The sequence below is a fragment of the Pseudochelatococcus sp. genome, from assembly GCF_050946405.1.
Classification (GTDB): domain Bacteria; phylum Pseudomonadota; class Alphaproteobacteria; order Rhizobiales; family Beijerinckiaceae; genus Pseudochelatococcus.
This window is the reverse complement of record NZ_JBMNUS010000004.1, coordinates 1-54928: the sequence shown is the minus strand read 5'-3', so window position 1 is coordinate 54928 and position 54928 is coordinate 1. Positions and strand designations below refer to the sequence as shown.

Annotated in this window: 56 protein-coding genes, 2 tRNA genes and 1 pseudogene (1 of these 59 cut by a window edge); 17 read left to right on the top strand and 42 right to left on the bottom strand. The window is 64.2% G+C overall.

The annotated features are described in order from the left end of the window. The 7 genes from ACOYJQ_RS08185 to ACOYJQ_RS08155 all read right to left on the bottom strand — a co-directional run. A protein-coding gene (locus tag ACOYJQ_RS08185; protein WP_433457563.1) for a circularly permuted type 2 ATP-grasp protein crosses the window boundary here: on the bottom strand, positions 1-1218 show its 5' portion. The gene continues 213 nt to the left of window position 1, outside the view; 1218 of the gene's 1431 nt are visible here — the first part of the coding sequence; the start codon lies at positions 1216-1218; its stop codon lies off the left edge, out of view. Positions 1219-1425: 207 nt separating this feature from the next. Continuing rightward, positions 1426-2217: a pyrimidine utilization protein D gene (gene rutD, locus ACOYJQ_RS08180; protein ID WP_433457562.1), complete on the bottom strand. Its 792-nt coding sequence runs from the start codon at positions 2215-2217 to the stop codon at positions 1426-1428. Between the two features lie 2 nt (positions 2218-2219). Then, positions 2220-2783: a flavin reductase gene (locus ACOYJQ_RS08175; protein ID WP_433457561.1), complete on the bottom strand. Its 564-nt coding sequence runs from the start codon at positions 2781-2783 to the stop codon at positions 2220-2222. A 30-nt stretch (positions 2784-2813) separates the two neighbouring features. Further along, entirely contained in the window at positions 2814-3203 is a 390-nt protein-coding gene (gene rutC / locus ACOYJQ_RS08170; RefSeq protein ID WP_433457560.1) for a pyrimidine utilization protein C, read from the bottom strand. Positions 3204-3231: 28 nt separating this feature from the next. After that, positions 3232-3972 (bottom strand): pyrimidine utilization protein B, encoded by a 741-nt coding sequence (rutB, locus tag ACOYJQ_RS08165; RefSeq protein WP_433457559.1) that lies wholly within the window; start codon positions 3970-3972, stop codon positions 3232-3234. Beyond that, a complete protein-coding gene (rutA, locus tag ACOYJQ_RS08160) occupies positions 3969-5063 on the bottom strand; it encodes a pyrimidine utilization protein A (protein WP_433457558.1) in 1095 nt (364 codons plus the stop codon). The genes rutB and rutA overlap by 4 nt, the downstream gene beginning before the upstream one ends. 259 nt (positions 5064-5322) lie before the next feature. Further along, positions 5323-6012 carry a TetR family transcriptional regulator C-terminal domain-containing protein gene (locus ACOYJQ_RS08155; RefSeq protein ID WP_433457556.1) on the bottom strand — a complete coding sequence of 230 codons (690 nt, stop codon included), beginning with the start codon at positions 6010-6012 and terminating at the stop codon, positions 5323-5325. A gap of 204 nt (positions 6013-6216) precedes the next feature. On the opposite strand from ACOYJQ_RS08155, the gene ACOYJQ_RS08150 reads away from it, so the two are divergent. From ACOYJQ_RS08150 to ACOYJQ_RS08135, 4 genes are read left to right on the top strand one after another with little or no spacing between them, the layout of a single operon-like run. Then, a complete protein-coding gene (locus ACOYJQ_RS08150; RefSeq protein WP_433457555.1) occupies positions 6217-7014 on the top strand; it encodes an ABC transporter ATP-binding protein in 798 nt (265 codons plus the stop codon). Continuing rightward, positions 7011-7895, top strand: coding sequence for an ABC transporter permease (locus tag ACOYJQ_RS08145; protein WP_433457554.1), 885 nt, complete (start codon positions 7011-7013; stop codon positions 7893-7895). Before ACOYJQ_RS08150 ends, ACOYJQ_RS08145 begins: the two co-directional genes overlap by 4 nt. A gap of 2 nt (positions 7896-7897) precedes the next feature. Further along, the gene (locus ACOYJQ_RS08140; protein ID WP_433457553.1) at positions 7898-8761 is read left to right on the top strand and encodes an ABC transporter permease; all 864 of its coding nucleotides are present in this window, start codon (positions 7898-7900) and stop codon (positions 8759-8761) included. A gap of 27 nt (positions 8762-8788) precedes the next feature. Continuing rightward, entirely contained in the window at positions 8789-9796 is a 1008-nt protein-coding gene (locus tag ACOYJQ_RS08135; protein WP_433457552.1) for an ABC transporter substrate-binding protein, read from the top strand. A 66-nt stretch (positions 9797-9862) separates the two neighbouring features. On the opposite strand, the gene ACOYJQ_RS08130 is transcribed toward ACOYJQ_RS08135, so the two are convergent. From ACOYJQ_RS08130 to ACOYJQ_RS08070, 13 genes are all read right to left on the bottom strand, one after another. Further along, positions 9863-11137, bottom strand: a complete 1275-nt coding sequence (locus ACOYJQ_RS08130) for a sensor histidine kinase (protein ID WP_433457551.1) — start codon at positions 11135-11137, stop codon at positions 9863-9865. Positions 11138-11142: 5 nt separating this feature from the next. Then, positions 11143-11841 (bottom strand): response regulator, encoded by a 699-nt coding sequence (locus tag ACOYJQ_RS08125; protein WP_433457550.1) that lies wholly within the window; start codon positions 11839-11841, stop codon positions 11143-11145. 141 nt (positions 11842-11982) lie between these two features. Next, complete coding sequence (locus ACOYJQ_RS08120; protein WP_433457549.1) at positions 11983-12531, bottom strand: Spy/CpxP family protein refolding chaperone; 549 nt, start codon at positions 12529-12531, stop codon at positions 11983-11985. A 127-nt stretch (positions 12532-12658) separates the two neighbouring features. Further along, positions 12659-13315, bottom strand: coding sequence for a DUF1345 domain-containing protein (locus tag ACOYJQ_RS08115; protein WP_433457547.1), 657 nt, complete (start codon positions 13313-13315; stop codon positions 12659-12661). Positions 13316-13448: 133 nt separating this feature from the next. Continuing rightward, complete coding sequence (locus ACOYJQ_RS08110) at positions 13449-13796, bottom strand: DMT family protein (RefSeq protein WP_433457546.1); 348 nt, start codon at positions 13794-13796, stop codon at positions 13449-13451. Positions 13797-14099: 303 nt separating this feature from the next. Continuing rightward, a tRNA-Lys gene (locus ACOYJQ_RS08105) sits at positions 14100-14175 on the bottom strand. 240 nt (positions 14176-14415) lie between these two features. Further along, positions 14416-14913, bottom strand: a complete 498-nt coding sequence (gpt, locus tag ACOYJQ_RS08100; RefSeq protein ID WP_433457544.1) for a xanthine phosphoribosyltransferase — start codon at positions 14911-14913, stop codon at positions 14416-14418. Positions 14914-15008: 95 nt separating this feature from the next. Further along, complete coding sequence (locus ACOYJQ_RS08095; protein ID WP_433457543.1) at positions 15009-15785, bottom strand: competence/damage-inducible protein A; 777 nt, start codon at positions 15783-15785, stop codon at positions 15009-15011. A gap of 48 nt (positions 15786-15833) precedes the next feature. Beyond that, entirely contained in the window at positions 15834-16424 is a 591-nt protein-coding gene (locus ACOYJQ_RS08090) for a LemA family protein (RefSeq protein ID WP_433457542.1), read from the bottom strand. A 123-nt stretch (positions 16425-16547) separates the two neighbouring features. Further along, positions 16548-17813 (bottom strand): 23S rRNA (adenine(2503)-C(2))-methyltransferase RlmN, encoded by a 1266-nt coding sequence (gene rlmN / locus ACOYJQ_RS08085; RefSeq protein WP_433457844.1) that lies wholly within the window; start codon positions 17811-17813, stop codon positions 16548-16550. Positions 17814-17930: 117 nt separating this feature from the next. Next, positions 17931-18476 carry an invasion associated locus B family protein gene (locus ACOYJQ_RS08080; RefSeq protein ID WP_433457541.1) on the bottom strand — a complete coding sequence of 182 codons (546 nt, stop codon included), beginning with the start codon at positions 18474-18476 and terminating at the stop codon, positions 17931-17933. A 224-nt stretch (positions 18477-18700) separates the two neighbouring features. Next, positions 18701-20473: a SulP family inorganic anion transporter gene (locus ACOYJQ_RS08075; RefSeq protein ID WP_433457540.1), complete on the bottom strand. Its 1773-nt coding sequence runs from the start codon at positions 20471-20473 to the stop codon at positions 18701-18703. Between the two features lie 251 nt (positions 20474-20724). Continuing rightward, positions 20725-21006 carry a helix-turn-helix domain-containing protein gene (locus ACOYJQ_RS08070; protein ID WP_433457539.1) on the bottom strand — a complete coding sequence of 94 codons (282 nt, stop codon included), beginning with the start codon at positions 21004-21006 and terminating at the stop codon, positions 20725-20727. A gap of 434 nt (positions 21007-21440) precedes the next feature. Here ACOYJQ_RS08070 and ACOYJQ_RS08065 point away from each other — a divergent pair, with 434 nt between their 5' ends. Continuing rightward, positions 21441-21653 carry a hypothetical protein gene (locus ACOYJQ_RS08065; protein WP_433457538.1) on the top strand — a complete coding sequence of 71 codons (213 nt, stop codon included), beginning with the start codon at positions 21441-21443 and terminating at the stop codon, positions 21651-21653. A gap of 387 nt (positions 21654-22040) precedes the next feature. On the opposite strand, the gene ACOYJQ_RS08060 is transcribed toward ACOYJQ_RS08065, so the two are convergent. From ACOYJQ_RS08060 to ACOYJQ_RS08050, 3 genes are all read right to left on the bottom strand, one after another. Then, positions 22041-22349 carry a hypothetical protein gene (locus tag ACOYJQ_RS08060; RefSeq protein ID WP_433457537.1) on the bottom strand — a complete coding sequence of 103 codons (309 nt, stop codon included), beginning with the start codon at positions 22347-22349 and terminating at the stop codon, positions 22041-22043. Positions 22350-22607: 258 nt separating this feature from the next. Next, a complete protein-coding gene (locus ACOYJQ_RS08055; RefSeq protein WP_433457536.1) occupies positions 22608-23771 on the bottom strand; it encodes a DUF2865 domain-containing protein in 1164 nt (387 codons plus the stop codon). Positions 23772-24059: 288 nt separating this feature from the next. After that, positions 24060-24533, bottom strand: a complete 474-nt coding sequence (locus ACOYJQ_RS08050) for a MarR family winged helix-turn-helix transcriptional regulator (RefSeq protein ID WP_433457535.1) — start codon at positions 24531-24533, stop codon at positions 24060-24062. Positions 24534-24716: 183 nt separating this feature from the next. Here ACOYJQ_RS08050 and ACOYJQ_RS08045 point away from each other — a divergent pair, with 183 nt between their 5' ends. Further along, a complete protein-coding gene (locus ACOYJQ_RS08045; RefSeq protein WP_433457534.1) occupies positions 24717-25238 on the top strand; it encodes a CreA family protein in 522 nt (173 codons plus the stop codon). Between the two features lie 378 nt (positions 25239-25616). Then, entirely contained in the window at positions 25617-27185 is a 1569-nt protein-coding gene (locus ACOYJQ_RS08040; protein WP_433457533.1) for a 2-isopropylmalate synthase, read from the top strand. A 118-nt stretch (positions 27186-27303) separates the two neighbouring features. Here ACOYJQ_RS08040 and ACOYJQ_RS08035 read toward each other — a convergent pair whose 3' ends face one another. After that, the gene (locus tag ACOYJQ_RS08035) at positions 27304-27909 is read right to left on the bottom strand and encodes a DUF2239 family protein (protein WP_433457532.1); all 606 of its coding nucleotides are present in this window, start codon (positions 27907-27909) and stop codon (positions 27304-27306) included. Between the two features lie 235 nt (positions 27910-28144). Here ACOYJQ_RS08035 and ACOYJQ_RS08030 point away from each other — a divergent pair, with 235 nt between their 5' ends. Both ACOYJQ_RS08030 and ACOYJQ_RS08025 read left to right on the top strand, forming a co-directional pair. Further along, positions 28145-28735: a histidine phosphatase family protein gene (locus ACOYJQ_RS08030; protein WP_433457531.1), complete on the top strand. Its 591-nt coding sequence runs from the start codon at positions 28145-28147 to the stop codon at positions 28733-28735. A 107-nt stretch (positions 28736-28842) separates the two neighbouring features. Then, entirely contained in the window at positions 28843-29145 is a 303-nt protein-coding gene (locus ACOYJQ_RS08025; RefSeq protein ID WP_433457530.1) for a hypothetical protein, read from the top strand. Positions 29146-29195: 50 nt separating this feature from the next. Here the strand turns inward: ACOYJQ_RS08025 and ACOYJQ_RS08020 are convergent, their stop codons facing one another. The 5 genes from ACOYJQ_RS08020 to ACOYJQ_RS08000 all read right to left on the bottom strand — a co-directional run bounded on the left by ACOYJQ_RS08020 (position 29196) and on the right by ACOYJQ_RS08000 (position 34045). Beyond that, positions 29196-30578, bottom strand: a complete 1383-nt coding sequence (locus tag ACOYJQ_RS08020; RefSeq protein ID WP_433457529.1) for a class II 3-deoxy-7-phosphoheptulonate synthase — start codon at positions 30576-30578, stop codon at positions 29196-29198. A gap of 174 nt (positions 30579-30752) precedes the next feature. After that, positions 30753-32120 (bottom strand): glutathione-disulfide reductase, encoded by a 1368-nt coding sequence (gor, locus tag ACOYJQ_RS08015; RefSeq protein ID WP_433457528.1) that lies wholly within the window; start codon positions 32118-32120, stop codon positions 30753-30755. Between the two features lie 49 nt (positions 32121-32169). After that, positions 32170-32730 carry a DUF2059 domain-containing protein gene (locus ACOYJQ_RS08010; protein ID WP_433457527.1) on the bottom strand — a complete coding sequence of 187 codons (561 nt, stop codon included), beginning with the start codon at positions 32728-32730 and terminating at the stop codon, positions 32170-32172. Between the two features lie 84 nt (positions 32731-32814). After that, positions 32815-33513, bottom strand: a complete 699-nt coding sequence (gene rpiA, locus ACOYJQ_RS08005; RefSeq protein WP_433457526.1) for a ribose-5-phosphate isomerase RpiA — start codon at positions 33511-33513, stop codon at positions 32815-32817. A gap of 22 nt (positions 33514-33535) precedes the next feature. Then, positions 33536-34045 (bottom strand): hypothetical protein, encoded by a 510-nt coding sequence (locus ACOYJQ_RS08000; RefSeq protein WP_433457525.1) that lies wholly within the window; start codon positions 34043-34045, stop codon positions 33536-33538. 326 nt (positions 34046-34371) lie between these two features. Between ACOYJQ_RS08000 and gph the strand changes: the two genes are divergently transcribed. Next, on the top strand, positions 34372-35085 hold the full coding sequence (gph, locus tag ACOYJQ_RS07995) for a phosphoglycolate phosphatase (RefSeq protein WP_433457524.1): 714 nt from the start codon (positions 34372-34374) through the stop codon (positions 35083-35085). A 161-nt stretch (positions 35086-35246) separates the two neighbouring features. Then, positions 35247-35321, top strand: a tRNA-Val gene (locus ACOYJQ_RS07990). A 283-nt stretch (positions 35322-35604) separates the two neighbouring features. Here the strand turns inward: ACOYJQ_RS07990 and ACOYJQ_RS07985 are convergent. The 12 genes from ACOYJQ_RS07985 to ACOYJQ_RS07930 form a co-directional block, all read right to left on the bottom strand. Further along, entirely contained in the window at positions 35605-36207 is a 603-nt protein-coding gene (locus ACOYJQ_RS07985; RefSeq protein WP_433457523.1) for a cytochrome b, read from the bottom strand. Between the two features lie 145 nt (positions 36208-36352). Next, positions 36353-37219: an ATP-binding cassette domain-containing protein gene (locus ACOYJQ_RS07980; protein ID WP_433457522.1), complete on the bottom strand. Its 867-nt coding sequence runs from the start codon at positions 37217-37219 to the stop codon at positions 36353-36355. Then, a complete protein-coding gene (locus tag ACOYJQ_RS07975; RefSeq protein ID WP_433457521.1) occupies positions 37219-38901 on the bottom strand; it encodes a cyclic peptide export ABC transporter in 1683 nt (560 codons plus the stop codon). The genes ACOYJQ_RS07980 and ACOYJQ_RS07975 overlap by 1 nt, the downstream gene beginning before the upstream one ends. After that, positions 38880-39638, bottom strand: coding sequence for a siderophore-iron reductase FhuF (fhuF, locus tag ACOYJQ_RS07970; RefSeq protein WP_433457520.1), 759 nt, complete (start codon positions 39636-39638; stop codon positions 38880-38882). Before fhuF ends, ACOYJQ_RS07975 begins: the two co-directional genes overlap by 22 nt. Next, positions 39635-41638, bottom strand: coding sequence for a Fe(3+)-hydroxamate ABC transporter permease FhuB (gene fhuB / locus ACOYJQ_RS07965; protein WP_433457519.1), 2004 nt, complete (start codon positions 41636-41638; stop codon positions 39635-39637). The genes fhuF and fhuB overlap by 4 nt, the downstream gene beginning before the upstream one ends. A gap of 1 nt (position 41639) precedes the next feature. After that, positions 41640-42569: an ABC transporter substrate-binding protein gene (locus tag ACOYJQ_RS07960; protein WP_433457518.1), complete on the bottom strand. Its 930-nt coding sequence runs from the start codon at positions 42567-42569 to the stop codon at positions 41640-41642. A gap of 23 nt (positions 42570-42592) precedes the next feature. Further along, entirely contained in the window at positions 42593-45073 is a 2481-nt protein-coding gene (locus ACOYJQ_RS07955; protein WP_433457517.1) for a TonB-dependent siderophore receptor, read from the bottom strand. A 114-nt stretch (positions 45074-45187) separates the two neighbouring features. Further along, a complete protein-coding gene (locus ACOYJQ_RS07950) occupies positions 45188-46201 on the bottom strand; it encodes a FecR family protein (protein ID WP_433457516.1) in 1014 nt (337 codons plus the stop codon). A gap of 125 nt (positions 46202-46326) precedes the next feature. Continuing rightward, a complete protein-coding gene (locus ACOYJQ_RS07945; RefSeq protein ID WP_433457842.1) occupies positions 46327-46836 on the bottom strand; it encodes an RNA polymerase sigma factor in 510 nt (169 codons plus the stop codon). A gap of 574 nt (positions 46837-47410) precedes the next feature. After that, positions 47411-47821, bottom strand: a complete 411-nt coding sequence (locus ACOYJQ_RS07940) for a hypothetical protein (RefSeq protein WP_433457515.1) — start codon at positions 47819-47821, stop codon at positions 47411-47413. 32 nt (positions 47822-47853) lie between these two features. Next, positions 47854-48060, bottom strand: a complete 207-nt coding sequence (locus ACOYJQ_RS07935; protein ID WP_433457514.1) for a ParD-like family protein — start codon at positions 48058-48060, stop codon at positions 47854-47856. Between the two features lie 365 nt (positions 48061-48425). After that, the gene (locus ACOYJQ_RS07930) at positions 48426-49709 is read right to left on the bottom strand and encodes an NAD(P)/FAD-dependent oxidoreductase (RefSeq protein WP_433457513.1); all 1284 of its coding nucleotides are present in this window, start codon (positions 49707-49709) and stop codon (positions 48426-48428) included. A 116-nt stretch (positions 49710-49825) separates the two neighbouring features. On the opposite strand from ACOYJQ_RS07930, the gene ACOYJQ_RS07925 reads away from it, so the two are divergent. From ACOYJQ_RS07925 to ACOYJQ_RS07900, 6 genes are all read left to right on the top strand, one after another. Further along, the gene (locus ACOYJQ_RS07925; protein WP_433457512.1) at positions 49826-50728 is read left to right on the top strand and encodes a LysR substrate-binding domain-containing protein; all 903 of its coding nucleotides are present in this window, start codon (positions 49826-49828) and stop codon (positions 50726-50728) included. Between the two features lie 267 nt (positions 50729-50995). Continuing rightward, positions 50996-51757, top strand: a complete 762-nt coding sequence (locus tag ACOYJQ_RS07920; protein WP_433457511.1) for a substrate-binding periplasmic protein — start codon at positions 50996-50998, stop codon at positions 51755-51757. A gap of 92 nt (positions 51758-51849) precedes the next feature. Continuing rightward, positions 51850-52620 (top strand): amino acid ABC transporter ATP-binding protein, encoded by a 771-nt coding sequence (locus tag ACOYJQ_RS07915; protein WP_433457510.1) that lies wholly within the window; start codon positions 51850-51852, stop codon positions 52618-52620. 8 nt (positions 52621-52628) lie between these two features. Next, the gene (locus tag ACOYJQ_RS07910; RefSeq protein ID WP_433457509.1) at positions 52629-53297 is read left to right on the top strand and encodes an amino acid ABC transporter permease; all 669 of its coding nucleotides are present in this window, start codon (positions 52629-52631) and stop codon (positions 53295-53297) included. 11 nt (positions 53298-53308) lie between these two features. Beyond that, positions 53309-53974: an amino acid ABC transporter permease gene (locus ACOYJQ_RS07905; RefSeq protein ID WP_433457508.1), complete on the top strand. Its 666-nt coding sequence runs from the start codon at positions 53309-53311 to the stop codon at positions 53972-53974. 14 nt (positions 53975-53988) lie between these two features. Continuing rightward, the gene (locus tag ACOYJQ_RS07900; protein WP_433457507.1) at positions 53989-54717 is read left to right on the top strand and encodes an aspartate/glutamate racemase family protein; all 729 of its coding nucleotides are present in this window, start codon (positions 53989-53991) and stop codon (positions 54715-54717) included. Between the two features lie 96 nt (positions 54718-54813). On the opposite strand, the pseudogene ACOYJQ_RS07895 reads toward ACOYJQ_RS07900, so the two are convergent. Beyond that, a pseudogene (locus ACOYJQ_RS07895) lies at positions 54814-54928 on the bottom strand (IS5/IS1182 family transposase); the annotation flags it as partial.

The following is a 54928-nucleotide window of genomic DNA, read 5'->3' as shown; positions in this document are numbered from 1 at the left end:
GGCGATGAACTTGTCCGGCGCATGGCGCAGCTTCTTGCGGAACCGGTCGATCTCGCCGCGTGTCGCGCATGGCCCCACGAGCATGCCGTAGCCGCCGGAGCCGTTCACTTCCTTGACGACCAGCTCCGGGAGGCGGTCGAGGACGTAGGCGAGCGCTTCCGGCTCGCGGCAGCGCCATGTCGGCACGTTCTTCAGCAGGGGCTCCTCGCCGGTGAAGAAGCGGACGATCTCCGGCATGTAGCTGTAGATCGCCTTGTCGTCCGCCACGCCGGTGCCCACGGCGTTGGTGAGGGTGACGTTGCCGGCGAGATAGGCGTCCATCAGCCCCGGCACGCCCAGCACCGAGTCGGAGCGGAAGGCGAGGGGGTCGAGAAAATCGTCGTCGATGCGCCGGTAGATGACGTCGACCTGCCGCAGGCCCTCCGTGGTGCGCATGTAGACCTTTTCGTCGGCGACGGTCAGGTCGCGGCCTTCCACCAGTTCGACGCCGAGCTTGTCGGCGAGGAACGAATGTTCGTAGAAGGCGGAATTGTACTGGCCCGGCGTCAGCAGCGCGATGGTCGGGTTGGCCGGCGCCCCGGCGGGCGCGAGGGACTGCAAGGTCGCCAGCAGCGCCTCGGGATAGACCTCGACGGGCGCGATGCGGTGCGAGGCGAACAGCTCCGGGAAAAGGCGCATCATCGCCTCGCGGTTCTCCAGCATGTAGGAGACGCCGGAAGGCGTGCGGGCATTGTCCTCCAGCACGTAGAATTCGTCCTCGCCGACCCGCACGATGTCGATGCCGGCGATGTGGACGTAGAGGTTATGCGGCACGGCGCGTCCGGCCATGCGGGCGACATAGGCCGGGTTGCCGTGAATGAGCTCGCCCGGCACGATCCCGGCCTTGACGCATTCGCAGGCGCCGTAGACATCGACCAGAAAGGCGTTGATCGCGCTCACGCGCTGCTTCAGCCCCTTTTCGAGCACCGCCCATTCCGAGCCCGTCAGCACACGGGGAATGATATCGAAGGGAATGATGCGCTCGCCGGCGTCGGCATCGCCGTAGACGGAGAAGGTGATGCCGATGCGCCTGAAGAAAAGCTCCGCCTGGCTGCGCCGGACGGCGAGCTGCTCGGCCGGCGTCGTTTCCAGCCAGCGCCGCAATGCGTCGTAGGGCGCGCGCGCATCGCCGCCGTAGCCGGTGGGACCATACATCTCATCGAACGCCTCCATGGACATCGCGTCGCCTCCGTTGTTGCCGCACAATCCCGACAAACTGGTAGCAGAGCTCAAGCAAGAGGCGGGCCAGTCGCCGCACCCTGCGCCTCTTTCGGGGCTATGCCGCCGCAAGGTGCGCCTCCGGGGGCGCAAGATGCCCCCTGAAAGCCTGATTTTCAGGCATCGTGCCCGTTTTCGCGGCTGCCGGGCGGCGAAGGCCCGGCGCTTTCATGGCCTTGTCGTGTCGGGCGCGATGAGGAAGGCGAGCAGGTGCCGGTTGAAGGGCGCCGCATCCGTGACGTTCACCGCATGCCCGCCTCTTGCCAGCAGAAGGAGCCGCGCATCCGGCAGCCCTTCCGCCAGACGCAGCGACCGGCCGTAGGGCACGAGCAGATCGTCCTGCGTCGCCATCACCAATGTGGGGGTCGCGACGGCATGTAATTGCGCGTCGATGTCGAAGGCGCGCAATGCCGCCACGCGGCGCAACAGATTCGTCTCTCCCTGGAAACGGGCGAGCGCGTGCGCCTCTTCCCGCGCGAGGCGTTGCGGGTTGTCCGCCATCCACGAGGCCGGATAGAGGAAGAGCGGCTGCGCCCGCACGAACGCGCCAACGCCGGCGCGCTGCAACAGTGCGATGCGTACGTCGAAGCAGCGTTCCGTGTGGGGGTCCGTTCTGCTCCAGGCGTTGACCAGAACCAGCCGGCGGATCAGGCCGGGATGGTGCAGGGCGAGATGCAGGCCGATGAGCCCGCCGAGCGCGTGGCCCACGAAATCGAACCTCGTGAGGCCGAGCCGGCGCGCGATGTCCAGGACGTCATCGGCCATCGCGCCGATGCCGCCCTTCTCCGGCACTTCGCCGCCGGTGCCGCCGGTGCCGCGATGGTCGTAGGTGACGACGCGAAAGGCCCGGCCGAGCGCTTCCACCTGCGGCGCCCAGTAGCCGCCCGCGCCGCCGAGGCCCGACGAGAGCAGGACGGCGGGCGCGTCTTCGCCGGTCAGGCCGGTGATTTCGACGTGCATGATCAGTGCTCCGGGCTGCCGGGAGCGGCGGCGATGCCGCAATAGGCCCGCCCGAAGTAGAGCAGCGGCCGCGCTCCGTCGCCTTCGCCTTCGCCGTCGCCGCCGGCGATGGCCACGGCCTCGCAGAGCAGGATGTCGTGGCTGCCGACGCCGCAGGTGGAGACGATGCGGCAGTCGAACGACACCAGCGCATCGTCGAGCATCGGCGCGCCCGTGGCGGCGCGGCGCCATGCCGCCGCCTCGAAGCGCCGGGGCATGGGCGTCTTGCCGCCGAAGAGCCCGCTCAGGGCCTCGTGGCGGCCCTCCAGCACGTTGACGCACAGCACGCCGTTGCCGGAAACCGCCGGATGGGCGGACGATTCCCGGTTGAGGCACACGAGCAGCGTCGGCGGACTGTCGGTGACGCTGCACACGGCCGTGGCGGCGAAGCCCGCCATCCCCGCCGGGCCGTCCGTCGTGACGATGGTGACGGCGGCGGCGAGGCGCGCCATCGCATCGCGATAGTCGGTCCGGCTGACGGGGGCCGCCGGCCGGGCTTCGCCGCCGCGGGAAGCGATGAGCTGCATGAGAGGCTCCTTCTGGCGCCTGGGCGGGTTTCAGCGCGCGCCGATGTGGGCGACGGAGGCGATTTCGACGACGGCCTCCGGCTTCACGAGACCGGCCTGGATGCAGTAGCGGGCGGGCTTGTCGCCGGGGAAATACGCGGCATAGACGGCGTTGACCGCGCCGTAGTGGCTCCAGTCCGTGATGAAGATGTGGTTCATGGCGATATCGTCGAGCGTGCCGCCCGCCGTCTCGATGACGGATTTGATCGTCTCCAGGATATGCCGCGTCTGGCCCGCGGCGTCGCCCGGATGGACGATGTTGTTGTCCTTGTCGAAGGCAAGCGTTCCCGAGACGTAGACGACGCCGTCCGCGAGCGTGCCGGGGGAAAAGGGCGCGATGGGGGTCGTCGTGCCGGGCGGCAGAATGACGGTCTTGGGCATGGCGGAATTCTCCGTTCGAGGACAGGGATTATTCGTTAGACGGGGTTTGCAGGATCGCGCCGCGGAAATCGTCCACGGTGGAGACCCAGCCGAAGAAGGTTTCGACGTTGTAGACGGCCGCCTGCTGCATGAGGGCCGGCCCGAGATGATGCGTGGCGTCTTCGAGCATCACGCAGAAATATTCGAGGTGAAAGGCGTCGCGCAGCGAGGATTCGACGCAGACATTGGTGGCGATGCCGACGAAGACGAGTGTGCGGATGCCGCGTGCGCGCAGCACGCTGTCCATGTTGGTGTTGAAGAAACCGCTGTAGCGCGTCTTCGGCACCAGAATGTCGCCGGATTGCGGGGCGAGGGCGTCGACGATGGCATAGTCCCAGGTGCCCTTCGCCAGCAGCTTGCCCGCGAGTTCCGGGCGCCGGCGCATGGTCTTGAGCGCGTTCGACTTGTGCCAGTTGGGAGAGCCGGGGCCGCCGGCCTCCACGTAATCGCCGTCCCAGCCGTTCTGGAAATAGACGATCTGCACGCCCGCCGCCCGCGCCGCGTCGAGCGTGCGGGCGATATTGGCGATGACGCCCTGCGCCCCCGAAATGTCGAAGCCGGCGAGGTCGACATAGCCGCCTTCGGTGGAATAGGCGTTCTGCATGTCCACCACCACGACCGCGGTTTCGGCGGGCGAAAGCGTGACGGGCTCGGGGCGCGCGGGCAGGGTGAGGGCGCGGGCCGCGCCTGTAGTGGGCCGGAAGCCGGCGGCCGTCGTGTCGGCGCTCATGCGGCGGCTCCCCGCGCGGGCGCGCCGATATGCGCGCGGCTTTTCATCAGCGGCTGGATGCGGGTGCCGAAGTCGTCGATGCCCTTGAGGAAGTCGTCGAAGGTGAGCATGACGCCGCCGGTGTCGTTGACGGTCGCCACCTCGTCCAGCATGCGCGCCACCGTGGCGTAGGAGCCCACCAGCGTGCCCATGTTGATGTTGACGGCCGAAACGGGATCGGCCATCTGCCGCACGTTGGTATCGTCGCCGGATTTCGCGTCCGCCGCGCCTTGCAGGCCGAGCCATGCGATGGCCTCCTGGTCGGCGCCGGCCTTGTAGTGCTCCCACTTCGCCCGCGCGGCCTCGTCCGTCTCGTCGGCGACGATCATGAAGAGGACGAAGGATTCCACCTTGCGGCCCGTCCTGTCCGTCTGCGCGCGCAGGCGCTCGACGGTGGGGGCGAAGGCGGTCGGCGTGTTGATGCCCACGCCGAAACAGAAATTGTAGTCCGCGTATTGCGCCGAGAAAGCCATGCCGGCATTCGAGGAGCCGGCGCAGACCAGTTTCATGTCCGCCTGCGGGCGCGGCGACAGGCGGCAATCGTCCATCCGAAAGAACGCGCCCCGGAAATCGCTGCGGCCGGTCTCCCACAATTCGCGCAGGATGGTGGCGTATTCCGTGAGGTAATCGTAGCGCCGGCTGAAATAGTCGTCGCCCGGCCAGAGTCCCATCTGCGAATATTCCGGCTTCTGCCAGCCCGTGACGAGGTTGACGCCGAACCGGCCGTTCGAGATCGAATCGATGGTCGAGGCCATGCGGGCCACGATGGCCGGCGGCATCACGAGCGTCGCGGCGGTGGCGAAAAGGCGGATGCGGCTGGTGACGGCGGCGAGCCCCGCCATCAGCGTGAAGGATTCCAGATTATGATCCCAGAACTCCGTCTTGCCGCCGAAGCCGCGCAGCTTGATCATGGACAGGGCGAAATCGAAGCCGTGTGCTTCCGCCTTGAGGGTGATTTCCCGGTTGAGCGCGAAGGTCGGCTTGTATTGGGGCGCGTTCTCGGACAGCAGCCAACCGTTATTCCCGATCGGAATGAAGACACCGACTTCCATGACGTAACTCCTCGTGCCGCGTGGGAAGCGGCAACCGCGCCATGGGCGCGCCGCCGCGATGCGGGGGTTCTTGCAACGCGCGTGCCAGAGAGGAGTTTTCATGCCGGCCGAGCGCCGGAATGCCGGGCCCGCACCGAAATGCTTGTTTCAGGCCGGTCCGGCCAGCCCCCGCGGCGATCCCGCCGCCAGGGCGGATGCGCCATCCGCAGCCGAAAGCGGGCCGGTTTTTTGACCAGATGATAAAAATTTGATCATCCGGTCAGTTTTTGCCGGCGGCGGTATCCGTGCGCAGGATGCCGCGCGTGAAAAGCTGCTCCAGAAAGTCGGCTGCGTCCTCGAAGCGTCTGTCGGTCGCGGCCGGCTCGCCCAGCACCGCGCGCACCTGCACGTCGAAATCGGCATAATGCTGGGTCGTGGCCCAGAGGGCGAAAATCAGGTGATAGGGGTCGCAGCGCGCGATTTTTCCCGCTTCCGCCCAGCCGCGGATGACGGCGGCCTTTTCGTCGACAAGCTCTCTCAGGGGGCCTTTCAGCTCCTGCTCGATATGGGGCGCGCCTTGCAGGATTTCGTTGGCGAACAGGCGGCTTTCCCGAGGAAAATCGCGTGACATCAGGAGCTTGCGGCGTATGTACGACCGTATTTCCGTCTCGGGGTCGCCGTCTGCATGCAAGGCCCGCAGGGGCTCCAGCCAGCCTGAGAGGACATGCGCGATCAGGGCGCGGTGGATCGCCTCCTTGTTGCGGAAGTAATAGAGCAGATTGGGCTTCGAGAGATGGGCGGCGTCGGCGATCCGGTCGAGCGTCGCGCCCCGGTATCCGTGGCTCGAAAAGATATCGAGCGCCGCCTCCAGAATACGGCTTTCCTTCTCGTCCTTGATGCGGGTGCGTCTCGGCGCGGACTGCCCTGATGCAAACTGCCCTGATGTGGCTTTCCTTGGGGCCTCTGACATTTTTCTCCTCGATCGATCCGCGGATCGGTTTGCCGAAAGCCGTTCCGCGGAACGGCACGGGCCTTGCATGAGGTTCCCGCGGCACGTCCGGCCAGGCGATCGCCGGGGCCGCAAACCAGCAGCGAGCGAGAACATGAATCGAATAAGCGTCAGCATGGCGGCGAGCAAGACGGGATGCGCCCGCGCGACCGGCGAGGGCCGCCCATGAGCGCCTCGACATTCTCCGTTATCCGCGCCCGCAAACTCGGACTTGTGTACCAGACCGGCGACGGCGCCGTGCATGCGCTCTCCGATGTCGATCTCGACGTGAGGAAGGGCGATTTCGTTTCCTTCATCGGGCCGTCCGGTTGCGGCAAAACGACGTTCCTGCGCATCATCGCGGATCTCGAGCGGCATACATCCGGCACGATCACGGTCAACGGCACGACGCCGGAGAACGCCCGCAAGGACCGCTCCTACGGCTATGTCTTTCAGGCGGCGGCGCTGTTGCCCTGGCGCAGCATCGAGCGAAATATCGCCATGCCGCTCGAAATCATGGGCTATGCGGAGAGCGAGCGGCGGAAGCGCGTCGAGCGCGCGCTGGCGCTGGTCGATCTCGAAGGGTTCGGCCGCAAGTATCCGTGGCAATTGTCGGGCGGCATGCAGCAGCGGGCCTCGATCGCCCGCGCGCTCGCCTTCGACGCCGACCTGCTGCTGATGGACGAGCCCTTCGGGGCGCTCGACGAGATCGTCCGCGACCGGCTGAACGAGCAACTCCTGCAATTGTGGGCGCGCACCGGCAAGACGATCTGCTTCGTCACCCATTCCATTCCCGAGGCGGTGTATCTGTCGACCCGCATCGTCGTCATGAGCCCGAGACCGGGGCGGGTGGTCGATGTCATCGATTCGCCGCTGCCGCGCGAGCGCTCCCTCGACATCCGCGAGACGCCGGCGTTTCTGGAGATCGCGCGGCGGGTGCGGGCGGGGCTCGTCGCGGGCCATGCGCAGGGGGCCGATGCATGACGCCCGCCGTATCGTTCGTGCGCGAGCGCGTGCTGCCGGTGCTGGCGGTCGTCGCCGCGCTTCTGGTGGTCTGGCACGTCTTCGTGGTGGTACTGAACATGCCGTTCGAGCGCGATCAGGCGGCGCGGGCGGGTGTCTCGCCCGGCCTTGCGGAGATCGTGCCGCGCACCTTCGCGCAAGCGCGGCCGGTGCTGCCGGCCCCGCACCAGATCGTCGCGGAACTGTGGGAAACGACGATCGACAAGGCCGTGACATCGAAGCGCAGCCTCGTCTACCATGCCGCCGTCACGCTGTCGGTGACGGTGGCGGGCTTCGTCATCGGCAGCCTGCTCGGCGTCGCGCTCGCCGCCGCCATGGTTCACAGCCGCGTGCTCGACCGCTCGCTGATGCCGTGGGTGATCGCGAGCCAGACGGTTCCCATCATCGCCATCGCGCCGATGGTCATCGTGGTGCTGAATGCCGTCGGCATTTCCGGCCTGCTGCCCAAGGCGATGATTTCGGCCTATCTCAGCTTCTTTCCCGTGGCGGTGGGAACGGCGAAGGGGCTGCGCAGCGCGGACGGACTTTTGCTCGACCTCATGCGCACCTACGACGCCGGCCGGGCGGAAGTGTTCCGGAAGCTGCGCTGGCCTTCCGCCCTGCCTTACGTTTTCGCCTCGCTCAAGGTTGCGGTCGCGGCGGCGCTCGTCGGGGCCATCGTCAGCGAACTGCCGACCGGCGCGGTGGCCGGCCTCGGTGCACGGCTGCTGTCGGGCTCCTACTATGGCCAGACGGTGCAGATCTGGGCGGCGCTGGTGATGACGGCGATCCTGGGCGCGGCGCTCGTGGCGCTGGTCGGCCTCGCTCACGCGGCGGTTTTCAGGCGCATGGAGGGTCGCTGACCATGGGTTATCTCGCCTTCGCGCTCGCCTTCTGGATCGCCGCATGGACGGCGAACGGCGTGCTGGTGCGCCATGCCTTCGCGACGCCGGCGGGTGCGGCCGCGGGGCGTGTCGCCGTGCCGCTGATCTTCGGCGTCGCGGTGCTCGTCGGCTGGGAATGCGCGGTGCGCGGCCTCGGCATCTCGCCGATCCTGCTGCCGTCGCCCGCCGTCATCGCCGAGAGGCTGGCCTCGTCCGTGCCGGTCCTGTGGGCGGATTTCCGGCAGACGTTTCTGAAGTCCGTCCTGCCGGGCTACATCATCGGCTGCGGGGCGGGTTTCGCGGCGGCCATCCTGATCGACCGCTCGCCTTTCCTCCAGAAGGGCCTGCTGCCGGTCGGCCATTTCGTATCGGCGCTGCCGATGGTGGGCGTGGCGCCGATCATGGTGATGTGGTTCGGTTTCGACTGGCAGTCGAAAGCGGCCGTGGTCGTCGTCGTCACCTTCTTTCCGATGCTGGTGAACGCCGTGCAGGGGCTCGCCGCGACAGGCCGCATGGAGCGTGATCTGATGCGCACCTACGCGGCGAACTGGCGGCAGACGCTCGTCCTGCTGCGCCTGCCGGCCGCCGCGCCGTTCATCTTCAACGCGCTCAAGATCAATTCCACGCTGGCGATGATCGGGGCCATCGTGGCCGAGTTCTTCGGCACGCCGACGGTCGGCATGGGTTTTCGCATCTCCACCGAGGTCGGGAGAAGCAACATCGACATGGTGTGGGCCGAGATCGCCGTCGCGGCGGTTGTCGGCTCGCTCTTCTACGGTCTGGCCGCGCTCGCGGAGCGCGCCGTCACCTTCTGGCACCCGTCGATGCGAAACGGGCGCGCCTGAGTTTTCACGCAAACAGGGGAACGGACAATGAAAAGCAGATTCGCGCGGATCGCCCGCCTCGGCGCCTTCTCGCTGCTGGCGGCCCAGATATTGGCCCTGCCGGCACTCGCGGCCGACAAGCTCGCGCTGCAACTGAAATGGGTGACGCAGGCGCAGTTCGGCGGCTATTATGTGGCGAAGGACAAGGGATTCTACGCGGAAGAGGGGCTTGACGTCGACATCAGGCCCGGTGGACCGGACATCGCGCCGCCGCAGGTGCTCGTGGGCGGCGGTGCGGACGTCATCGTCGACTGGCTGCCCTCCGCGCTCGCCACGCGCGAGAAGGGCGTGCCGCTCGTCAACATCGCGCAGCCGTTCAAGGCGTCGGGCATGATGCTCACCTGCCTGAAGGAAAGCGGCATCGCGAGCCCGCAGGATTTCCGCGGCAAGACGCTGGGCGTCTGGTTCTTCGGCAACGAATATCCCTTCCTCGCCTGGATGAACCATCTCGGCATCAGGACCGACGGCAGCCCGGAAGGCATTACCGTGCTCAAACAGGGCTTCAACGTCGATCCGCTGTTGCAGAAGCAGGCGGCCTGCATCTCCACCATGACCTACAACGAATACTGGCAGGTGATCGACGCCGGGATCGGGGAGGGCGATCTCGTGACCTTCAAATACGGAGACGAAGGCGTCGCCGTGCTGGAGGACGGGCTTTACGTGCTCGAAGACAGGCTGAAGGACGCCGCTTTCCGCGACAAGCTCGTGCGCTTCGTCCGCGCCTCGATGAAGGGCTGGAAATGGGCCGAGGAAAACCCCGACGAGGCGGCGGAGATCGTGCTGGAGAACGACGCATCCGGCGCTCAGACGGAGGCGCAGCAGCAACGCATGGCCCGCGAGGTGGCGAAGCTCACCGCCGGATCGACCGGCGCGCTCGACGTGGCCGATTACGAACGCACGGTCGCGATCCTGCTGGGCGGCGGCTCCGATCCCGTCATCACACGCAAGCCGGAAGGCGCTTACACGCTCGACATCACGAACGAAGCCCTGAAATAGAGCTGCGGACTACGGCCCCCGCCGGCCCCGTGCGCGGCGGGAAGGCGCTGTCCGTGAAGGGCGGTGTTACGGATCGTGGCGATCGGATTGCGCGAGGTTCCGCGCCGGGAAGGCGACGATGAAGCGCGTGCCGCCGCCGTCCGGCGTTTCAAGGCGCATGCTCGCGCGGTGGAATCCGGCGATCTTGCGCACGAGAGCGAGGCCCAGCCCCCAACCGCCCGCCGCCTCGCCGTGGCCGGCGGGCCGATAGAAGGGTTCGAATATTCTCTCCCTTTCCGCCTCCGGTATGCCGGGGCCACGGTCGCGCACCACGAGTTCGACGGCTCCGTCGCCACGCCGCACCGCGACGGTGATGGGCCTGCCGCCGTGGCGGACGGCGTTCTGGATGAGATTGCGCACGAGGCGCGCCAGCAGGCGGCGATCGCCTGTGATCGTTGCGGGCTCGCCTGCGACCGCCACGTCGTGACGTGCGCCTTCCTCCGCCGCCAGCGCCAGCAGGTCGACGCTCTCCCGCGGGCGGGGCGTCTCGCCGTGATCGAGACGGCTCGTTACCAGAATTTCATCGACGAGTTCGTCCAGTTCGGTGAGGTTGCGGAGGATCTCGCGCTTGCGCGCCTCTGTCGGACCGGTTTCGTAGAGATCGACGGCCATGCGCAGGCGCGCGAGCGGCGAGCGCAGTTCGTGGCTGGCGTTGGCGAGCAGCGTGCGGTGCGCTTCGACAAGCCCTTCGATCCTTTCCGCGGCAAGGTTGAAGCTCTTCGCGAGGGCCGCGACCTCATCGCCGCCGTGCACCGGGACGCGCCGCGCCAGATCGCCCTCGCCCCACACCTCGACGCCCCGGCGCAGGCGTTCCAGCCGGCGGGTGAGGCCGCGCACGGCCGGCCAGGCCGCCAGACCCGTGACACCCGCGACCAGCGCCAGCAGGGCGAGCGGATTGCCGCGACGGGGCCAGAACGGAGAGCTCGTGCGCGCGGCGACCACGCGGCCATCGGGCAGGCGTATGGCGATATGGCGTCTCTCCTCGCTGCGGGCGAAGCGCGCCGCACGTTCCGGCGCGGCGATGGCGACGGGCTCTCCCACCATCGCGTCAAGCCGCCCGTCGGGCGCGAAGACGGCGATATCGGCATCGAAGGCCCTCGCCAGCCTCTCCAGCACGATCCGCGTTTCCGCCGGATCGGCGTCGGCCGGCAGCATGGCGGCCAGCAGGGCGTCGCGTTTCCGGGAGAAGCCGAGATCCTCGTCGTCGTGGCTCAGCCGCAGGAAGGCGGCCCCCGCCAGCGCCACCACGACGAGGCTGGCCAGAAGGGTAAGATATATCTTGAGAAAAAGACTGCCGCGCATGCCTTTCAAGCATCCTCATCCTGACGGCGGGCGAGGACGTAGCCCGCGCCGCGCACCGTCACGATGCGGCGCGGGTGTTTGGGATCGTCCTCGATCGCGGCGCGGATGCGCGATATATGAACGTCGATCGAGCGGTCGAAAGCGTCCGCTTCCGCGCCCCTGACCAGATCCATCAATTGCTCGCGCGACAATATCCGCCCGGCGTGCTGCGCGAGCGCCACTAGCAGATCGAACTGATGCCCGGTCATGGCGCAATCCCGCCCGTCGACGCGAGCGACCCGCGAGCCGGGATCGATCTCCAGCCGCCCGAAGCGCATCACGCCGTTCCGGCCGGTCGTTCCGCTCCGCCGGCGCAGGATCGCCCGGAGACGCGCGAGCAGTTCGCGCGGGTTGAACGGCTTGGGAAGATAGTCGTCGGCCCCGATCTCCAGTCCGACGATGCGGTCGGTATCCTCGCCCCGCGCCGTCAGCATCAGCACCGGCACATCGGAAACGGCGCGGATGCGCCGGCAGGTTTCGAACCCGTCGAGATCCGGCAGCATGATGTCGAGTATCACCGCGCCGGGTGCCCGGCGGGCCAGCTCGGCAAGCCCCGCGCGGGCGGTCGCGGCCTCGCGCACGGCAAAGCCGTTGCCGGACAGGTAGTCGAAAAGCATGGCTGACAGCCGCGTGTCGTCATCGATGATCAGGACCTCATCCGTCATGCTTCATGCCCGCCGCCCAGCCTCGTCCCTTCAATCTACGGCGTTTCCGCATTTCAATGAAATGCGGAAACGCCGCACTTTTCGATGTGACGCATTTTCTTCACGCGAACCGGTATCCGTTTGCCTGAAAACGCTCCGGCGTCAGCGCAGCGGTTTGCGATCCCCGAATCCGCGTTCCTGAAAGCGTTTGGCCAGCGTGGCCCGCTGTTCCGGCGTCAGCACTTCCGCCGCGTCCAGAACGGCCTCGGTCAGTTTTTTGGACGCTGTGTCGATCGCCGCGACGCGCTCGGCGCGCAGCGTCTCGACAGCCTGGCGGTCGACCGTCCCGGCGCCGAGTAATTCGGCAACCGTTCCGCGGGCATCCCGGAACTCGCGCGCCAGCGGCCGCAGTTCGGTGCGGGTCGCGTCGACGATCGCCCATATCCGCTTTTCCTGCTCCGCCGTAGCGTCGACCGCCTCAAGCGCCCGGTCGATGCCGCGTCCGGCGAACGGGCCGCCGCGATGACCGCCCGCGCGCGCGAAGCAACCGTCAGGGCCGCCCGCCGCGCTCGCCAGAGTAGCCGCGCCGACGCCGCCGAGCACGAGCACGGCAAGGCCGCCGGCAACGATCCAGCCGCGCCGCCGCGGTGCGACGCGGGCCCCCGCGCCGGCGGTGTCATTCTGCTTGTCCTGCTGCTTGTCCCGTTCCATCTCGAAGCTCCTTCCTCATGCGGCCCGATTGCCGCGACGAGAGAAGGTTAGGCGAGGCGTGTTTCCCCCTTTGCCGGCCGATGTAAAGAAATGTTAAGCGCGACGGGTGTCGCGCCGGCAGGGACCGCTATCTCATGCCGCCGAGCACGTTGATGGTGAACGCCAGCACGCCCAGGTTAAAGATGAACGCCGCGGTGCAATGGAGCGTGACCACGAGGCGCATGTGCGAGTTCGTCACCTCGACATCCGATGTTTGAAAGGCCATCCCGAGACAGAACGAAAAATAGGTGAAGTCGATATAGTTGGGCTCGGCCGTGCCGGGGAAGGCAAGGCCGCGCCGGTCGTGGCCGGCGTCGTTCGGGCTGTAGAAGATATGCGCGTAATGGAGCGCGTAGACCGTGTTGCTGAACGCCCATGACAGCACCAGGGTCACGACGATCAGGGTGAGATGGAGTGCGGCTCGCTCGCTGTCCTGCGACAGGATGCTGGCAATCGCGGCGAGGATGACGACCATGACGAGGCCGCTCAGGGCGAGCAGAACGCTGCGATTGGCGTCATTGACCGTTGCCGTCGTGCGCATCTCGCTCGGCTCATTGTCCAGCAAGGGCATGCACGACAGCAGGAAAATGGCGGCGGCGACGTCGAACGCCGTCATGAACCCGATGCCCCAGCCGAGCACGGGGATCGCCGCGGCTCCGGCGGCGACCGTGATTGCCGCGAATGCAATGAAACGCGCAGGGGCGATGATGTTACCGATGCGGCGACGCGTTCCGTTGCGTGTCATGGCTGTACTCCAGCACCCTTCGCGCCGGGCCCGCGAGATCCGCCCCGGTCGATCATGCCTCCATCGATTGCCGAAGTTTCGGCACAATGCAAGCCGTCACCCCTGCGGGCATGGCGGGCGTTGCCCTCCTGCCTCAAGCGCGAAATATGAAAGCCGCTCCGGCGGCTATCAGCACAAATCCGATGATGTGATTGATGGTGATTGCTTCCTTCAGCCACAGAATGGAAAAGCCCGTAAAGACCAGCAGCGTGATCACTTCCTGCATCGTCTTGAGCTGCGCCGTGGAATAAACTTGGCTGCCTATCCGGTTGGCCGGAACGGCGAGACAATACTCCATAAAAGCAATTCCCCAGCTTGCCAGAACAGCGACGGCCAAGGGAGAAGACTTGTATTTCAGATGGCCATACCATGCGAATGTCATGAAGACATTCGAGGCGACCAGCATCAAGGGGGGAAGGAGCGTGTTCCAGTTGAGCGTCATGTTCAGCCTCGGCAGTTGCGCCGCATGGCATAGCATCAGATTTCCGCCGGAAGGAAGAGCGGCGCTCGCGAGGGGCCGGCCACGACAACGGATCGCCTTGTCATCCGTCCGGGAACGGCCGAAGGGACAAAAGCATGATGACGGGCTGCAAGTCGCCGTTCGCTCTCGCCTGACATGCCGGATACAAGCTGAAAAACGCCGCGAGCGAAAAACGCCGCAACGGCAAGATGAATTCAACGTGTTTACCGAAACAGAGTGTCTGTCCCGGTCGGCCGATATATAGTTTTCTCGATATGATGCATTTGGTGAGCGCGCTGGGGCTCGAACCCAGGACCTACTGATTAAAAGTCAGTTGCTCTACCGGCTGAGCTACGCGCTCACTCACCAACAATGCCTCGGCCGTCGAGGCCGGCGCATCTGTCTGCGGGCACAAGATATCGACATCGAAGAATGCACATGCCGATTCTTCGATTATGACGTACCTGTCACCAGATGAGGTATCAGATACGGAGTCGAGACCGCCCGGTCAATATGCAAAGCGGTCATTCCACCCGGATGATCGGTTTTTACACATCTCTTCCGCGTCGCCCGGCATGCGCCGCATGCCCGCGGCGCGGCGTCAGCCGGATGCGCCGTTGCGAATCGGGGGTTGAAAGGTCAGGCCCATGTCCCACGGAAAATAGATCCACGTGTCTTGCGAAACCTCGGTGATGAAGGTGCTGACCAGCGGCCGGCCCTGCGGCTTGGCGTAGATCGCCGCGTAATGCGCTTCCGGCAACAACGTATGCACCAGCGAGAGCGTCTTGCCGGTGTCGACGAGATCGTCGATGACGAGGACGTTGCGCCCTCCGTTCTTGCTGAGAGCGGGCGAGATTTCCTTGATGAGCTTCAACTCGCCCTGGTTCGCGTAATCGTGATAGCTCGCGATGCATACGGTCTCGATCAGCCGGATTTCCAGTTCGCGCGCGATGATGGCGGCAGGCACCAGCCCGCCGCGTGTGACGCACACCAGCGCCTCGAACGGCCCCGCATCGTGCAGACGCCACGCCAGCGCGCGCGCATCGCGGTGGAACTGGTCCCAAGAGACCGGAAACGCTTTCTGGGAAGCCGCAGTCATGAAAAAAGCCTTCGATAAATCAGGAAGAACGCCGTTACCGTGCAATCGCGCGATTGTCCATAGCGCGACAGAGGCGATAGCGCCGATTTGCGCCCTCAGGCAAGGCGTGCCGTTGGCGTCGGCACCACCCTGGCGACCAGCGCGGCAACCTCGTTGTATGCCTCCTCAAGCGCCTGCGTATCGCGCGAGCGAAGCACGAGATGGGTGCCGTACTGTCCGTCTTCCATGAACGGATAGCTGCCGATCGACACCGCGGGATGGCGCTGCGCCGCAAGGCCGAGATCCGCCGCGATATCGCCTTCCCGGCACGAGGCGCGCACGGTGCGGGAGATGATGGGGATCCCCGTGGTGAGCTGAGGCGCCACGTTGTCGAGCATCACCTGCATGATGGCCGGGATGCCCGCCATCACGATCACGTTGCCGATCCGGAAGCCCGGCGCCTTGGAAATCGGGTTGACGATCAGCCGCGCGCCTTCGGGGATGCGCGCCATCCGGCGGCGCGCATCGTTCAGATCCTCGGGGCGGATATACTCCAGCAGCATGGCGATCGCGCGCGGATCTTCTCCGATGGAGACATCGAACGCGCGGGCGATGGCGTCGGCCGTGATATCGTCGTGGGTAGGCCCGATGCCGCCGGTCGTGAATACATAGGTGTAGCGGGCGCGCAACGCGTTCACCGCGTCGACGATCTCTTCCTCGACATCGGGAACCACGCGCGCCTCGCGCACGTCGATGCCGATCGCCGTCAGATATTCCGCGATATAGCCGATATTGCGGTCCTTCGTGCGGCCCGAGAGAATCTCGTCACCGATAACGAGTACCGCCGCCGTCACCGCCGGAAGCAGCTTCGCATCTTCCGCGCTCTCCGTCATCGCCTTGCACCTCCGGTTTCGCGTCCCGCCGCACGGGCGGCCGGGCCGTCACGCTCCCGGAAGCGTCGACAGGTCGAAGCTCGTGATCATCGGCCGCGCCGCAGGCTCTACCATGTCGGCGAACCAGCGGGTAGGGGCCTTCGTCACCAGCCGGTTGTAAGCCTCGGCCGCGCGGGAATAATCGCTGCGGGCCACCACGATGCGGCTCTCGCTCTGCACAAGGCGCGCCAGCACCGTGCTCACGGGCGGCTGCGCCCGGCGTTCGGGATAAAGCTGCATCAGGTCGAGCACCTTGCCGAGTTCGACGGAAAGCGCGTCCTGCGTCGCCATGAACGCGCGGAAACGATCGACCGAGAACGGGGCGTGCGGATCGGCGGGAAGATTGATGACCTGCTGCCGCTTGTTCTCGAGCGCGCCGATCAGATCGAGCTGAGCCGGGTTGACGACCTTGACCGCGTCTATCACGTCCTGCGTGAGATAGGCCCGCAACTGGAATTGCAGCGCCACCTCGCTCCAGGCGTTGACGGCGCGGCTTTGGGCCTGCGGCACGTTCATGAAGCGAGCGCCGAAAAACGCCAGCACAAGAACAAGGATGACGCCGATGACAACGATCACACGGCTGCGGGAGGATGCCGCCATATCCGATATCCTCTGTGTCTGGCTTGCCAACAGTCTATCTTCCGTAACGTCGCAAGACGATGCCTCAGCGCGCGGCCGGGGCCAATAAATGCCGAATCTCTGTCACAGACAAGGGCGCAGCCGTCAGGCGACGTGGTTTTCCTCAAGGTTTCGGTTGTCGGCGCCGGCCTCCAGCATCAGCCTGGCTCTGGCGCGCAGCTTCTCCGTCTCGCTCTTCAACTGGCCGCAGGCCGCGAGAATGTCGCGCCCGCGCGGTGTCCGCACCGGGCTGGCGTAGCCGGCGCGAAACACGATATCCGAGAAGCGCTCGATGCTCTCCCAGTCCGAACACTCATAGGCGGTGCCGGGCCACGGATTGAAGGGGATGAGGTTGATCTTCGCCGGGATGCCCTTCAACAGCCGCACCAGCTCGCGCGCATCGGCCGGCGTATCGTTCACGTCCTTCAGCATCACGTATTCGAACGTGATGCGCCGGGCGTTGGAGAGGCCGGGATAGGCGCGGCATGCGTCCAGAAGCTGCGCGATCGGATATTTGCGGTTGAGCGGCACCAGCGTATCGCGCAGATCGTCGCGAACGGCGTGGAGAGAAATCGCCAGCATCGCGCCGATTTCCTCGCCGGCGCGCGCGATCATCGGCACGACGCCCGATGTCGACAGCGTGATGCGGCGGCGCCCGATGGACAGGCCCTCGCCGTCGCTCACGACATCCATCGCGTCCCTGACGTTGTCGAAGTTGTAGAGCGGCTCGCCCATGCCCATCAGCACGATGTTGGACACATAGCGCCCGCCGTCGGTGGGCACGAAACCCATCTGCGGCGGGGCGGCCTCCGGCCAGTCGCCCAGACGGTCGCGCGCGACGATGACCTGCGCGACGATTTCCGCCGCGGTGAGGTTGCGCACGAGGCGCTGCGTGCCGGTGTGGCAGAAGGTGCAGTTCAGCGTGCAGCCGACCTGGCTCGACACGCACAGCGTGCCGCGATCGACCTCCGGTATGTAGACGCACTCGATTTCCGCGCCGCGATCGTGCGGGCCGGTAGAGGGCATGCGCATGAGCCACTTGCGCGTGCCGTCGGAGGAAACCTGTTCCGTCACGACTTCGGGACGCGCCAGCGTGTAATGGGCGGCGAGTTGCGTGCGCAGGGCCTTGGCGATGTTCGTCATCGCGTCGAAATCATGCACGCCGCGCGCATAGATCCAGTGCCAGAGCTGGGTGACGCGCATTTTCAGTTCGCGCTCCGGCACGCCGATGGCGGCGAGCGCATCGCGCAATCCCGCGCGTGTCAGGCCCGTCAGCGAGGGCCGGCCGGCCTCCCGCGCAAGCACCACGCCCCCGGCGGGTCGCCCCGCCGCGGAAATATCGTTCGCGATGTCCAGCGCAACCGCCGTCATGGTCATACCGACTCCACCCGTCACCCCGAATTGTTCAGGAAAGCGGCTCTATAGCACGCCCCGACCCGAATAACCAGAGGCAGCAAGCGTTGCGGTACGACGACGGCCCGCAAGCCGTCAGGGGCACTCGCGCGCGAGTTGTTGCAGGGCGGCGGAGACGCCGGCAAGCGAATACTCGTCCGTCAGACTGGAACCGCGCGCCGAGGTGGACCTGAGGCTCAGTCTGGAGCCGGCGCGGAAGGCGGCGAGAACCGCGCTTTCCTGCGCGGGGTCCTTGACCCATCCGTTCTCGCCCTTGGTGACGAGCAGATACGTCGCGCCGTCGACAACCGCCTGGGCATCCTGGCCGGGGCGGGTCGGGAAGCCGAACACGATGCTGATCTCGTTGCGCACCTTCTCGGCCGGGCGGGTCGAGACGAAAAGATAGGCCGGATCGCGGTTGAGCCCGGCCGGCAGCCGCGTCTTGGGCTGGGTGACGGCGTAGCAGACCTTGGCGCCGCCCTGCCCGGAAGTGTAGACGCTCCAGTCGGAGAAGGTGCCGGCCAACCTCGACCCGGCGCCCGGCGGCTGCTGCGCCCGTGCCGCTGCGCCCGCCAGTGCGAACGCGAGAATCGAAGCCGCGAGAAGGCCCTTGAGGGGGCGTGCCGAAGTCAGTCGAATCATGGTCGCATCATACCCTTTCCAGCCGGCGGATGTCGCCGGACGTCATATTGCGTCTATCGTCTCGCCCGCGGCAGGGGCTATCGGCCGCGCGGCTTTCAGGAAACCATGACATCCAGCCATGACATTCATGTCATGGCACGGGATGGTAAAATTTCCGTCACCGGCCGGGCGAAAGCATGGCATATCGGCGCGCGCGGCGGCGGGTCGCGCGCGGATGTCGCCGGTTATCCGTTCACATGTTCGGGATCGGCCGCTGCCGCGGCCTTTTCCTGCGCGGCCCGAATGGCTGCATGGGCGTCGCTCACGGCGTCGCGGACATTCGCCTTGAAATGCACCAGCGGATGGCGCACCCCGTGCAGCAGCAGCGTGCGGCGCACGCCGGGCCGTGCGCCCGTGATCGAGATGATGGCGCCGCGCGCGTGGGCCTTGCGCACGAACCCCTCGATGGTCGCCGCCGCTGTGGAATCGAGAAACGGCACCGCCGAGAAGTCGATCACATAAGCCTTCGGCTGCCGGGCGATCCGGTCGAGCGTCGTGGCGACGCTCGCCGCCGCGCCGAAGAAGAACGCACCCGAAATGCGCGAGACGACGACATCGGGATCGCTCGCCTCCGAGGCGTCGTAGGGCAGCAGGGAATCGCGCTCGTCGTCGTCGGCCGTGTCGGACGGGATGTGCGGGGCGAAGGCGGCGTTCTCCACCTCCACCGATTGCGCCATGCGATGCAGGAACAGCAGGGCGCTCAGGGTGAAGCCGACGACGATGCCCTCGATGAGATCGCGGAACACCGTGAGCAGGAAGGTGGCTCCCAACACCACCGCATCGCCGCGCGAGGCGCGCAGCAGCGTGGCGACGGCGTGCTTTTCCACCATGTTCCAGGCCACCGTCGCCAGCACGCCGGCGAGCGCCGCGAGCGGAATGTACGAGGCGAGCGGCGCGGCGATCAGGATGAAGAGCAGCAGGAACAGCGCATGCAGGATACCCGCCACCGGCCCCTGCGCCCCGGAACGCACGTTGGTGGCCGTGCGGGCGATGGTGCCCGTGACGCAGAAACCGCCGAAAAGCGCGGAACCGATGTTGGCGGCCCCCTGCGCCACCAGCTCGCAGTTGGAGCGGTGGCGGCGCCCGGTCATGCTGTCGGCCACCACGGCGGAAAGCAGGCTCTCGATGCTGCCGAGCAGCGCGAAGCTGATCGCGGCCGGCAGCGCGGCGACGATCCTGTCAAGCGACAGGTCGGGCAGCCGCGGCGCAGGCAGAGACTGGGGAATGCCGCCGAACTTGGTGCCGATGGTCTCGACCGGCAGGTCGAGGGCGAAGGTCGCCAGGGCCGCGAGCGCTACCGCGATCAGCAGGCCGGGAAGACGCGGGCGGTATTCGCGCAGCCCGATGATCATCACGATGGTGGCGGCCGCCAGCGCGAACGCGGCGGCGTTGAAGGTGGGCAGCGCTTCCCCGAGCGCGGCGAGCTTATCGAAGATCGGCCCCGGCTCCGGCCCGCTGAGCGTGAGTCCGAACAGGTCCTTGATCTGGCTGGAGAAGATGATGACCGCGATGCCGGCCGAAAAGCCGACGGTGACAGGATAGGGAATGTATTTGATGAACGTGCCCAATTGCAGGAAGCCGATCAGCAGCAGCAGCACGCCGGACAGCAATGTCGCCAGGATCAGCCCCTCGACGCCCTGCGTGGTGACGGTGGCCGCCACCAGCACGATGAACGCGCCCGCCGGTCCGCCGATCTGGAACCGGCTGCCGCCGAGCAGCGACACCAGAAGCCCGCCGATGATCGCCGTATAAAGCCCCCGATCCGGCCCCACGCCGGAGGCGATGGCGATGGCCATCGACAGCGGCAGCGCGACGATCGCCACCGTCAGGCCCGCGATCGCGTCGGCCTTGAAATGGGCGAAGGTGTAACCCTCGCGCAGCACCGTGACGAGCTTGGGGGTAAAGAGTTCCACAAAAGTGGGCGCCTTGCCGGCGCCGCTGGCGGGCGAACGGGACATCGTGATCACCTCAACGCGCGTCGTCCCGCAAGGGGCGCCGCGCAGGCTGGACGCAGGGCCGGGCACGCTCGCGGTCGACGTTTCCTTCACGCGCCGCAACCGCACGCCGGATTGCCGCACGCGCGGCGGGATCGTCGGGCCCGGAAAACACCCCCGAAGCAGGCTTGCGGGGCGGGAGGCGGCGGTCGCCGTTACGCGGCGTCAAACACGAAACCGGCCGGCGGAAACTCTTCGCGGCCGTGAAACAGGCTTCAGGACGGGCCGGAAGCGGTGGGCGAGGGCGATGCACGCTCCTTCAGCCGCACGCCGCGACCGCCGCCGGGGCTCGACGCATTCTCGCCCAGCAGCGTCACGCCCGCCCGATCGAAAGCCTCGATAACCTTGGTCAACGTGTCCACCACGCCGCGCACGTTTCCCTCGCTCGCTTCCATCCGCTGGATGGTGGGCAAGGAAACGCCGGAAAGCTCCGCGAGCTGTCGCTGGTCGATCCCCAGCAACGCCCGCGCTGCGCGCATCTGGGCAGCGGTAATCACGCGATATATCCGATCCTGAACATGAACGATCCTATACCATCTGTCATATATGATGTCAAAACCATCATTATCGCGATCTGGCGCATAAGCCCGCGATCTCCCGGAACCACATCCCGCCGGAGGCGTTAAGGCTATATGGCGGGGCGCGGCAGTGGGCCCACGGCGAGGGATGATGGCATCCGCGCCAAAGCAATTCCGTCAGAAGCGGATGTCTTATTACGCTCGCAATTGTGTTAGAGCGGCGTGCATTCAAGTGGAATCGTCACGCCGCTCTAAATTCTATATTTTACCGCAACTTGCATTCAATTCGATGGATCGATTTGAACGCAAACTGCTCTAGAGTACGAAGATGGAGCATTTCCGTACTTCAATGTGCAGTCAAAATGCCGTAGAATGTAATGGAAATTTTGCAAGTTTGGCACATGGAGGTTGACATGACCGCAACGGGTTCCGGCGCTTCCGGGAATGGCCGAAAGGACGCTTCCGTCCCGCACGGCGAGACGGAAAAGGAGAGGGATAAGGCGGAAGTGCAGCGCCGGCTGGACGAGGAGTTGGCGGAAACGTTTCCCGCCAGCGATGCGCCTTCGGTGACGCAGCCTGGGGCCGGGCAAGAAACTGGGCCGGAAGTCGAACGCGACGACGCCTGAAAATACCGCTCTTCCGAAACGTCCTGCCGACTGAAACGATTTCCATGCGGTACGACATGCCATCCGGCGAGCCTGGCTCTCCGGGTGGCAGGAACTTGCTATGATCCAGGTTTTCCAGCTAACGCATTTTTCTTCACGCAAAACGGTGTCCGCCTTGCGTGAAGAAAAATGCGTCGAATTAATAAGATAGATCATTTCGGCGTTTCAACGGAATGCTGAAATGCTCTAAACACGAGATATTCTGAAGCGACGGACATTCAATTGGGGTCATGCCGCCGCTCCGTTTGTTATGTTTATGTATCAAATTTTCCCAGCCCGAAAAGTTGCGAAGCGAACGATGCGCACACTTTTCGGCTTGACGTCATAGCCCCGCAAGGTGCGTGGCTATCAGCGCCGGCCGGGATGATGACTGACCCAGCGGCCGGACCGCCAGACATAGCTGCGCCGGCGCGGGTTCCACTCCCACACTCCCGGAGACCACCTGTAACCACGCCGGGGCGGCGGCCTGCGCTCATGGCGCGGCGGCGGGGGCGGGGGCCGCCGGGGGTGATGCGGCGGCGGCGGCGGACGGCGCGGATCACGCCACGGCTCGGGGCCGCGTTGCGCATGCGCCTCGCTTGTTGCCGCCACGCCGGCCAACGGGGCCGCCACGCAAGCCGCGAACAATGTACCCAGAAAAGATCGTCTTGAAACCATGATGCCACTCCTGTCAGAGCGTTTTCGCACTATGCCGCGCAACGGACATGGTAACAGAGTGGACGGCAATTGTCGCAATCTTATGGCAACAAGTAGTTGTCAATGCGATAAATGCCATGGTGATGTATACATGAATAAAAGTTCATATACATTAATCACGTACCGAAATGAGAGCGAAGCCGCAAACTTTTTCGATGCGACTGCAAACTTTCCGCCATGCCGGATCATGTGCCGGTTTCGTGGGCGAGCGCCGGGAATTCAGCGGCTGCGCGACGCGCTTCTGCCGGAATCTTCCTGGGCGGGCACCAGATAGGGCGCGACGATGCGGACGTTGCGCATCGAGCCATCCGGCGCGGCTGAGACGATCGTCTGTCCATCCCGGCGGGAGAGCATCAATCCGCGCGCCGAAAGGGCAGGGCCGATGCCGGCGGATTCGCCCCCGGCCGTGGGTACGCCGCTCCCGTCGGCAAATTCATCGCCTTCTTCCACCGGCGCGGGAGACCGCGACGCGGAAGCCTGACGGACGGCCCGACGGCCGGAGGCGCCGGGACGCGACAGTTCTTCCGCCTTCTCGGCCGTGACGATGATATCGTCCTCGTGCCGTCCGATCAGCATTTCAGCGCCCTGAAGCGCCTCAGCCCAGCTTTGCCCCGCCGGCAGGCAGGCCGCTTCCGGCACCAGCCGCTTCTGATAGACGAGAGCGGTGGGCAGCGTGCTGTAAGGCGTTCCGGTAACGCTCTGCGCACGCTCGATTTTTCCACCTTCCGCCATGAAGAAGAGTTCCGTGCGTGTGGCGGGGCATTGCGCCTGGCAGATCTGCTGTGCTTGCTCCCGCCCGCGATAGCGCGTGCCGAGCGGGAAGAAATACCCGTCCGCAAGGCGCACGCAGACGGGCTGTGCGCCGCCGAGCCCGCGCTCGGTCGTCGGCCTGTCGGTGACGGGGCCGATGTCGCGCTCGGGCACGGGTTCGGGCGGCGGAGCGCCCTCGAACACATCCTGCGGTCCGCCGAACAGCCGTTCCAGAAAGCCGCGCGGACGCGCGGGTTCGTTGACGCAATAGCGGTCGAGCGCCGCCTGCAATTCCCGCCGCCGGGCATCGCTGCGCCGGCCGCCGCCGAGCGAGTCGGCCATGGCGAGCATATCGTCGAGATTGGCCTGCATCTGCCGCATATGGGAGCGCAACGACGTGCACTCGCCCGGCGTGCGGTAGACATCCGTGCGGGTGCAGCCGATCTGGTCGAAATAGGCGCGCGTGCGTTGAAGTTCCGCCCGCTGCCTTTGAGCGGCGAGGGCATATTCCTGCGCACGGGGATCGGCGGAGCGGGAGAGGCTTGCGAGTTCGGCCCTATAGGCCCCGCAATCGATCGCCTGGGCCGCCGCGCCGGTGACGCCCGCGCCCGTCATGATGCCGAAACTGGCCAAGGCAAGGAGTGCCCGTATGGATTTTCTCATTCGTCGCCTGACCATCTGCTTGACCCGTCCGGCGCCGCGCCGGATCCGGCGCACTCCGTCCGCCGCCTGCCTTTGCCGATGCCGGCCGCGCGGGAGGCGGCATGCGAAGAACGCCGGGCAACCGCCACCGACCGGTATCTTCTGGTAACATCGATATAAAGCCACAGCCAGCTTTTCCAGAGCTTTCGCCGCTCAGCCGCCTTTTCCATGGGGATGACGGCGAAAGGCGGCCATTTGTCCCGCTCCCGGCCGGGAAGATCAGTCGTTGGGGGAATCGGTGCTGTCGATGCCCGCCCGCTCCATGAGATGGGCGATGATTCGCTCGAAGGCGGCGAGGTCGGCCTCGGGAAGCCCGGCGGTGAGTTTCTGGGAATATTCCAGCGCCGTGGGCACGATCATCGCATAGGTGCTCAGGCCCTTTTCCGTCAGCGAAAGGAAAGCCTCGCGCCGGTCGCGCTCATTGGGCCGGCGCACGAGCAGCGTCCGCTCCTCCAGCGTGGCGACCGCGCGCGACACCTTCGTCTTGTGCATCTGGCTATGCGCGCCGATATCGCGCGCGGTCATGGGGCCGAACTCGCCGAGCGTCGCGATCAGACGCCATTCCGGGATGCCGAATCCGAAACGTTCAGTATAGATGCGGTCGAGTCCGCCGGCCACGACATGCGCAAGGACGTTCAGGCGGTAAGGCAGAAAGCGGCTGAGTGCCAGCGGCTCTGCGGGTGTATCCGTCATGCTGCCGGGTCTCGCAGGTGAAAAAGGGAAACAGATCCCGTCCGATCGTTTCAGACGGGACAGCCGCCACTGGCATACCGCGATCCCCGCGTCACGGCAATCTTTGCATGCGATATTTCCGCAACCGTTTCCCGCCCGATGGGCTATATTGCCCGCCGTCGAACATGACCTGTGGAGGGGCCGATGCCGTCCGTTTTTCGTTCCGTCGCCGCCGCGCTCTGCGGCGCCGTTCTCGCTTTCGGCGTCGCGGAGGCGCGCGCCGATGGCCCCGATCTCATCTTCAGGAAGTCAACCGTATGGAAAATGCTGACGCCGGACGACAAACTCGCCGTCTATGGGATCGACGATCCGGTCGTCTCGGGCGTTTCATGCCACTACACCACCCCGGAGCGCGGCGGCGTCAGCGGCATGCTGGGCGTCGCGGAGGAAGTGTCCGACATTTCCCTCTCCTGCCATCAGGTTGGCCCGATCTCCTTCAACGGGAAATTCGCCCAGGGCGACGAGGTGTTCAGCGAGCGCCGGTCGCTGATGTTCAAGCGCATGCAGATCGTGCGCGGCTGTGACGAAAAGCGCAACGTTCTCGTCTACCTCGTCTATTCCGACAAGCTGATCGAGGGATCGCCCAAGAACGCCACTTCGGGCGTGCCGATCATGCCCTGGGGCGGCTCATCCGCGCCGCGCTGCGCCGACTCGCTGAAGCGCTGAACGGACCATCGGTCCCGCGGCGCGGAAGTGTGTTTGGCGGCACGGGCCGGCATTTTGTTGCGCGGGGTTGCCATCCGCCTTCACGGTTGTTACAAGTGGCTACGCCGGGCGCGTCGCCGCAGGCATGAGGGAGGGTGTGAGCGTGGGCATTTCCCGCTCCATGAACGCAGAGGGGTTGGCCGTGGACGGCGTGTCCGCCGCCGCTGCGCGCGCCTTTCCGCTTCTTCTCTCCGGTCTCCTCCTTAGCTGCCCCTGAGGGCCGGCTGGGCTTTGCCTGGGCCTTCAGGGGATGAACGCTTCGCCCGGCGCGATCGCGCGCCTTTTCGGGCACGACGTCATTTCGATTTGCGCGACACATTCCTTCAGGGAGACCGGCTGATGACCACGGCCAGCACGAACACGACAAGCCATAAAGACCATATCGTCATTTTCGACACCACCCTGCGCGACGGCGAACAATGTCCCGGCGCCTCGATGACCTTCGAGGAGAAGTTGCAGGTGGCGAGCCTGCTCGACGAGATGGGTGTCGACGTTATCGAGGCCGGGTTTCCCATCGCCTCCGACGGCGATTTCGAATCGGTGCGCGAGATTGCCAGAACGGTGAAGAGCGCCGTCGTCTGCGGCCTCGCGCGCGCCAATCCCAACGACATCGATCGGGCCGGCGAGGCGATCAGGCCGGCCGCGCGCGGGCGCATCCACACCTTCATCGGCACGTCGCCGCTGCATCGGCAGTTCCAGTTGCAGCTCGATCAGGAGCAGGTTTTCGAGCGCGCCGTCGCTTCGGTGAAGCGCGCCCGCAACTTCACCGACGATGTCGAGTGGTCGCCCATGGATGCGACGCGCACCGAACACGACTATCTCTGCCGCATCGTGGAAGCCGCGATCGACGCGGGCGCGACGACGATCAATATTCCCGACACGGTGGGATATGCGACGCCGGAGGAATATTACGAGCTCATCCGCCTGCTGATCGAGCGCGTGCCCAACGCCGACAAGGCGATCTTTTCCACGCATTGCCACGACGATCTCGGGTTGGCGGTGGCCAACTCGCTCGCCGGCGTGCGGGCGGGGGCGCGCCAGATCGAATGCACCATCAACGGGCTTGGCGAGCGGGCCGGCAATGCCGCGCTGGAAGAGGTGGTCATGGCCATCCGCACGCGCGGCGACATCCTGCCCTATGAGACGAGCGTCGACACCACGCATCTGATGCGCGCCTCGAAGCTCATCTCCACCGTGACGTCCTTCCCCGTGCAGTACAACAAGGCCATCGTCGGCCGCAACGCTTTCGCCCACGAGAGCGGCATCCATCAGGACGGCGTTCTGAAGAATGCCCAGACCTACGAGATCATGACGCCGGAATCGGTGGGGGTGAGCAAGAACGCGCTCGTCATGGGCAAGCATTCCGGCCGCCATGCCTTCCGCGAGAAGCTGAAGGATCTCGGCTTCAACCTGGGCGAGAATGCGCTGGAAGACACTTTCAAGCGCTTCAAGGATCTGGCGGACCGCAAGAAGGACGTTTACGACGAGGATATCGAGGCGCTCGTCGGCGACGAGATCCTGACGGCGCAGGATCGCATCAGGCTCGTGTCGCTGTCGGTCGTGGCCGGCACGAGCGGCCCGCAGACGGCGGCCATCACCCTCGATATCGACGGCGCGGAGCACGAGGCGGAGGGCGAGGGCAACGGTCCCGTCGACGCCGTGTTCAATGTCATCAAGGCGCTGGTGCCGCATGACGCCACGCTCGAACTCTATCAGGTCCACGCCGTTACCGGCGGCACCGATGCGCAGGCCGAGGTTTCCGTGCGGCTGAAGTCGGACAACGGCGAGGTGACGGGGCGCGGCGCCGACCCGGATACGCTGGTGGCCTCGGCGCGCGCCTATCTCTCGGCGCTCAACAGGCTGCGGGCGCGCGGCGCGCGCACTCACGCGCATGCGGCGACGCCTTGAAGCGTTTTTAAGCAAGGCGTCGCCGCCTTGCGTGAAGAAAAACAGCAGGAGCGCGCGGACGGAGCATTTTGCCATCGACGCGAAAATGCTCTGTTCGGCAGCCGGCGAGCGCTGTCCGTTACGCGAGGGCGGCGCGCTCATCCTGAGGCGTGTCGCTATCCAGCTTCATCACATGCTGGCGGACGTCCTGCGGCCATGCCGCCATCTCAAGGGCGAGTTTTTCCGCGTCGCCCTTGAAAAGGGCGCGTGCCGCTTCCTCGAAGCCGGGCAGGTCGCCAGCGAGCGCCGACATGAAACAATAGGCGCGCTCGTGCGCGAGCCTTGTTCCCGTGCGCCCGTCGTCCGCACGGCGCGCCTGATCGATCAGGCGCCGCAGCGCTTGCGAGGCTCCGCCGGGTTGCGCCCCAAGCCAGTCCCAATGACGCGGGAGCAATGTCACTTCGCGCGCGACAACGCCCATTCTGGGCCTGCCGCGCCCTTTCTGCGCTTCCGGGCCGTTCTGCTGTAGCGGTGCTCCCGTCAGGCGGGCCGTGATTTCGGCAGCGTTTCCACGAAGATCGAGGTCGATCGCCTTACCGCTCGCATCGTCGAAGATCTGGATCGCCGTGCCATCGCCGCCATCTAAGGCGGCTTTAACCGCCAATGCCACATCGATCAAAGGGCCTGAGGCAATCCTTCGCATGCCCGCAAAAGCCGTACAGGGGCGTGAAATATCCATGATCATGATCTCTCCTTATGAGAGTTTTATCCGGGTAAAATGCCGCAATGTCAATATAACCCGGATAAAATAAATTCAACCGACCCGCCCGCGCCGAACCGTGCAACGGGCGAGGACTTGAAATGAGGACTTGGAATGAGGACTTGAGACAAGAACTGGCGCGGAAATAAAGTAAGACGGGTTGCATCGCTGCGGAGAGACGGGTATCTCCGCCGTCATTGGCGCGGCTGAGGGCAGCAACATGGCAACGGTCTATTTCGTCACCCATCCGGAAGTCGTCATCGATCCGGCGGTTCCCGTTCCCCAATGGCCGCTTTCGGAAAAAGGGATAACGCGTCTCGATGCATTCTGCGCCCGCCCGGAACTGGCGCAGGTAAGCGATGTTTTCGTAAGCGACGAACGCAAGGCGCTCGACTGCGCGGAGCGCTTCGGGGCCGCCCGCGGGCTTGACTTCAACGTCGATGCCCAACTGGGTGAAAACGACCGTTCGTCGACCGGATATGTCGCGCCGCCGCGTTTCTGGGAAATCGTGGCTGCGTTTTTCGACAATCCGCACGAAAGTATTCTGGGCTGGGAGCGCGCCGTCGACGCCCAATCGCGAATCAAGACGGCCGTCCGACGTTGCATCGGGAACAGAACCGGCGACGGCGACGTCCTGATCTTTTCCCATGGCGGCGTCGGATCGCTGCTGCTCTGCGATCTGCTTGGCGAGCCTATTTCCAACGGGCATGGCCAGCCGGTTTCGGGGGGCGGCTGCTATTTCACTTTTCAGGCGCGTTCGGGTGAGTTGCTGCACGGCTGGCGTGACATCGTTCCGGCCGGCGGCGGCTGAACCGCGCGGGCTTGACCGAAGGCCGATGAGTCGCGCCCGTCGGCATTAGGCGCATCTTCACTTTTCTCACCCATGCTGCGAGGCAGAAGCCATCGGGATGGGCGAAGATGGGATTTCTGACGCGCTTTGCGGTTTGCATCGGCATCATCTACTGGCTCGCGCCCGAACCGTCGAACTACCGCGCCGACTATGCGACGCGGCAGGAGCGGCAGCGGGCGACCGAGATATTGACGGCGCTCACCGGCCTGAGCGCAAACGGCGACGCATCCCGCGACGAGATCGAGGCATTGGCCGTGGAGGCGGGGAGGGCGCTCGCCGCGCTTGAGCCCGAAATGCGCAAGGCGCTGATCGAGAGATATTTCGGCGCGGCGAAAGGCGATCTGTCGGCCCTGAGGGACGCCGTCAACTGAAACAGGCCGGCAATCGAAGCGGGCCGGTCCGCGCCGGCCCGTTCCGGTACTTACTCCGCCGCTTCCGGCACTTCCCGGCCCTTCAGCAGTCGCTCCTGCTTCAGCCGCTCCGCCACGAGGAAGGTGACGTCCAGCGCCTGTTCGGCGTTGAGGCGCGGGTCGCAATGGGTGTGGTAGCGGTCCGAGAGCTGGTCTTCCGTCAGCGGCCGCCCGCCGCCGGTGCATTCGGTCACGTTGCGGCCGGTCATTTCCAGATGGATGCCGCCCGCATGCGTGCCTTCGGCATGATGAACGTCGAAGAACGTGCCGATCTCGCTCACGATCCGCTCGAAGGGGCGCGTCTTGTAGCCGTTCGCCGTGATGGTGTTGCCGTGCATCGGATCGCACGACCACACCACCGCGCGCCCCTCGGCCTTCACCGCGCGCACGAGCGGCGGCAGGTGCGCCTCGGCCTTGTCGGAGCCGAAGCGGGCGATCAGCGTCAGGCGGCCCGGCTCGTTGGCCGGGTTGAGCACGTCGATGAGGCGCAGCAGGTCGTCCGGCTTCAGCGACGGGCCGCACTTGAGGCCGATCGGGTTCCTGATGCCGCGGAAGTATTCGACATGCGCATGGTCGAGCTGGCGCGTGCGGTCGCCGATCCAGATCATATGACCCGATGTCGCATACCAGTCGCCGGAGGTGGAATCGACGCGGGTCAGCGCCTCCTCATAGCCGAGCAGCAGCGCCTCGTGGCTGGTGTAGAGCTGCGTGGCGCGCATGTCGGGGTTCGACTCGGGATCGATGCCGCAGGCGCGCATGAAATCGAGCGCTTCGGTGATCCGGTCCGCGATCTCGCGATAACGGTCCGACAGCGGGCTGTCCTTGACGAAGCCGAGCATCCAGCGGTGGGCGTTGTCGAGATTGGCGTAGCCGCCGCCGGTGAAGGCGCGCAGCAGGTTCAACGTCGCTGCCGACTGGCGGAACGCCTTGAGCTGCCGATGCGGGTCGGGCGTGCGCGACTCCTCGGTGAAGGCGATGCCGTTCACGATATCGCCCCGGTAGCTGGGCAGCGACACGCCGTCGACGGTTTCGACGGGCGAGGAACGCGGCTTGGCGAACTGGCCGGCCACCCGGCCCACCTTCACCACCGGCAGGCCGCCGGCATAGGTGAGCACCACCGCGCTTTGCAGGAAAAGGCGCAGGAAATCGCGGATGTTGTCGGCCGAATGTTCAGCGAAGCTCTCCGCGCAGTCGCCGCCTTGCAGCAGGAAGGCCTTACCTTCCGCCACCTTCGCGAGCTGGCGCTTGAGCTGGCGGGCCTCACCGGCGAAAACGAGCGGCGGGAACGACGCAAGCTGCTTCTCGACCGCCGCCAGCGCTTCGGCATCGGGATAGGTCGGCACCTGCTGGATGGGCTTCGATCTCCAGCTCGACGGTGTCCAACGCTCGGTCATGACAGGCTCTCCCACGCATGCTTATTCGATTTGACGCGGGGCGCGCACGCGGTGAAACGGACCGCGACGCCCCGAAAGGCGATTGCCGCCAATGGATGATTGCCACCTATATACGTATCGCGCAGCAAATTGCGAGCGCCAATTCGCCCATAATCCGCATGCGTCGCAGCCGGCTCAGGCGACGGGCGCGCGCAGCGTCACCAACTCCTCGGCGGCGGAGGGATGAACGGCGATGGTGCGGTCGAAATCGGCCTTGGTTGCCCCCATCGTGACGGCGATGCCCGCAAGCTGGATCATCTCACCCGCCGCCTCGCCGACGATGTGCACGCCGAGCACCCGGTCGCTGGCCCGGTCGACCACGATCTTCATCAGCACCCGTTCGCTGCCGCCGGACAAGGTGGCCTTCATGGCGCGAAACGAGGTGCGGAAAATCGCCACATCTCCATAGCGTTCGCGCGCCTGCGTTTCCGTGAGGCCGACCGTGCCGATCTCCGGCGTGGAGAACACGGCGGTCGGGATCACCGTATGATCGACCTGCCAGCTCTTGCCGCCGAAAACCGTATCGGCGAAGGCGTGGCCCTCGCGGATGGCGACGGGCGTCAGGTTCGCCCGGTCGGTCACGTCGCCCACCGCGTAGATGGACGGCACATTGGTGCGCGAAAAGCCGTCGACGGCGATGGCTCCGTTCGCCTTCAGCGCCACGCCGGCCGCTTCCAGTCCGAGCCCCTCCACGTTGGGTTTGCGGCCGATGGCGGAAAGCACGACGTCGACGGTCGTCACGGTGCCGTCCGACAACGTGGCCTCGATGGCCGCGCCATCCTGCGCGCGCGCAAGGCGCGAGACCGTGCGCCCCGCCAGCAGGCCGATGCCGCGCGCGCCATAAGCCTGCTCCAGCGCCGTGCGCACGTCGTCGTCGAACCCGCGCAGCACCTTGTCGCCGCGATACACGAGGGACGTCAGCGCGCCGAGCCCGGCAAGAACCCCGGCAAACTCCACCGCGATATAACCCGCGCCGATGACGAGCGCGCGTTGCGGCAGCGCCGGCAGATCGAAAATCTCGTTGGAAGTGATGGCCAGTTCGGAGCCCGGAAAGGTCCGATCGCGAACCGGCGCGGCTCCCGTCGCGACGAGAATGGTCGCCGCGCGAATGCGCGCGCCGGTTGCGAGCACGCGCACCGTATGCGCATCCTCGATGACGGCGCGGCTGCGGACGAGCGATACGCCGGCCGCTTCGAGATTCCCGGCATAGATGCCTTCAAGCCGCGCGATCTCGGCATCCTTGTTGCGGATCAGCGTCGGCCAGTGGAAGGAAGAATCGCCGACCTGCCAGCCGAAACCAGCCGCATCCGAAAAGGCGTCCGGGAAGCGGCTCGCGTAGACGAAGAGCTTTTTGGGCACGCAGCCGCGGATCACACACGTGCCGCCGTAGCGGAATTCTTCCGCCAGCATGACCCTGGCGCCGTGATTCGCTGCGATGCGGGCCGCACGCACACCGCCCGAACCGCCGCCGATGACGAACAGGTCGAAGTCGAATTCACTCATCAGCAAAGCTCCCCGCCGGGCGCGAGGGGAAAGGGGGCCCGCGACCCTGTCAGACGTCGTGCCCCTTCTTGCGCATCTCCTCACGCACCCGCTCGACAAGGAAGCCCGATACTTCCCCGACCCAAGTGTTCATGGCGGCGAAGAGGTCGTCAAGCACCAGCGGCTGGGTTGCGACATATTGCTGCCCCGCCGTGGAGCGAAAGAAGGCGCGGATTTCGGTCAGGTTCTCCTCATTGATGCGGCTGGCGAGGATGCGCGCCGCGGCGGTGAGGATGTCTTCCTTGCGGGCGTCCAGTTCGGGCCGGAGCTGATCCAGCACCGCATTGAGATCCGCCGAAATTTCGGGGCGCGTGATGTAGAGCTGACGCACCTGATCGGCGAAGGTCGGCAGCATGCCGTCGAAAGTGCGCGCGATGCCCGACAGCACGACGACCTCGCGTGCCACCTCGACATGGCTCTGGGCAAGCGCCGGCGCGGAAGGCAGGTCGGGCGCGGGGGCCTGCGCCCGCGCCATCGGCGACAGCAGGATGCCGGCCGCGAGCGCGCTCGACGCAGCAGCCCCCAGAATCACGCGACGCACGGAAAGACGATTGAACACGAAACTATTCATCGGGGATCTCCTGAGATGGTGCGGGCTTATCAGAATTTTTCCAGATCGGTAAGCCCCGATGGCATGACGCCGGCAAGAGGGGAATCAGCCGGCGGCAGGTTCGACCACGACCACGCCTTCGTCCGTAGCGAGAAAGGCGGCCGAGCACAACCCGATGAAAAGCCCGTGCTCGACGACGCCGGGCACGGTGCTGAGCGCTTCCGCGAGCGTTTCCGGCTCGGCGATGGCGCCGAAAGCGATGTCGAGAATATGATGCCCGCTGTCGGTGACGAAGGGCTCGTCTCCCTTGCGGCGCAGCGTCACCGGCCCCTGGCTGCCGAACCGGTTGGCGATCTTCTCGACCGCGACCCAGGAGGCGGCGAGGCCGAAGCGCACGACCTCGACCGGCAGCGGAAAGCGCCCGAGCCCCGCGACGCGCTTGGAGGCATCGGCGATCACCACCATGCGCGTGCTGGCGGCCGCGACGATCTTTTCACGCAGCAGAGCGCCGCCGCCGCCCTTGATCAGGCGCAGGCGGTCGTCGAACTCGTCGGCGCCGTCGACGGTGAGATCGAGTTGCGGCGTTTCATCGAGTGTCGTCAGGGGAATGCCTTCCGCCTCCGCCTGCACGCGGGTCGCTTCCGACGTCGGCACGCCGACGACATCAAGGCCGCCGCGCACCCGCTCGCCCAGCAGTTCGACGAAGTGGCGGGCCGTGGAGCCCGTGCCAAGCCCGACGCGCATGCCGGGCTGCACGAGTTCGACAGCGCGCGCCGCAGCCTCACGTTTCAAGATCTCGCTCACGTCTGCAAACTCCCTGAACGGATTACTGGGCCGGGGTCGTCGGCGGCTGGACAGCGTTGTTTCCGTTGGAAACGCCGGTTTGCGGCTGTCCGCCGGGCTGACCGGTGGAGGGGCCGGGCGTTCCCGCCGCGCTCAACTGAGGCGTACAGACCACATGCGTGTTGAACACGTAGCAACTGCTGATTTCACCCGTCCGGTAGTTCACGCGGAACACGCCGCTTTCTCGCGTATGGTTGGAGCCGACGAGGCCATATTCCCCCAGCGCCTGCGGTCCCGCGCCCTCGCCGGCCGGAAAACAGAATGTGACGCCGATGGTGCCTTCTTTCAAGCCGTACTGGCAAGCCCCCATTTCGCCGGTCGCGGTATTGACCCGATAAATGCGGTTGAGATCCGCTTGCGGCGCGGGCGCGAAGGCAAAGGGCGCAGCGCCGGACAGCGCAACGAGCGCGACCGCCGCCGCGCCGGCCCTGCGCAACAGGGAAAGGCGTGAAAAGCGCCGCACGGGAGCATACGTCTGGCAGATATCGGTCATGGCCGGTTCGTCCGTCTTCAGAGCAGCCTGCTTTCAGGTCGATCCATCGAATTGAAAGCAGGCTGCGGTAAAATATGGAACCTGGAGCCGGATGGCGATTCAGCCTGATCGCATCCCGCTCCAACATCCGTTGCCTCGGACGCGGAAGTCCGATGGCCCGTTCATAGCATTCATCGTCTGTCGCGTCAGCAGCCGGAGACGGATTCCGCGACCGGCCCTTCCGGGTGTGCTCCTTCGGTCGGGAGCCGCGCCGCCGTTGCCGCCGTCGCGTTCTGCGCCTATAGTCGCGCGAGTGCCCGCCTCTCGATCCAGCGATGATACCGATCATGTCCGATAATGTGCGTCCGATTGCCGTGTTCGATCTCGACGGCACGCTTGCCGATACGGCGCCCGATCTTGTCGCGGCGCTCAATGCCGTGCTGGCGGAGGAGCATCTGCCGCCGCTCGCGGTGGAGGATGCGCGCGACCTGATCGGCGCGGGAGCGCGGGCGTTGATCCAGCGCGGCCTGCAAGTGTCCGGCCGGCCGGCTCCCGACGACGTGCAACTGGAGCGGATGTTTCGCGCCTTCCTGGTGCATTACGGCGCGCATCTCAATGACCACACGAGGCTGTTCCCCGGCGTCGAGGAAGCGCTCGGCCGTTTCGTCGATGAAGGCTGGATATTGGCCGTCTGCACGAACAAATACGAGAACCACTCGTTGCAATTGCTGGATCTGCTTGGAATCGCGGGTCGCTTCACGGCGATCTGCGGCCGCGACACCTTCCCCTATTTCAAGCCCGATCCGCGCCATTTGACGCTGACGATCGAGCGGGCGGGGGGCTCGGAGCGCCGGGCGGTCATGGTGGGCGATTCCCAAACCGACATCAAGACCGCGCGGGCCGCCGGAGTTCCGGTCGTGGCGGTTCCGTTCGGTTACAGCGACATTCCGGTCGCGGATCTTGCCCCCGACCGGCTCATCGGTCATTTTGACGAACTGTGGACAGCGGCGGTGGAGATCGTCGGGACTGTGCATAATCGACCGAAAACGACGTTTTCATGAAACAGACCGCTTGACGGAACGCCCGGAGCTTTCTAGAAGGCTCTGACTGTGCGGCGAGGCAATGACCTCGGCAGCGCCGTTTCCGCAATCGTCGGTCAGCCGATGAATGAGGCTCAGGCCATAGGCGGAGCCAGGTGCGGATTGCGGCATTAAGTAAGGATGGGCGGTTAGCTCAGCGGTAGAGCACTGCTTTCACACGGCAGGGGTCACAGGTTCGAACCCTGTACCGCCCACCATCCAGATTTTATCAGCTTGAATTAAGCGGCTACCTGTTCCAGAGGCTTTGGTGCATTGGGGTTCGCGGCTATTGGTTAAGGAGCTGCTCGCAGCGACGGAGGCATTACGCCTCGTATCGTAGACGCGGCATTGAAATCTCCGGCAGACATCGCGGGGTCGTTGCAACCGGTTTCGCCGTCTGACCATTCGATACGAACGCCACGCCGATCTATGCCGCGCACGCGTCGTCATGTCGCAAAAATCATATGTTTCAGGGCGATAGGCAGGTTTTGCCGGAGATTCCTATTCCGTCTCCGATGACCGCAGCGGTCCAATCATACGGAAAAGCATACGATTGCGGCGGATGAGATGGTGATGGAACGCCATGGCGATGTGGCCAACGATCAGGATGCCGAGCAACCAGGAAAGAACGCCGTGCAACGCATCCGCGGGTGCTATCATCCAACGGATTTCCTCGCCGGTCGGGGGAACGATCCACACCCCCCATTGCACCCGACCCTTGCCGCTACCATAGGCGCGCAGAAGCGCCAGAAACGGAATAGTGAACATCAAAAAGTAGAACGAGACATGGACCGCCTGCGCAATCATGCCCTGCCGGCTTGCTTCTCGTCGCGGGCGGCGCATTCGATTGACCGATGCCCAGACGGTTCGGATTGTGACGAGTGCAATGGTCAGGACGCCGACGGTTCCATGATATGGGCCGAGCGATGCGATCGTCCTGAGGAGATCTGACGGACCGAAGATTCGCCAGGACAGACTGATAACAAACTGCCATATCAGCATGCAGGCCATGCCCCAATGCAGCGCCCGGCTGACCAGACCATAACGTTCCCGAGAGTCCGTCCAGATACTGACGGCTGGCTCTTCGTCTTCTCTTGCTGTCATGCCTTACCTTGCCATCAATCGAAAAGGGCAGTCATGGACTTGTCGACGTGAGGGAAGCGGGGAGAGGGTGCCGGGATCGGGTAAGATTCCCGTCTATGTTCGCCTGTCTCACGAATCAAACGGTCGCTCGTCTGACGCATGGCTATCAACTCGGAATCGCGACCGGAAAATCGCCCGATGGATGCTTGATGACGTCCATATCCAGCCCATAGATCCGGCGAAGCTGATCGGTGGTCAGGATTTCTTCCGGTGCCCCGCGCGCTGTCAATCTGCCACTGTGAAGTGCGATGATTTCATCGCAGAATCGGGCGGCCATATTGACATCATGCAGGACGATAACCACTCCGAGCCCTTTTCCCCGGCTGAGCTTGTGAACGAGCGACAGCACCTCGATCTGGTGCGCGACATCGAGCGCCGAGATGGGTTCATCCAGAAGCAGGCATTCGGCGTCCTGCGCCACGAGCATGGCCAGCCAGACGCGCTGACGTTCGCCGCCCGACAATGTATCGACCAGGCGATCCGGCATATCCGTGACACCCGTCAGCTCCATGGCCTCGTCAACCTTGTCCCGGTCGGTCCTGCCGAAGCGGCCGAGGGCGCCGTGCCACGGGTAACGCCCTAGCGCCACCAACTCCTTGACCAGCATTCCCGATGCCGGAGCGGTATGCTGCGGCAGATAGGCCAGCTTGCGCGCGAACGGACGATCCGCCCATTCCGAGAGCGCCTTTCCCTGAAAACGAACCGTGCCGCCTGTCGCTGGCTGCTGGCGCGCAAGGATTTTCAACAGCGTCGACTTGCCGGAACCGTTGTGTCCGATCAATGCGATCGTCCTGCGAGCAGGCAGCGATAGCGTCAGAGGCTCCAGCAGCGTTCGCCCCGCGATGCCGAACGTCACCTCCTCAAGCTCGAACAGATCCTCGCAAGCGCTATCGGCGATCCCGGCCGGCTGAGCGACGGGCCTTTTCGGGATGAGGCGCAAGGCGGGCGAACGGCCGAAAGCAAGATGACTCATCAGCCGTTTTCCTTCTGTAACTCGCGCGTGCTCATGAAACTGTCTTCAACGATCCGGCCTTTCTCCAGCCGGATCAGCCGGTCCGCCGCATCGAAGTAACGGTCGTCGTGCGAGATCACGATCAGGGTTCTGCCCTGGCGTTTCAGATCGGGAAGCATCTCGGTATAAAAGAGCCGCCGGAAAGTCGGGTCCTGTTCGGCCGCCCACTCGTCGAACACGATAACGGGGCGGCCCTCCAGATAGACCTGGATCAGCGCCAGCCGCTTGCGCTGCCCGGACGAAAGGTCGATGGTGGTGAACCTGTCACCCTCGATGCTCACCTTGTGCGCGATCTCGAGCCTGGAAAGATAGTTGGCGGCATCATCGCGGATCGCACCTTCCGACGCCACGATGTCATCGAACAGGAAATAATCGAAGAATATTGCGGAGAAGAGCTGGCGGTAGTCGTCGCGCGTTTCAGGATCGACCGGCTTTCCGTTGAAGAGCAACAGGCCCTTTTGCTGCGTGTAGAGGCCAAGAATGAGTTTCAGCAAGGTGGTCTTTCCGCATCCGTTCTCGCCGACGATGAACAGAATTTCCCCGCCCCGAATGGTAAGATCGACGGGACCCAGGACAAACGGCTCGATGCCATCGGTAACGGGGAAAACATAGCTCGCCGCTTTCAATTCAATGCGATCCACGGCGGGGATGATGGCAGTCGTGCGCGCCGGAGCGGGCGCATCCGCGAGCAAGGGTTCCGGGTTGTCGAAATCCGCCGAAAGCCGGGCGATCCGCTCGAAGGAGACTTGCGCGTTGACGAAGCTGCCGTAAGCATTGATCAGGTGGTCCAGAGGGCCGCGCATGTAGAGCAATACCAGAATGAAGCCGGACATGACCGTTCTTTCGACCCCGAACCAGGCCTGCCCGGCGATGATGCAGCCTATCAGGGCGAAGTAGAGCGCCGAGTCGAAGGCATTGGCCGACATGAAGATGCGCATTGCCCGTATACGAACGTCGCGCACCCTGTCGATTGTCGCAACCAATTCTTGTGAATGCACACGACGGCGGCGCTCACGGTTGATCCTGAGTTCCTTCGCGCCTTCCGAGATTGCCCGATATTGCTTGTGGAGCAGATCCTGCGCGGATCGCGCTTCATTATGAAGCGCGCGGCCACGCCGCCGCGCAAGCCGGTTGGCATAGACGCAGACAAGGATCACGAGCGCTGTCAGCAGGAAAAGCACCGGCGACAGGTAAAGCAGATAAACGGCACAGCCGGCGATCACGGCGAAGGCAATCGCGTAGGACGAAAACGCATACGAAAAGCCGGAGATCGTATCGACATCCTGCCCGAGAACCGACAACAGTTTGTGGCTTTTGTAGCGCTCGATCTGGTCGATGGGCGCCGCGATAATGCGGGCGACGAGATCCTTCCGCAGTTGGGCGATAACCTGTTGTCCGATGAAACTGTTGCCGAGATCGGAAACGATTTCGCCGGAGAGCGTCAGCCCCACGAGACCGGCAAACGCCCACAAGGCGGCTTGCGTCATTCCGCCTTCGGAATAGAGCGCTTCGTTGATATTGGCGAGAAGCCATGCGGTCGCGAGGCCGCTCATCGTTCCCATGGCTGTGGCGAAGGCCGCGAGCGGAAGAAACGGCCGTATCAGCCGCAGGCTTTCGGAAATCAGGCCGCGTCGGTCACGCATGTCGCCCTCCTGTTCTGTTTCGCAAGGATCGGGCATGACGCGCAGAGCTTGCTTTTCGGCTCCAGACGGTAGTGAAGGCAGCAGGTCTTGCGCACCTGCCGCGCATCGCCGTCCGTCGGCGGTAGAAACGGCTCATGCAGCGGGTTACGCCAGCCATCGGGCCAGTGGGTGGCTTCGGCAAGAAGCATGGGATCGGATGCCAGTACACGGCCCGCTTCCGTTGCGATCATCCGCGCATGTTTGAAGAGGTTGTCGGCGGCGACCGCCGCATTGCCCCACAAAACCTTGATCGGCGCCTTGCAGTGGCGGGCAATCGACGTCAGGAACGGATCAAAGTGATCGCGGACCAGCGGCGCAAGGCGCTCGAATGGATCCGCGGTGTCGAAGGAGATACCGGCATGAGGCAACAGGAAAACCGCCGGAAAGCCGGTGTCGGCCTCGACGATCAGGGCCGTGTCGGCAAGCGTGACCGGCAGCCGGCGATCCAGCAGAAACGTGGGGAACACGGCTCCCCCGAGCAGCCGGATGCAATAACGCCTTGCCCAGACCACCGCCAGGTCGGGGCGGCCGGCTTCGGGGAAACGCGATATCAAACGATCGACCATCCCGACGAGCACGTCCGGTTCCAGCAGATCGGCGCATCGTATGGCGGCGGCATTCTGGCCCTTGTGAAGGGACAGAGCCGCCGCCAGTCGTTCCGTATTGGCGGGAAAGGCCGGTGCGAGGTCGGCAATCATCCCGCCCTCCGCCACGTCAGCCAGACGAAGTAGGAGCTGCCGACGAAAGAGGCCACGAGACCGGCAGGTATCTGATCCGGGTACAGGACGATGCGGCCCAACCAATCCGCCAGCACCATGAGGAGCGCGCCCATGGCCGCCGCGCCGTAAATCTGTGGCAGCGGACGTTGCAGGCCCATGAGCTTCGCCAGATGCGGCGCCATCAGGCCGATGAAGCTGATCGGGCCGAGGATCAACGTCGTACCCGCCGTCAATGCCGCAACGAACAGAAGAATCCTGAAGCGGCTCGCCCGCAGGCTGACACCCAGCGCGCGGCTCGACGTTTCACCCAGCGGCAGGATTTCAAGCCATCGCGAGAACAGCGGGAGCACAAGCAGCGCAATGCCCGAAACGGAAAGCGCGAGCATGGCCGATGATCCGGTGGAACGGTTCGTCGATCCCGACATCCACCAGAACAGGTCGTCGAAACGGGGATCGTTGCTGGCCATCATGATCCCGCCCAGCGCGCCGACGGTCGAGGAAATCGCAATGCCCAGCAGCAGCATGTGTTCGGGAGAAAAGGCCGAGCGCTTTCCGATGGCCAGCATGCCCGTCAGCGTCAGAAAGGCGCCGGCTGTCGCAGCCACGATCTGCATGGTGAGATAGGGAAACGGGACGATGAAAAGCAGAAGCAGAACACCCAGCACGGCTCCTGACGATATGCCGAGTATTTCCGGCGAGGCCATCGGGTTGCCGAACAGCCGCTGAACGAGCGTGCCCGCGATCGCCAGCATGATGCCGGCGGCCGTCGCCACTCCCAGTCTGGGCAATCGCCAGTGGCCATAGCGCGCGATCTCTTCGATGCTCCACCACCGCCAACCGTCCGGGCCGCGTCCGAGATCGAATGCAGGCCAGGCGATCAGCGCGAGGAGAAGGACGACGACAGCCACCAACCGCCACGGGCGCGTGGTGCGATGCGCTATGGAAATGTCCGACCGCCACATGGCTGCCGAAACATTTCTCAGGCGCGGCAGCATCCACATGAGCAGCGGAGCGCCCAGAACGGCGGTCGCAATCCCCGTCGGGATCTCCTGCGCGAGCGGCGCCAGTTGGACGAGTTCGTCTGCCAGCCAGAGCAATCCGCCGCCGAGAAGCGGGGCCATGACAAGCCGCTCCTTTAGCGTTCTCGCTCCCGCCAGCCGAACGAGCGCCGGCGCGGCGAGACCGATGAAGCCGATCATGCCGACGGTGGCGACGACGAAGGCCGAAAGGGAAACGGCAACGGCGAGCGCACCCGCTTTCGCCCGAATGAGCGACAGCCCGAGGCTTTTGCTGCTTTCCTCCTCCAGGGCCAGAATATTCAGGGGGCGATACAGAAAGGCGGCAACGGCCATGGCCGCCGCGACGCGCGGCAGGAGATAGAGAACGCCTGCCCAGTCGTTCTGGCGAACGACGCCGGTGTTCCAGAGAAAGACGCTGTGCAGCGACTCGAAATGGAACAGCGTGACGACGGCGTTGATCGATCCCGTCGCCATCCCGACGATCATGCCGCCCAGAATGAGCGACAGGGCGGAAAAGCCGCGTCGATAAGCCAGCGCGAACACGATGGCCGTCGCAACGGCCGCGCCGGTGAGCGCCAGCACGTCCCGCCCGTAATCGAGAAACGCCGGAAACCACAGTGTCGCCACCGTCAGCGCCAGTGAAGCGCCTGCCGACACGCCAAGCGTCGTGGGTTCGGCCAGCGGGTTGCGCAGAACCTGCTGGAAGATGACGCCGGCGAAAGCCAGCGCAGCGCCGGCCAGCACGGCGACCACAAGGCGAGGGAGCGCCGCATAGTGAAAAACGACCTGCCGCATGTCCAGCGCTTCGGGATGCGCGATTGCGTTGAGCCACACACGCAGGGGCATCTGTGCGGAGAAGCGAAGCACCGCCAGCACCGCCGCCGCCGTCAGGAGAACGCCGATGAGGATGAAGGGCGCAGATGCCGGAATCGGCGGCGCGACAGCTTTGGGACTCCTCATATCAGCCCGCTTCCCGCCCGGCCGGCAGGCGCTCGCCGAGCAGCGCGACGAGCCTTGTCACGACCGGCACGGAGCCGAACCTTGACAGCGGCGGAAGCTCGACCAACCGCTTCTCCTTGACCGCCGGCAGCGCCTTCCAGAGCGGATTCGACGTCATGACCTTGCGGGCGGCGGACGGGATGGGGCCGATAACGACGAGTTGCGCTTCGGGAACCGCCGCCAATGCGTCGATGCCGGTATGCACGTATCCATAACGCCCGCGCCGCTTGTAAGCGTTTTCAAGACCGATCAGTTCCAGAATTTCATGCTGGGTCCCGCTTTCGCAGAAAATCTGGATGGTCCAGTGATCGATGAAGCTGAACAGAAAAACCGGGCGGTTTTCATGCCGGGAGAGCTTGTTCCGGGTCGCCCGGATAGCCGCGTCGAAACCGGCGAGCAGACGCTCCGCCGTTTCCCGCCGGTCGACCAGATCGGCGAGTTGCAGGAACTCGGCGCGCATGCCCACGAGCGTGCGGGAATCCATGCGATAGGAACGGGAGACATAGAATGGCGCGATTCCCCTGAAACTCGCCCCGACATGACCGAACGGGTATCCGGCCTGACCTTCGTTCAGAATGATCAATGTCGGCCGCAACTGGTCCAGCAGTTCGAAATTGACGTCTTTGGTGCCCAGGCTGATGATGCTTTCCGGGAGTGCGGGGAACTCGGATCTCTGGCGATATTTCTCTTTGCCGAGCATTGCCATGGGCGTTATCCCGATTGACAGCAGCATCGATACCGTCTCGGTATCGAAAACGGCTATCCGCTCCCCCGGAACAATTTTTGCCAAGCCGTTCCGGGTTGAAAAGAGGGCGTGCAGTGACAAGGTGCAGGCGCCGACTGCCCGCTTGAACGCCATGCGACGATTCAGGATTTCGTTCAGCTCGGACATTGTTCGTTGCGGACCGGTCTTTTCTACCAACGATATGTCAGTTGAGCGTTGATGGCCCGCCGGTCTCCATACCAGCAGACATTGCTGGTCGAGTTACAGCTATCGACGAATACCTTGTCGAAGAGATTGCTGACGTTCAGGCTCGCTTCCAATCCCGACAGTTCTCGTCTGGCCATTCCAAAATCATACTTCAGAGCCAGGTCTACGAGCGTCGTCGATGGTATTCTGGATGCGAACTTGCTGTATAATTCTTTCTGCCCGATATACCTGATACCTGCACCAATCGTAAGACCCGTCAGTATCTGGCCTTCGGAGAACGTATAGTCGAGCCATGCGGAAGCGCTATGCTCGGGAACTTCCCACGTCATTCCCTTGTCCTCGTCCAGCTCCGCGGCCTGGTACGTATAGTTAGCCGTAAAATTCAGCTTGTTGGGCAGGCTTACCGTTATACTCGGCGTGACTCCACGCAAGCGAACCTCGCCGATCTGAACCGTGTTGCCCGGCATGCCGGGATCGGAGACCGGATAGTTCTGATAAGCGACATCGAAAGCGGAAAGCTGGACGAAACTCTCCATGCCCGGAGGCTGGTACTTGACGCCAACCTCGAACTGCTCCCCGGTCATAGGGGTAAAAGTTTCACCGTAAATATTGGTTCCGGCAAGCGGCTCAAACGAGGTGGCATAGTTGGCGTAAGGTGTAATCCCGCTGTCAAATACATAGGCAGCGCCCGCGCGCCAGGTAACCGCATCGTCTTTTTGCTCACTCACCACGCCAGTCGTGTGCCTCACAGAATAAGTATCGGCCCAATCCTTTCGAACACCTCCGATCAATCTCCACTTGTCGACACTCACTACGTCCTGCAAGTAAATACCGGTGCGCTCGAAATTTGAGTCCGCGCTTGTCTTGTAGCTTACACCGTAGAAGTTATATGCCCCATACTGCGGATTCCAGGGACTTATCGGGTTTCCCGTACCCGTGGCCCATTTGCGGAAAGAGTCTGAATGAACATGATCAAGGCCAACGATGACGGAATGTTCCGCTGACCATGTATTGAATTTCATCTTGAGCTGGTTATCTATGGAAATTGACCATAGCTTTTCTTTTGTCGCATAGAAATCCCTGCTCAATTTTTCCTGCGCGCCATCCGTCCATTGCCATGTATAAATATAATAATTCTCACCCTTTATGTTGTTGTATTTCAAGTTTTGTCTGAATGAAAATGTTTCATTGAAACGGTGCTCCAGCTCATATCCAAGGAGCACCTGCTCCTTGCTGAAGGTGTCGACATAGGTCTCCCCGCCGTAGAAATCAGTGGGAATGTAGCCCCTTACCGAAGGCAGCAGGGTGCCGATCAACGGCAGGTTGGTCTGGGAGGATTTTGCCGGATCGTAATGGTAAGATCCCAGGAGGGTCAAACGGGTGTCTTCGGTAGGATTCCACGTAAAGGCGGGCGCGACGGCGATGCGCCGGTCCTTGACGTCGTCGACCTGGGTGCCGCTGTTGAGCCCAACAGCCGTCAGACGATAGAGAAAATGGCCGTCATCGTCGATGCTGCCTCCAAAGTCGAACGCGCCGTGCAGGCGTCCGTAACTGCCGGTGCCGATGCTGACCTCACGAACAGGGTCTTTTGTCGGACGTTTCGAGATGAATCCGACTGTTCCGCCCGGAGGAGTGTCTCCTGCCACAAAGGATGCCGGACCGCTGAATATTTCAGCGCGCTCCAGCAGATAGGGGTCGATGACCGACTTCGACATGAAACCGCTGGATCCAATCCTCAATCCATCGAATAGAGGTCGCGCCGTAAATCCTCGAACCAGAATTCCACCGGTTTCATCACGGCGGTCAATGGAACTCGCGCCCACGATAACGCCGGGTGAGTAATTGAAGATCTGTTTCGTTGTCTGCGGCTTCAACGTATCGAGTTGCTTGCGTGTCACAACGGAAACATCGAATGGCGTCTCCACAATCGGCAAATCGATCTTGCTTGTCGTGCGGGCGCGTTCGGCGATGAAGCCGTTTTCCAGCCCGAACGGCCCTTCCTGTTGTCCCTGCACGGTGATCGGATCCAGCACCAGCGACCCGTCTTCGCCGACGGCTCCGTCTGAAACCTGCGCCCGGCTCACCAAAGCCGCGCTTGTGGGGCCGGTGGTGCTGATATGAACGCCGGTGCCGGCGAGCATCGTCTCCAGCGCCTGCGCGGGTGTCATCGTGCCGGAAACGGGGCGCGTCCTGATTGAGCGTGCAAGCTGCGATGAATACCCGACCTGCCAGCCCGTCGCGCGGCTGAAGGCATCGACGGCGGCGGAAAGCGCCTGCGCCGGGATGGAGAACGGCATCGCCTGACCGGCTTGCTGCGTCTGGGCATATGCTTGCGGGGAAGACAGCAGAGCGCCGCAACAGAGTATCGTCGAGCCAAGAAGCAGGACCGCCAGGCGGCGCTTCATTGTTGCGTTCTTCAGGGCAACCGAACCGCCGTTGTCGCCCGCCATCCCCTGTTCAATCATGTCGCCTGACCCTCAAAATCCACCTTCGAGGGCTACCGGCGCACAGCGCGAAAATTCCGCCCTCATGAACAAGGACGCGGAGGGAAGGGCGGCGTCACAAAAAAAGTCGGGCGTTCAGCGCAAGATCAGAATGCCGCCCGGAAGGCGGGTGACGGAAGCCCCCGCCGAGCGTGCGAGCGTATGGATGGCGGCCTCCGCATCGTCGATGCGATAGTTGCCGCTCACCGTGCGGCCGGACACGCGATCCGTCATCACGACGACCGATCCGTCATAGTAGCGCTCAAGATCACCGAGAGCCTGACGGAACGGTCTGTCATAGAAGACGATCCGCCCCTCGCGCCACGCGAGCGTCCGGTCGAGGTCGGCATTGCGGACGGGCGAGAGGCCGGAGGCGGTCGCGACAATCATCTCGCCCGGCTTCAGCATTGCATGCTTCGTCCTGTCGCCTTCGCCGCTCACTTCGACGCTGCCACGTTCAAGCACGACGACATCTCCCTCGCTGTCGGTGCTGACGGCGAAGGCGGTTCCCTTCACCTCGACCTCGGAGAAGCGCCCGGCCACGACGAAAGGGTGTGAAGGATCGTGTCGGACCTCAAAAAAGGCTTCGCCCGCCAGAAGCGAGATGCGGCGGCGGCCGTCCACGAAATCGATGGCGAGCGCGGTAGCGGTGTTCAACGTAACGGTTGAACCGTCGGGCAGGCTAACGGTGTCGCGTTCGCCGGCCGTCGTCCGATAATCCGAGCGCCATTGCAGCAGGAGGGCAGGCGCCTGCTGCCACCCTACGGCAATCAGCAGCATGGCGGCGACAGCGGCGATTCCCGAGATCCATCGGCCGGATCCTTGTTGCGCGGGAACGGAAGCGACAGGAGCCCGCTCGCCAAGGCCAATAAGCTTCGCATCGCGAAGCGTCGCCTTGTGCAGGGAAGGCATCGCGTGCATGCGCGACAGCTTGCCGAACGCCTCCGCCCGCGCCGGATCCGCCTGACGCCAGCGCTCGAACGCGGTCGCCGTTTCGGGATCGTGATCTTCCCGAAGGCGCAGAAACCAGTCGAGCGCCTCGTCCGTTACCGGGTCTGGATGTCTGTAGTCTCCATCAGACCGGGAATCATCTGCCCGCTTCTGTCCCACTCAGGCCATCCGCCATTCGCTCGCTCGGACGCTCTTACTCATGAGACGTTTGACGAATCCCGTTATCACAAAATTCCCCTCGTCCCGGTTTCTGACAGCAGCCCGATTCGAACCCTTGGCGAACATCAACCCTGTTCGATGCGGGCAAGCGCATCCCGGCAGTGCCCCATCACAAGTTTGATGTCGTTATAAACTGTATTACGGGACACGCCTAGATGCCCGGCGATCCGGGCATATGTCCAGCCCTCGAGCTGCGACAGAGCCCAGGCCGTTCGGGCACGGATCGGCAGGTCCCGCAGCGCCTCCTCATACAGGGCCTGGCGCTGGCGCTCCATCAGGCCATCCTCGGCGGAGGGCGCATCCAGAGCGATTTTCTCAATATCTTCTTTTGCGATATCTCCGGCTTCGTACTTGTCCCGGACCTTTTTGCGGCGCTGGTGATCAAGCGCGAGGTTGCGCGCCGTCTGATAGAGCAGACCTTCGATATGCTCGATCGGCCGGGCTTCGATCACCTTCTGCGCCCGCATGTAAGTCTCCTGCGTGACATCCTCCGCCGCCTGCGGATCGCGGACGATCCGCATCACGCTCCACATCAGGGATTTGCGGGTTTTCAGGAAGATGTCGGTCAGGGCCACGTCCAATCGGCTACCCCTCCAGCGCTGTTCCAGGGTGCGAGCGCAGAAAGGCGCATGCAGGCGTCCGGCCGGAGGAAAAACGGACGGTCACGGCCCATGCGGCACTTTTTGCTCGTTCGGTTCCCAAGGTCGGCGCACATCCACACGGGAGGTTTTTCCGAGTTCGCGGAATCGGAAAAAACCTCTGCGACTATTCAATTTGCGGCGAATTCCGATCGATCAGCCGATACCGCCCGATTAGAAAAACGCTCTCGCGTCACCCACCTCGCAGGCGGTCGATCATTCAGTAGCAGATGGAAATTGACTTGCAACTGCAATGAATTAGAATGAATCTAGAAACCTGCTTCCATTCGTGCTCGAAAGGCCGGTCCCTGATAATCGGCAGGTGCTGACGGGCGAGGCGGTGGCTGCCGACGTGCCGCCGCAGTTTTGGCCGAAGGTATGGCCTGCCGCCGAATGGGGCAAGAACAGCGGTCACGTTGCGCAGCCCGTATCCCGATGGGATTGGCCGGGGCGTTGCGGTTGGCGCGGCATCTTGCCCGCCAGCCCGCGACGAAGGGACGTTCCCCGCAGGTCAGAGTTGCGCGCCTTTTGCCGTCCATGCCGCCATCTCGCCATCAGCGATCGTCAGTGACACCCGCCAATGGTCGCTGCGGCGCAGAATGTAGACATGCTCCCACTCGGCAACGAGTCCGCCGCCTTCGCCGCACATCCGATATGCCACGCGAGCCTGCGCGACGTTCGGAAATAGTTCGGTCGCGGAAAGCAGTTCTCCCTCGGGCCGGACGACGCCTTGCTGTCGGTAGAAATCCATCAGCGTCACGCAATGGCCGCGAAACGCCCGCCTCTCCATAGCGAAGTTGCCGGCCGGCGACGGGAACAGCCCAACCGTATCCCATAATTCGCTGACCGCATCGGCATCGCTGCGGGCGAACGCATTGACATATCCGGCAAAGAACTCCGCGATTTCCTCATGAAAGGTCATGTTCGTCCTGGCTCATAATCGAGTTTGCTTATTCAGGCCGCAGCGATCTCTGCGAGGCGGACGTTTGCTTCGACAAGCTGCGCCTTGACGATATCGTTAAAAGCCATCGTGGGATTAGCTTCCGCGAGCATCCCGATCTTCATCCAGAACTCAGCCTGCGCGTTGATGGACCGGCACATAACCGCACTGGCCCGACGAGCTTCCTCGTGCAGCTTGTCATCAATCTTCACAATGCCCATCCAACGTCTCCACCTGGAGCGACCATATGAATCGTATATAGACCATATGGTTTCCGGTCAATGGCGGGCGAGGTCACACCCGTGGGATAAAGCGTTTTCAAGCAAAGCGGATACCGGTTTGCGTGAAGAAAACGCGTAAAATCAAAATCCTGAAGCATTTCGACGTTTCAACGAAATGTCGAAATGCTTTAGCCTTGGCCACGCGGACCGCCAGGCACGGGCATAAAGCCTCGCTTCTACCGATTGACATTCGGAATCTCACGGGCACGGTTCGGCTTTCGCTACGGCTGCCCATGACCCGCCCGATGGCGACGGGCTCCGGGTTTCCGTTTCTATCAATGCATCGGGTAAGAAGGACGCCGGGATCAGATACGCGCTTCCGCAAGATGCACGAGCTGGGCGCCCGCCTCATAGAACGCCGAGCGGAGGCCGCGCCCGGTAACGGGCGAGGGCGCGACGACCGGCAGCGGCAACGCGCGCTCGTCAATCTCTCCCATAAGCAGGGAGGCGAGGATGCGGCCGAAGACGGTGCCCGGCGCAATCCCGCGTCCGTTGTAACCGCAGACCGTGTAGACGCCCTCATCGAGCCGATGGAAGCGCGGCAGGTTGTCCGAGGTCATGCCGATCTGGCCATACCACTCATGCTCGAAATGGACGTCGCCGATCTGCGGAAAGAGCATTCGCATCGTCCTCTTCGCCCAGTCGCGGTGGATGCTCACACCGGTGTTGCGCAGCGCCCCCACGGAGCCGAAAACCAGCCGGTTCGCGGCATCGAAGCGGAAGGACAGCAGCACTTCCTTGGTGTCCCAAACCCCTTGGCGGCCGGGCAGGATGGAGCGGGCGACGTTGTCGGACAGCGGCGGCGTCGCCAGATTGAAATAGGGCAGCATGACCTGCTCGTGTGCGATATCCTCCATCAGATGCCGCGTATAGGCATCGGTGGCGAAAACCACCTGACGCGCGAGGACGGAGCCGCGCGGGGTGCGGATGCGCCAGCCACTGCCATCGCGTTCGAGCCCGATTGCCGGGGATTGGGTGAATATCCGCGCGCCCCGCAGTTGCGCGGCGCGGGCCAACCCCCGGGCATAGGCGAGCGGCTGGATGGTGCCGGCCCGGCGGTCGAGCAGCGCGCCTTCGTAGAAGCTCGTGCCCAGCATGGCGGCCGCGTCGGCCTTGCCGAGCAACTCCACCGAGGCGCCGCGCGTCTGCCATTGCCGCGCGCGCTCGGCGAGTTCGGCGAAGCCCTTGTGCCCGACCCCGGCATGCAGCGTGCCGACCGGGTTGGCCTCGCAGGCAATGTCGTAACGCCGCACGATCTCCCAGACGATGCTTGGGCCATCGCCCAGCAAGTCGATCAGGCGGTTGCCGTAATCGTCGCCGAGGGTGGTGATGAGTTCCTCGGGCATCACCCACATTCCGGCATTGACCAGCCCGACATTGCGTCCCGCGCCGCCGAATCCGATCTCGACAGCCTCCAGCACGATGGAGCCTGTTCCGCGCTCACCCAGATGCAGCGCGGTCGACAGGCCCGTGTAGCCGGCACCGATCACGGCCACATCAGTTGAAATGTCGGCTTCGAGTGTGGTCGTTGCCGGCGCGGCCGGAGCGCTCTTTTCCCACAGGCCGTGAGAGCGGGGATCGTTCAGCATGGTCACCTCTGGCAAGGGCGCCACTTTCGGGAGGGCGCAATGATTATGCAGCTTTCTTCCGGCAGATCGGCACGCTAGGATAACGAGCGTTATTCACGATCTCATACCGAACCGGAATGCCCATCCGCGCCCCCCGCCGTTTTCTGCCTTCGCTGCCGCTGTTGGCGGCATTCGAGGCCGCCGCGCGAACCGGTTCCATCACGCAGGCCGCGATAGAGCTTTCCCTGACGCAATCCGCCGTGTCGCGGCAGATCAAGGCGCTTGAGGGGCAATTGGGGGTCGAGCTTTTCATTCGGGAGAAGCAGAAAATCCGGCTGACCCTGGGCGGGCAGACCTACGCGCGGGAAATCCGCGATGCGTTGCAGAAGATCTCGAACGCATCGCTCAATCTGCGGGCCCATCCCGGCGGCGGAGCGCTGACGCTTGCCGTGCCGCCGACCTTCGGCGCCCGCTGGCTGACACCCCGGCTGCCGGCGTTCGTGAGTCGCTACCCCGATGTCATGCTGAACATGCTCAGCCGCCTGAGCCAATTCGATTTCAAGCAGGATGTCATCGACGCGGCCATTTACTTCGGCACGCCCTATTGGCCGGGAATCGAGATGGTTCTTCTGCGCACGGAAACCATGATCCCCGTATGCTCGCCCGGGCTCGCGGCGCGCTACGGCTTCCGCAGGGCGGCGGACCTGCGTCGCGCGCCCCTGTTGCACCTGACCACGCGCCCGGACGCATGGGAGCGGTGGCTGAGCGCCAACGGCGTCGACGACCGGGCGGTGCATGGCATGTTGTTCGACCAGTTCAGCAACCTGCTGGCCGCCGCCGTCGCCGGGCTCGGCATCGCTCTCGTCCCCGATTTTCTGTGCGAGAGCGAACTTGAGAGCGGCGGGATGGTCGAGGCGCTGCCGCTGCCGTTTCAAAGCGGTGAGGCGTATTATTTGTGCTGGCCGGAAGAGCGCGCCTCCCACGGGCCGCTGCTCCTGTTCCGCGACTGGCTGCTCGCGGAAACCGCCGCCTACAGGTGATCGTTCCGGCGCGTTCATTCCCTGCGGTCATCAAGTCAGACGCATTCCTTGATACTCAAGCATAGGCATCATCCTCCACTTTCGAGCGCACGCATCGCCCCGTTGTCGATCCATCGGGCCGGGCCAATCAAGACGGGCGCCGCCGGATATTCCGCGCACGGGGCCGCATAACGCAGAGGGTGAGACATGTCGATTATCGGGAAATTTGGCATCGGGAAGTTTTGTGCCGGCATTCTGGTCGCCGCAGGTCTTGCGACAGGTTTCGCCATGCCAGCCGCCGCGCAGGACGCCGCGAGTTGGGAGCGGGTGCAGAAGTCCGGCGTCCTGCGCTGCGGCGCCGCCGTTTATCCGCCGTTCGTCAGCTTCGATCCGCTGACCAAGGAATATTCGGGCCTTTTCGCAGACCTGTGCCGCCTCTATGCGGAGAACGTGCTGGGTGTCCGCGCCCAGTTCGTGGACACGACGTGGGACAATATCGTGGCGGGCCTGCAAGCCGGCCGCTGGGATCTGGCGCTGGCGCTCAACCATACGCCGCAGCGGGCGTTGGCGGTCGGATTTTCCGAGGCCGCGATCGCCGACCAGATTTCTCTCGCCTTCCGCGTCGGCAACAACAAATTTCCCGCCAAACCCACCGGTTTCGCGGATTTCGACGTTGACGGCGCCACCGTCATCGTGACCTCCGGCACCTACATGGACCGCGCCGTCACCGCCCTCGCGAAGAAGGCGAAGATCCTGCGCCTGCCTTCCGGCGACGAATCGCGCCTTGCGCTGATGTCCGGGCGCGGCGACGTGCTGGCCGATCCGATCGATTCCAACCTCGTTTATGTCGCATCGAACAAGGATTGGGCTACCCACATCGTTCCCGAGCCCGCCGTCTCGCGCCAGGGCATGGGCTTCGGTGTCCATCGCTCGATGTCCTTCCAGGACATGCAATCGCTGAACATCTTCCTGGAAGAGCTTCGCGCGACCGGCAAGATCGACGAATTGCTCAAGACAGCCGTGCAGAAGATTCTCGAAGAGAACAAGTAAGTTCTCCCACTCCATTCCCAGAATGCGATCTTGAGCGCCTGCCCCCGTCCCTGAACGGACGGGGAGCCGGAGCGCGCACGCCGGAGCAAGCGATGAACGCAGTCCAGCCTCTCGTGCAGATGAGAGACGTTCACAAGAACTACGGTACCCTCAAGGTGCTGTCGGGCATCGATTTCGACATGCGGCCGGGCGATCGGCTGGTGGTCATCGGGCCTTCGGGAGGCGGCAAATCCACGCTCCTGCGGATCATGATGGGGCTCGAGGACATTGCCCGGGGCGAGATCGACCTGCTCGGCAGGCGCTACATCACGGGCGATCCTCGTCCCGGATGCACGAAGATCGACGTTGCGCTGCGCAAGCAGGTCGGCATGGTGTTCCAGCACTATACGCTGTTCCCGCATCTGACGATCCTGGGCAACCTGACGCTGGCGGCGATCAAGACGCGCGGCATGGCGACATCGGATGCGCGCGACAAGGCGATGCAGTTCCTCAAGCGGCTGGGCCTCGACCAGAAGGCGCAGAACTATCCCAGCCAGCTCTCGGGCGGCCAGAAACAGCGCGTGGCGATTGCCCGCGCGCTGATGCTCGACCCCAAGCTCATGCTGTTCGACGAGGTGACATCGGCCCTCGACCCGGAACTGGTGGCCGAGGTGGAGCAACTGATGCTGGAGCTTGCCGAGCAGCGGATGCCGATGATGCTGGTGACTCATGACATGTGGTTCGCCAGGAACATCGCCAGCCGCGTCATTTTCTGCGCCGGCGGCGTGGTGGTGGAGGACGGCCCGCCCGAGCAGGTTCTCGGCGATCCGGTGAATCCCCGCACGCGGGAGTTCATCGAGCGCGTCTTCCATATCAAGACCTGAGGCGCGTCATGAATTATCAATTCCAGTTTCACTATGTGCAACAGGCATGGCCGCAGTTGCTGGAAGGGCTGCAAGTCACAGTCCAGTTGACGGCGATCGCCAATGTCATCGCCCTGACGCTGGGTTTCGGGATCGCGCTGCTGGTTCTGTCGAAGTACCGGCTCGTGCGGGTGCCCTTCATGCTGCTGATCGAGTTCTTCCGCTGCACGCCGGTTCTGGTGCAGATCCTGTGGTTTTTTTACTGCGTGCCGATCCTTTTCGGCATCTACATCGAGCCGTTGCCGATGGGCATTCTGGCGCTGGGGCTGAATCTTGCCTGCTTCAATGCCGAAGCCTATCGCGCCGCCATCCAGTCCGTGCCGCGCGAGCAGGTCGATGCCGGTGTCGCGCTCGGTTTCTCGCCGATGCAGCGCATCCGTTATGTGGTCTTTCCGCATGCCTTCCGCGCCGCGTTGCCAGTCCTGATCACCAACGGGATCACGCTGTTCCAGCAATCGGCGCTGGTCGCGCTCGTGGCGCTCACCGACCTGATGTATGTCGGCAAGCAGGTGGCAACCCAGACTTACCGGCCGATCGAAACCTACACGGTCGTCGCGCTGATCTATTTTGCCATCGCTTTCCCCGTTTCGCGCATCGCAGCCTGGATCGAGCACCGTCTCGATACCGCGCGGGCCTGAGGAACTGCGCCATGAACATCAATTTCTCGTTCCTTGCCCGCTACTGGGAAGCTTTTCTGCTGGGCCTCGGCGTGACGCTGGAACTGACGCTGATCGCCTTCGCCTTCGGGGTCGTGTGGGGCTTCGTGCTGGCGCTGTTGCGGGGCGCGCCCTTCGCGCCCGTCCGCTGGCTGGCGGCGGTTTACGTCGAATTCTTCCGCGGCACGCCGCTGCTGATCCAGATTTTCTGGATCTTCTACTGCATGCCGATCTTTCTTGGCACGGATCTATCGAACTTCACCGCGGCCGTGGCGTGTCTCGCGCTTTATGGCGGCGCGATCATGTCCGAGACGTTCCGCGCCGGCATGAAATCCGTCAGTCGCGACCAGTACCAGGCTTGCCACGCCCTCGGCCTCAGCCCCTGGACGCGCACGATCCATGTCGTCTTGCCACAGGCCGCCCTGCGTTCGATTCCCGTGCTGCTGTCGAACGGGGTCGGCATTTTCAAGGAAAGTTCGCTCGTCTCGGCCATCGGCATGGCGGAACTGATGTTCGTCGGCACCACGATCTCGAACCGCACGGGACGCCCGGTCGAGGTCTTCACGATGGTCGCGCTGATCTATTTCATCGTCGCCTTTCCCCTGACGCGCGTGGTGACGTGGCTCGAGAAGCGCATTCTCCGGCGGTTCGCAATCTGACATCGAGGTTTTTCATGTACAAGACCGGCCGCAAGACGCAGTCCTGGTATGGTGAGAGCATCGGCATCCTGATCCTCGATGCAGCCTATCCCTGCATTCCGGGGAATGTCGGCAACGCGACGAGCTATCCCTTCCCGGTGCGTTATCATGAGGTGGAGGGCGCCTCGATCGACAGGCTGCTCAACCAGTCCGATCCGTCGCTGGTCACGCCTTTCATCAAGGGCGCGCTGGCCTTACAGGCCCGCGGCGTCAAGGCGGTGACCGGCGCCTGCGGGTTCATGGCAATCTTCCAGCAGGAGGTGGCGTCGGCGCTGGAGATCCCGGTCTTTCTGTCGTCGCTTCTGCAAATACCCTTCATGGTGCAGATTACCGGCCGTCCCGCCGGCGTGATCACCGCCAATGCCGAAAGGCTGACGACGGCTCATTTTCGCGCCTGCGGCATCGCCGCCGAAACCCCTGTCCATATCGCGGGCATGGAGCAACAGCCGGAGTTCCGCAGCGCGATCCTCGAAGAAAAGGGCACGCTCGATTCCGCGCTGATCGAGCAGGAAGCTTGCGCGGTGGCCTCCGCCCTGGTCGAGCGCCATCCCGACATCGGCGCGATCCTGCTGGAATGCTCCGATCTGCCGCCCTATGCGCAGGCGGTGCAGCGCGTCACCGGGCTTCCCGTCTTCGACTTCAACACCATGATCGCCAGCGTCGAACGCGCCGTGGTGGCGCGGGATTATCGGGGCGCGATGTAAGACGCTTCCTCCCGGTTGAAAGTTCATTCCGCTCCGGCATCAAGTCAGTCTGATTCCGCCAACGTCATAACGGTTCCGATATGTTAGGGTCGAGACTCAACGCAACCAGCATGTGACGAGCGCCGCGAGGCATAGAGAAGCGAGATAGTTTCTGGCCAGCTTGTCGTATCTGGTTGCGATGCGCCTGAAATCCTTGAGGCGGCAGAACATG

Excerpts from the sequence above, each read along its gene's own strand:
- ACOYJQ_RS08035 (WP_433457532.1), bottom strand. The coding sequence starts at position 27,909 with ATGATCATGGATATTTCACGCCCCTGTACGGCTTTTGCGGGCATGCGA.
- gpt (WP_433457544.1), bottom strand. The coding sequence starts at position 14,913 with ATGACTGCGGCTTCCCAGAAAGCGTTTCCGGTCTCTTGGGACCAGTTC.
- ACOYJQ_RS08080 (WP_433457541.1), bottom strand. The coding sequence starts at position 18,476 with ATGATTCGACTGACTTCGGCACGCCCCCTCAAGGGCCTTCTCGCGGCT.
- ACOYJQ_RS08135 (WP_433457552.1), top strand. The coding sequence starts at position 8,789 with ATGAAAAGCAGATTCGCGCGGATCGCCCGCCTCGGCGCCTTCTCGCTG.
- fhuF (WP_433457520.1), bottom strand. The coding sequence starts at position 39,638 with ATGATTGCCGACCTCGCACCGGCCTTTCCCGCCAATACGGAACGACTG.
- ACOYJQ_RS08050 (WP_433457535.1), bottom strand. The coding sequence starts at position 24,533 with ATGACGGATACACCCGCAGAGCCGCTGGCACTCAGCCGCTTTCTGCCT.
- ACOYJQ_RS07915 (WP_433457510.1), top strand. The coding sequence starts at position 51,850 with ATGAACGCAGTCCAGCCTCTCGTGCAGATGAGAGACGTTCACAAGAAC.
- ACOYJQ_RS07955 (WP_433457517.1), bottom strand. The coding sequence starts at position 45,073 with ATGATTGAACAGGGGATGGCGGGCGACAACGGCGGTTCGGTTGCCCTG.
- rutB (WP_433457559.1), bottom strand. The coding sequence starts at position 3,972 with ATGAGCGCCGACACGACGGCCGCCGGCTTCCGGCCCACTACAGGCGCG.
- ACOYJQ_RS07940 (WP_433457515.1), bottom strand. The coding sequence starts at position 47,821 with ATGACCTTTCATGAGGAAATCGCGGAGTTCTTTGCCGGATATGTCAAT.
- ACOYJQ_RS07910 (WP_433457509.1), top strand. The coding sequence starts at position 52,629 with ATGAATTATCAATTCCAGTTTCACTATGTGCAACAGGCATGGCCGCAG.
- ACOYJQ_RS08045 (WP_433457534.1), top strand. The coding sequence starts at position 24,717 with ATGCCGTCCGTTTTTCGTTCCGTCGCCGCCGCGCTCTGCGGCGCCGTT.
- ACOYJQ_RS07960 (WP_433457518.1), bottom strand. The coding sequence starts at position 42,569 with ATGTCCGAGCTGAACGAAATCCTGAATCGTCGCATGGCGTTCAAGCGG.
- ACOYJQ_RS08090 (WP_433457542.1), bottom strand. The coding sequence starts at position 16,424 with ATGGCGGCATCCTCCCGCAGCCGTGTGATCGTTGTCATCGGCGTCATC.
- rutD (WP_433457562.1), bottom strand. The coding sequence starts at position 2,217 with ATGCACGTCGAAATCACCGGCCTGACCGGCGAAGACGCGCCCGCCGTC.
- gor (WP_433457528.1), bottom strand. The coding sequence starts at position 32,120 with ATGAGTGAATTCGACTTCGACCTGTTCGTCATCGGCGGCGGTTCGGGC.
- ACOYJQ_RS08140 (WP_433457553.1), top strand. The coding sequence starts at position 7,898 with ATGGGTTATCTCGCCTTCGCGCTCGCCTTCTGGATCGCCGCATGGACG.
- ACOYJQ_RS08040 (WP_433457533.1), top strand. The coding sequence starts at position 25,617 with ATGACCACGGCCAGCACGAACACGACAAGCCATAAAGACCATATCGTC.
- ACOYJQ_RS07905 (WP_433457508.1), top strand. The coding sequence starts at position 53,309 with ATGAACATCAATTTCTCGTTCCTTGCCCGCTACTGGGAAGCTTTTCTG.
- ACOYJQ_RS08030 (WP_433457531.1), top strand. The coding sequence starts at position 28,145 with ATGGCAACGGTCTATTTCGTCACCCATCCGGAAGTCGTCATCGATCCG.
- ACOYJQ_RS08130 (WP_433457551.1), bottom strand. The coding sequence starts at position 11,137 with ATGCGCGGCAGTCTTTTTCTCAAGATATATCTTACCCTTCTGGCCAGC.
- ACOYJQ_RS08075 (WP_433457540.1), bottom strand. The coding sequence starts at position 20,473 with ATGTCCCGTTCGCCCGCCAGCGGCGCCGGCAAGGCGCCCACTTTTGTG.
- ACOYJQ_RS07930 (WP_433457513.1), bottom strand. The coding sequence starts at position 49,709 with ATGCTGAACGATCCCCGCTCTCACGGCCTGTGGGAAAAGAGCGCTCCG.
- ACOYJQ_RS07935 (WP_433457514.1), bottom strand. The coding sequence starts at position 48,060 with ATGGGCATTGTGAAGATTGATGACAAGCTGCACGAGGAAGCTCGTCGG.
- rutA (WP_433457558.1), bottom strand. The coding sequence starts at position 5,063 with ATGGAAGTCGGTGTCTTCATTCCGATCGGGAATAACGGTTGGCTGCTG.
- ACOYJQ_RS08150 (WP_433457555.1), top strand. The coding sequence starts at position 6,217 with ATGAGCGCCTCGACATTCTCCGTTATCCGCGCCCGCAAACTCGGACTT.
- ACOYJQ_RS08145 (WP_433457554.1), top strand. The coding sequence starts at position 7,011 with ATGACGCCCGCCGTATCGTTCGTGCGCGAGCGCGTGCTGCCGGTGCTG.
- ACOYJQ_RS08175 (WP_433457561.1), bottom strand. The coding sequence starts at position 2,783 with ATGCAGCTCATCGCTTCCCGCGGCGGCGAAGCCCGGCCGGCGGCCCCC.
- ACOYJQ_RS08025 (WP_433457530.1), top strand. The coding sequence starts at position 28,843 with ATGGGATTTCTGACGCGCTTTGCGGTTTGCATCGGCATCATCTACTGG.
- rutC (WP_433457560.1), bottom strand. The coding sequence starts at position 3,203 with ATGCCCAAGACCGTCATTCTGCCGCCCGGCACGACGACCCCCATCGCG.
- ACOYJQ_RS08000 (WP_433457525.1), bottom strand. The coding sequence starts at position 34,045 with ATGACCGATATCTGCCAGACGTATGCTCCCGTGCGGCGCTTTTCACGC.
- rlmN (WP_433457844.1), bottom strand. The coding sequence starts at position 17,813 with ATGACGGCGGTTGCGCTGGACATCGCGAACGATATTTCCGCGGCGGGG.
- ACOYJQ_RS07925 (WP_433457512.1), top strand. The coding sequence starts at position 49,826 with ATGCCCATCCGCGCCCCCCGCCGTTTTCTGCCTTCGCTGCCGCTGTTG.
- gph (WP_433457524.1), top strand. The coding sequence starts at position 34,372 with ATGTCCGATAATGTGCGTCCGATTGCCGTGTTCGATCTCGACGGCACG.
- ACOYJQ_RS08120 (WP_433457549.1), bottom strand. The coding sequence starts at position 12,531 with ATGGAACGGGACAAGCAGCAGGACAAGCAGAATGACACCGCCGGCGCG.
- ACOYJQ_RS07920 (WP_433457511.1), top strand. The coding sequence starts at position 50,996 with ATGCCAGCCGCCGCGCAGGACGCCGCGAGTTGGGAGCGGGTGCAGAAG.
- ACOYJQ_RS07985 (WP_433457523.1), bottom strand. The coding sequence starts at position 36,207 with ATGACAGCAAGAGAAGACGAAGAGCCAGCCGTCAGTATCTGGACGGAC.
- ACOYJQ_RS08065 (WP_433457538.1), top strand. The coding sequence starts at position 21,441 with ATGACCGCAACGGGTTCCGGCGCTTCCGGGAATGGCCGAAAGGACGCT.
- ACOYJQ_RS08095 (WP_433457543.1), bottom strand. The coding sequence starts at position 15,785 with ATGACGGAGAGCGCGGAAGATGCGAAGCTGCTTCCGGCGGTGACGGCG.
- ACOYJQ_RS08010 (WP_433457527.1), bottom strand. The coding sequence starts at position 32,730 with ATGAATAGTTTCGTGTTCAATCGTCTTTCCGTGCGTCGCGTGATTCTG.
- ACOYJQ_RS08125 (WP_433457550.1), bottom strand. The coding sequence starts at position 11,841 with ATGACGGATGAGGTCCTGATCATCGATGACGACACGCGGCTGTCAGCC.
- ACOYJQ_RS08060 (WP_433457537.1), bottom strand. The coding sequence starts at position 22,349 with ATGGTTTCAAGACGATCTTTTCTGGGTACATTGTTCGCGGCTTGCGTG.
- ACOYJQ_RS07980 (WP_433457522.1), bottom strand. The coding sequence starts at position 37,219 with ATGAGTCATCTTGCTTTCGGCCGTTCGCCCGCCTTGCGCCTCATCCCG.
- ACOYJQ_RS07975 (WP_433457521.1), bottom strand. The coding sequence starts at position 38,901 with ATGCGTGACCGACGCGGCCTGATTTCCGAAAGCCTGCGGCTGATACGG.
- ACOYJQ_RS07900 (WP_433457507.1), top strand. The coding sequence starts at position 53,989 with ATGTACAAGACCGGCCGCAAGACGCAGTCCTGGTATGGTGAGAGCATC.
- ACOYJQ_RS08155 (WP_433457556.1), bottom strand. The coding sequence starts at position 6,012 with ATGTCAGAGGCCCCAAGGAAAGCCACATCAGGGCAGTTTGCATCAGGG.
- ACOYJQ_RS08115 (WP_433457547.1), bottom strand. The coding sequence starts at position 13,315 with ATGACACGCAACGGAACGCGTCGCCGCATCGGTAACATCATCGCCCCT.
- ACOYJQ_RS08110 (WP_433457546.1), bottom strand. The coding sequence starts at position 13,796 with ATGACGCTCAACTGGAACACGCTCCTTCCCCCCTTGATGCTGGTCGCC.
- fhuB (WP_433457519.1), bottom strand. The coding sequence starts at position 41,638 with ATGAGGAGTCCCAAAGCTGTCGCGCCGCCGATTCCGGCATCTGCGCCC.
- ACOYJQ_RS08020 (WP_433457529.1), bottom strand. The coding sequence starts at position 30,578 with ATGACCGAGCGTTGGACACCGTCGAGCTGGAGATCGAAGCCCATCCAG.